This is a genomic window from Hallerella porci, assembly GCF_003148885.1.
Classification (GTDB): Bacteria; Fibrobacterota; Fibrobacteria; order Fibrobacterales; family Fibrobacteraceae; genus Hallerella; species Hallerella porci.
In genome coordinates this window covers 1-57671 of record NZ_QGHD01000013.1, presented here as the reverse complement: position 1 = coordinate 57671, position 57671 = coordinate 1, and the positions used below count along the sequence as shown (strand labels likewise).

At 44.6% G+C, this 57671-nt stretch carries 53 protein-coding genes, 2 tRNA genes and 1 pseudogene (1 of these 56 running past the window's edge); 10 read left to right on the top strand and 46 right to left on the bottom strand.

All coding sequences use genetic code 11. From position 1 onward, the window contains the following. From B0H50_RS13800 to B0H50_RS07615, 6 genes are all read right to left on the bottom strand, one after another. Positions 1-113, bottom strand: the 5' portion of a protein-coding gene (locus tag B0H50_RS13800; protein WP_158275893.1) for a sensor histidine kinase. 1000 nt of this gene lie to the left of the window's left edge; only the first 113 of its 1113 coding nucleotides appear in the window; its start codon is at positions 111-113; its stop codon lies beyond the left edge, outside the window. Positions 114-275: 162 nt separating this feature from the next. Further along, positions 276-470, bottom strand: a complete 195-nt coding sequence (locus tag B0H50_RS07635) for a hypothetical protein (RefSeq protein WP_106198960.1) — start codon at positions 468-470, stop codon at positions 276-278. Then, positions 457-1356: a 4-hydroxybenzoate octaprenyltransferase gene (locus B0H50_RS07630; protein ID WP_269843931.1), complete on the bottom strand. Its 900-nt coding sequence runs from the start codon at positions 1354-1356 to the stop codon at positions 457-459. The genes B0H50_RS07635 and B0H50_RS07630 overlap by 14 nt, the downstream gene beginning before the upstream one ends. 3 nt (positions 1357-1359) lie before the next feature. Then, the gene (locus tag B0H50_RS07625) at positions 1360-1914 is read right to left on the bottom strand and encodes a UbiX family flavin prenyltransferase (RefSeq protein WP_109587506.1); all 555 of its coding nucleotides are present in this window, start codon (positions 1912-1914) and stop codon (positions 1360-1362) included. Continuing rightward, positions 1911-2600 carry a ubiquinone/menaquinone biosynthesis methyltransferase gene (locus tag B0H50_RS07620; RefSeq protein WP_109587505.1) on the bottom strand — a complete coding sequence of 230 codons (690 nt, stop codon included), beginning with the start codon at positions 2598-2600 and terminating at the stop codon, positions 1911-1913. Before B0H50_RS07620 ends, B0H50_RS07625 begins: the two co-directional genes overlap by 4 nt. 40 nt (positions 2601-2640) lie before the next feature. Then, complete coding sequence (locus tag B0H50_RS07615) at positions 2641-5100, bottom strand: CotH kinase family protein (protein ID WP_158275892.1); 2460 nt, start codon at positions 5098-5100, stop codon at positions 2641-2643. A 139-nt stretch (positions 5101-5239) separates the two neighbouring features. Between B0H50_RS07615 and B0H50_RS07610 the strand changes: the two genes are divergently transcribed. Beyond that, a tRNA-Phe gene (locus B0H50_RS07610) sits at positions 5240-5312 on the top strand. A 41-nt stretch (positions 5313-5353) separates the two neighbouring features. Then, a tRNA-Ser gene (locus B0H50_RS07605) sits at positions 5354-5434 on the top strand. A gap of 89 nt (positions 5435-5523) precedes the next feature. Here the strand turns inward: B0H50_RS07605 and B0H50_RS07600 are convergent. Both B0H50_RS07600 and B0H50_RS07595 read right to left on the bottom strand, forming a co-directional pair. After that, positions 5524-5907, bottom strand: coding sequence for a VOC family protein (locus B0H50_RS07600; RefSeq protein ID WP_109587503.1), 384 nt, complete (start codon positions 5905-5907; stop codon positions 5524-5526). 26 nt (positions 5908-5933) lie between these two features. Then, positions 5934-6644, bottom strand: coding sequence for a ComF family protein (locus tag B0H50_RS07595; protein ID WP_106198972.1), 711 nt, complete (start codon positions 6642-6644; stop codon positions 5934-5936). A 245-nt stretch (positions 6645-6889) separates the two neighbouring features. Between B0H50_RS07595 and B0H50_RS13145 the strand changes: the two genes are divergently transcribed. Next, the gene (locus B0H50_RS13145; protein ID WP_146193708.1) at positions 6890-7489 is read left to right on the top strand and encodes a hypothetical protein; all 600 of its coding nucleotides are present in this window, start codon (positions 6890-6892) and stop codon (positions 7487-7489) included. Positions 7490-7566: 77 nt separating this feature from the next. Here B0H50_RS13145 and rodA read toward each other — a convergent pair whose 3' ends face one another. The 26 genes from rodA to folE all read right to left on the bottom strand — a co-directional run bounded on the left by rodA (position 7567) and on the right by folE (position 40983). Next, the gene (rodA, locus tag B0H50_RS07585; protein ID WP_233244621.1) at positions 7567-8805 is read right to left on the bottom strand and encodes a rod shape-determining protein RodA; all 1239 of its coding nucleotides are present in this window, start codon (positions 8803-8805) and stop codon (positions 7567-7569) included. Positions 8806-8834: 29 nt separating this feature from the next. Then, a complete protein-coding gene (gene mrdA / locus B0H50_RS07580) occupies positions 8835-10694 on the bottom strand; it encodes a penicillin-binding protein 2 (RefSeq protein WP_233244618.1) in 1860 nt (619 codons plus the stop codon). Continuing rightward, complete coding sequence (mreD, locus tag B0H50_RS07575) at positions 10687-11178, bottom strand: rod shape-determining protein MreD (RefSeq protein WP_106198953.1); 492 nt, start codon at positions 11176-11178, stop codon at positions 10687-10689. Before mreD ends, mrdA begins: the two co-directional genes overlap by 8 nt. Next, positions 11162-11998: a rod shape-determining protein MreC gene (gene mreC, locus B0H50_RS07570; RefSeq protein WP_106198952.1), complete on the bottom strand. Its 837-nt coding sequence runs from the start codon at positions 11996-11998 to the stop codon at positions 11162-11164. The genes mreD and mreC overlap by 17 nt, the downstream gene beginning before the upstream one ends. A 9-nt stretch (positions 11999-12007) precedes the next feature. Beyond that, the gene (gene mreB / locus B0H50_RS07565) at positions 12008-13030 is read right to left on the bottom strand and encodes a rod shape-determining protein (RefSeq protein WP_106198951.1); all 1023 of its coding nucleotides are present in this window, start codon (positions 13028-13030) and stop codon (positions 12008-12010) included. Between the two features lie 61 nt (positions 13031-13091). Beyond that, a complete protein-coding gene (locus B0H50_RS07560; RefSeq protein WP_106198950.1) occupies positions 13092-13460 on the bottom strand; it encodes a hypothetical protein in 369 nt (122 codons plus the stop codon). 69 nt (positions 13461-13529) lie between these two features. After that, positions 13530-14816: a hypothetical protein gene (locus B0H50_RS07555; RefSeq protein WP_106198970.1), complete on the bottom strand. Its 1287-nt coding sequence runs from the start codon at positions 14814-14816 to the stop codon at positions 13530-13532. A gap of 113 nt (positions 14817-14929) precedes the next feature. After that, the gene (locus B0H50_RS13795) at positions 14930-15877 is read right to left on the bottom strand and encodes an AgmX/PglI C-terminal domain-containing protein (RefSeq protein WP_109587500.1); all 948 of its coding nucleotides are present in this window, start codon (positions 15875-15877) and stop codon (positions 14930-14932) included. A gap of 1 nt (position 15878) precedes the next feature. Beyond that, positions 15879-16373, bottom strand: a complete 495-nt coding sequence (locus B0H50_RS07545; RefSeq protein ID WP_106198948.1) for a biopolymer transporter ExbD — start codon at positions 16371-16373, stop codon at positions 15879-15881. 1 nt (position 16374) lies between these two features. After that, positions 16375-17205 carry an ExbD/TolR family protein gene (locus B0H50_RS07540; RefSeq protein ID WP_233244626.1) on the bottom strand — a complete coding sequence of 277 codons (831 nt, stop codon included), beginning with the start codon at positions 17203-17205 and terminating at the stop codon, positions 16375-16377. Positions 17206-17302: 97 nt separating this feature from the next. Further along, positions 17303-17923, bottom strand: coding sequence for a MotA/TolQ/ExbB proton channel family protein (locus B0H50_RS07535; RefSeq protein ID WP_106198946.1), 621 nt, complete (start codon positions 17921-17923; stop codon positions 17303-17305). Between the two features lie 177 nt (positions 17924-18100). After that, positions 18101-21859 carry a tetratricopeptide repeat protein gene (locus B0H50_RS07530; RefSeq protein WP_106198945.1) on the bottom strand — a complete coding sequence of 1253 codons (3759 nt, stop codon included), beginning with the start codon at positions 21857-21859 and terminating at the stop codon, positions 18101-18103. Between the two features lie 72 nt (positions 21860-21931). Then, positions 21932-24178 carry a tetratricopeptide repeat protein gene (locus tag B0H50_RS07525; RefSeq protein WP_106198944.1) on the bottom strand — a complete coding sequence of 749 codons (2247 nt, stop codon included), beginning with the start codon at positions 24176-24178 and terminating at the stop codon, positions 21932-21934. A gap of 15 nt (positions 24179-24193) precedes the next feature. Next, a complete protein-coding gene (locus B0H50_RS07520; protein ID WP_233244615.1) occupies positions 24194-25675 on the bottom strand; it encodes an OmpA family protein in 1482 nt (493 codons plus the stop codon). Positions 25676-25908: 233 nt separating this feature from the next. Then, on the bottom strand, positions 25909-26118 hold the full coding sequence (locus B0H50_RS07515; protein ID WP_109587508.1) for a hypothetical protein: 210 nt from the start codon (positions 26116-26118) through the stop codon (positions 25909-25911). A gap of 203 nt (positions 26119-26321) precedes the next feature. Further along, complete coding sequence (locus B0H50_RS07510) at positions 26322-27125, bottom strand: 1,4-dihydroxy-6-naphthoate synthase (RefSeq protein ID WP_109587499.1); 804 nt, start codon at positions 27123-27125, stop codon at positions 26322-26324. Then, entirely contained in the window at positions 27125-27799 is a 675-nt protein-coding gene (locus B0H50_RS07505; RefSeq protein WP_106198940.1) for a phosphorylase family protein, read from the bottom strand. Before B0H50_RS07505 ends, B0H50_RS07510 begins: the two co-directional genes overlap by 1 nt. Before the next feature lie 17 nt (positions 27800-27816). Beyond that, the gene (locus tag B0H50_RS07500; RefSeq protein WP_106198939.1) at positions 27817-28773 is read right to left on the bottom strand and encodes a 1-phosphofructokinase family hexose kinase; all 957 of its coding nucleotides are present in this window, start codon (positions 28771-28773) and stop codon (positions 27817-27819) included. Next, positions 28773-30017: a tyrosine--tRNA ligase gene (tyrS, locus tag B0H50_RS07495; RefSeq protein ID WP_233244613.1), complete on the bottom strand. Its 1245-nt coding sequence runs from the start codon at positions 30015-30017 to the stop codon at positions 28773-28775. Before tyrS ends, B0H50_RS07500 begins: the two co-directional genes overlap by 1 nt. A 143-nt stretch (positions 30018-30160) precedes the next feature. Beyond that, complete coding sequence (locus B0H50_RS07490; RefSeq protein ID WP_106198938.1) at positions 30161-30847, bottom strand: methyltransferase domain-containing protein; 687 nt, start codon at positions 30845-30847, stop codon at positions 30161-30163. Then, positions 30837-31469 carry a pimeloyl-ACP methyl esterase BioG family protein gene (locus B0H50_RS07485; RefSeq protein WP_106198937.1) on the bottom strand — a complete coding sequence of 211 codons (633 nt, stop codon included), beginning with the start codon at positions 31467-31469 and terminating at the stop codon, positions 30837-30839. The genes B0H50_RS07490 and B0H50_RS07485 overlap by 11 nt, the downstream gene beginning before the upstream one ends. Then, a complete protein-coding gene (locus B0H50_RS07480) occupies positions 31438-32553 on the bottom strand; it encodes an aminotransferase class I/II-fold pyridoxal phosphate-dependent enzyme (RefSeq protein ID WP_106198936.1) in 1116 nt (371 codons plus the stop codon). The genes B0H50_RS07485 and B0H50_RS07480 overlap by 32 nt, the downstream gene beginning before the upstream one ends. 78 nt (positions 32554-32631) lie before the next feature. Next, positions 32632-34161 (bottom strand): sigma-54 interaction domain-containing protein, encoded by a 1530-nt coding sequence (locus tag B0H50_RS07475; protein ID WP_106198935.1) that lies wholly within the window; start codon positions 34159-34161, stop codon positions 32632-32634. Positions 34162-34179: 18 nt separating this feature from the next. Then, positions 34180-35601 carry a glutamate synthase subunit beta gene (locus B0H50_RS07470; protein ID WP_106198934.1) on the bottom strand — a complete coding sequence of 474 codons (1422 nt, stop codon included), beginning with the start codon at positions 35599-35601 and terminating at the stop codon, positions 34180-34182. A gap of 21 nt (positions 35602-35622) precedes the next feature. Next, positions 35623-40107, bottom strand: a complete 4485-nt coding sequence (gltB, locus tag B0H50_RS07465) for a glutamate synthase large subunit (RefSeq protein WP_109587498.1) — start codon at positions 40105-40107, stop codon at positions 35623-35625. Positions 40108-40413: 306 nt separating this feature from the next. Continuing rightward, complete coding sequence (gene folE / locus B0H50_RS07460; RefSeq protein WP_106198932.1) at positions 40414-40983, bottom strand: GTP cyclohydrolase I FolE; 570 nt, start codon at positions 40981-40983, stop codon at positions 40414-40416. Between the two features lie 210 nt (positions 40984-41193). Between folE and B0H50_RS07455 the strand changes: the two genes are divergently transcribed. Both B0H50_RS07455 and B0H50_RS07450 read left to right on the top strand, forming a co-directional pair. After that, positions 41194-42108, top strand: coding sequence for a hypothetical protein (locus B0H50_RS07455; protein WP_109587497.1), 915 nt, complete (start codon positions 41194-41196; stop codon positions 42106-42108). Positions 42109-42129: 21 nt separating this feature from the next. Continuing rightward, positions 42130-43614 carry an oligosaccharide flippase family protein gene (locus B0H50_RS07450; RefSeq protein WP_109587496.1) on the top strand — a complete coding sequence of 495 codons (1485 nt, stop codon included), beginning with the start codon at positions 42130-42132 and terminating at the stop codon, positions 43612-43614. 41 nt (positions 43615-43655) lie between these two features. Here B0H50_RS07450 and argA read toward each other — a convergent pair whose 3' ends face one another. The 4 genes from argA to B0H50_RS07430 are packed head-to-tail and all read right to left on the bottom strand — an operon-like array spanning position 43656 to position 47457. Further along, complete coding sequence (gene argA / locus B0H50_RS07445) at positions 43656-45008, bottom strand: amino-acid N-acetyltransferase (RefSeq protein ID WP_109587495.1); 1353 nt, start codon at positions 45006-45008, stop codon at positions 43656-43658. An 18-nt stretch (positions 45009-45026) separates the two neighbouring features. Further along, on the bottom strand, positions 45027-46922 hold the full coding sequence (locus B0H50_RS07440; RefSeq protein ID WP_106200036.1) for a heavy metal translocating P-type ATPase: 1896 nt from the start codon (positions 46920-46922) through the stop codon (positions 45027-45029). Positions 46923-46936: 14 nt separating this feature from the next. Beyond that, positions 46937-47140: a heavy-metal-associated domain-containing protein gene (locus B0H50_RS07435; RefSeq protein WP_109587494.1), complete on the bottom strand. Its 204-nt coding sequence runs from the start codon at positions 47138-47140 to the stop codon at positions 46937-46939. A gap of 8 nt (positions 47141-47148) precedes the next feature. After that, positions 47149-47457, bottom strand: a complete 309-nt coding sequence (locus tag B0H50_RS07430) for an ArsR/SmtB family transcription factor (protein ID WP_106200032.1) — start codon at positions 47455-47457, stop codon at positions 47149-47151. Positions 47458-47696: 239 nt separating this feature from the next. Here B0H50_RS07430 and B0H50_RS07425 point away from each other — a divergent pair, with 239 nt between their 5' ends. Together B0H50_RS07425 and B0H50_RS07420 are read left to right on the top strand one after the other, a co-directional pair. Next, positions 47697-49646, top strand: coding sequence for an LTA synthase family protein (locus B0H50_RS07425; protein WP_106200030.1), 1950 nt, complete (start codon positions 47697-47699; stop codon positions 49644-49646). A gap of 77 nt (positions 49647-49723) precedes the next feature. Continuing rightward, a complete protein-coding gene (locus B0H50_RS07420; RefSeq protein ID WP_106200028.1) occupies positions 49724-50074 on the top strand; it encodes a hypothetical protein in 351 nt (116 codons plus the stop codon). A gap of 28 nt (positions 50075-50102) precedes the next feature. On the opposite strand, the gene B0H50_RS07415 is transcribed toward B0H50_RS07420, so the two are convergent. After that, complete coding sequence (locus B0H50_RS07415) at positions 50103-50870, bottom strand: thioredoxin family protein (protein WP_106200026.1); 768 nt, start codon at positions 50868-50870, stop codon at positions 50103-50105. A gap of 125 nt (positions 50871-50995) precedes the next feature. Between B0H50_RS07415 and B0H50_RS13140 the strand changes: the two genes are divergently transcribed. The 3 genes and pseudogenes from B0H50_RS13140 to B0H50_RS13875 all read left to right on the top strand — a co-directional run bounded on the left by B0H50_RS13140 (position 50996) and on the right by B0H50_RS13875 (position 52148). Next, positions 50996-51412, top strand: a complete 417-nt coding sequence (locus B0H50_RS13140; RefSeq protein WP_146193707.1) for a hypothetical protein — start codon at positions 50996-50998, stop codon at positions 51410-51412. A 278-nt stretch (positions 51413-51690) separates the two neighbouring features. Beyond that, positions 51691-51853 (top strand): annotated as a pseudogene (locus B0H50_RS13880) (IS3 family transposase); the annotation flags it as partial. Positions 51854-52037: 184 nt separating this feature from the next. Beyond that, complete coding sequence (locus tag B0H50_RS13875; RefSeq protein ID WP_106200045.1) at positions 52038-52148, top strand: IS3 family transposase; 111 nt, start codon at positions 52038-52040, stop codon at positions 52146-52148. A gap of 96 nt (positions 52149-52244) precedes the next feature. Here B0H50_RS13875 and B0H50_RS07405 read toward each other — a convergent pair whose 3' ends face one another. The 7 genes from B0H50_RS07405 to B0H50_RS07375 all read right to left on the bottom strand — a co-directional run. Beyond that, positions 52245-52844, bottom strand: coding sequence for a DUF1566 domain-containing protein (locus B0H50_RS07405; protein WP_106200023.1), 600 nt, complete (start codon positions 52842-52844; stop codon positions 52245-52247). After that, on the bottom strand, positions 52844-53581 hold the full coding sequence (locus B0H50_RS07400; RefSeq protein WP_109587493.1) for a hypothetical protein: 738 nt from the start codon (positions 53579-53581) through the stop codon (positions 52844-52846). Before B0H50_RS07400 ends, B0H50_RS07405 begins: the two co-directional genes overlap by 1 nt. Positions 53582-53594: 13 nt before the next feature. Beyond that, positions 53595-54314, bottom strand: coding sequence for an SPOR domain-containing protein (locus B0H50_RS07395; protein ID WP_109587492.1), 720 nt, complete (start codon positions 54312-54314; stop codon positions 53595-53597). Between the two features lie 130 nt (positions 54315-54444). Then, entirely contained in the window at positions 54445-54762 is a 318-nt protein-coding gene (locus B0H50_RS07390) for a hypothetical protein (RefSeq protein ID WP_106200019.1), read from the bottom strand. Beyond that, positions 54737-56158, bottom strand: a complete 1422-nt coding sequence (locus B0H50_RS07385; protein WP_109587491.1) for a leucine-rich repeat domain-containing protein — start codon at positions 56156-56158, stop codon at positions 54737-54739. The genes B0H50_RS07390 and B0H50_RS07385 overlap by 26 nt, the downstream gene beginning before the upstream one ends. A 98-nt stretch (positions 56159-56256) precedes the next feature. Further along, positions 56257-56988, bottom strand: a complete 732-nt coding sequence (locus B0H50_RS07380; protein ID WP_106200015.1) for a YczE/YyaS/YitT family protein — start codon at positions 56986-56988, stop codon at positions 56257-56259. Positions 56989-57148: 160 nt separating this feature from the next. Next, positions 57149-57671: transposase (locus B0H50_RS07375; protein ID WP_146193706.1), on the bottom strand; the 523-nt coding region annotated here is incomplete at its 5' end.

Below are 57671 nucleotides of genomic sequence, written 5' to 3'. Positions count from 1 at the left end.
GCCACACAAGAAATTAACGCGATGAAAAATACCAATACAACGCTTGCGCCGACCATTTTCGTCCGCACGCGATAAAGATTTCGTTTTTCTGCATTAAAATTTTTCGACATCATTTTTTGCATTTGGCAATTTTCTTTCGTTTAAAATAATATAAACTTCGGAAAATTTATTACGAACAATTTGAGCGTTTGACGCAACGCACAAGAAATTTAAAAATCAATCTTTTACTTCGCTTTTGAATTTCGCCGTCGCAATTCAAATTTCGGATTCCTAATTTATTTGTTTTTATTTTTCAAATAAAAATGAATTCCGAGCGAAATCGCTAATAACACAATGAATACGGTAAGCGCTCGGTCGCCGGTTTCTTGCGGAATCATTCCGGTTTCGATGCAGATAACATCGATGAGCGAAAGAATCGCAATCCAAATCGCTGTTCTGCGACAAACTTTTATTTTATCATCGTAACGCATTGACATCTCCGCCAAGTAAAATCCACACAACAAGTCCGAGCATCACGAGAACGCTAATGCCGACATTGGCTAAAAAGAAATCTCGATTCATCGTATCCAAATCATCGGATTTGCGAAAGAGATGAATGTAAACAATCGCTGCGGTCATGAGCGCAAAAATACTCCACCACGCCATTCCCATTTGCCAATAAACGCCGAACACAACACACAAAGCGAGCATCGCTAAATGACTGCCGAGCGCAATTTTTAGTGCGCGCTTTCTACCAAATCGTGCGGGCACCGAATGCAAACCCATTTGTCTATCGATTTCTTCATCTTGCGTCGCATAAATAATATCAAAGCCGCCCATCCAAAGCATTAAAATGAACATTAAAAATATCGGGAATGCGGCAAATTCTCCGCGAACTGCAATCCACGCGCCAAGCGGACTCATTCCAATCGCAAATCCCAAATACCAATGGCACAGCCACGAGAATCGTTTCCAATAAGAATAAAAGCAAAGCGCTACGACAACGGGGAGAGAGCACGCGCCAGCGAGCGGATTTAATAGCCACGCAAAAGCGCAGAAAAGAATTGTATTGAAAAGAATAAATGCGCCGACTGTTTTTTTTGAAAGCGCTCCCGTTACCAAATGCCGCTTCGCAGTCCGCGGATTTTTCGCATCGATTTTTGCATCGACTAAACGATTAAAAGACATCGATGTATTGCGAGCCGTCACCATGCAGCCGACGATAAGAAGGACGAGTTTTAAAATTTCTAACGCAGACATGCCGCGAAATCCGTTCGCCGCAACCCACATCGAGCCGAGCGCAAAGGGCATCGCAAAAAGCGAATGACTTAATCGCACAAAATGTCCAAACTCTACAATTTTTGAAATCGCATTCATCGCTTACCTGACTTTTTCCCAATCGGAAACAATTTCATTCGGAAGATGCAACTGCGAAAGAATTTTCGCTACCACCGAATCGACGAGTTCTTCTATCGTCGTCGGCTTTCGATAAAAACTTGGAGAAGCTGCGACAATACTTGCGCCTGCGAGAGAAAGCTTTTCCATATTTTGCAGATGAATTAAATTAAAAGGCATTTCCCGCGGGACAACGACGAGCGGGCGGCGTTCTTTTAAGCAGACATCGGCAGCGCGGACGAGAAGATTGTCCGCAATTCCATTCGCCATTTTCCCGAGAGTTCCCATACTGCAAGGAACGACAGCCATTCCCGAAAAATCCGAGCTTCCGCTTGCACAATCGGCAAAAAGATTGTGCACATCAAGCACGCAATTTGCGCTTTTAAATTTTTCAATTTGCCCTTCAAATTCGGCGACCGATTTTCCCATTTCCGTAAAAATCAAAGAAACTGAATGGCCGAGTCTTTGCAAATGCCAAAGAGTCCGCGCGGCATAAATTGCGCCCGAAGCTCCCGTCACGCCGAGAATAAAACGACTCATGTCGTTTTTCCTTTTTGCAAAAGAACGCGGTAAGCGATTCCAAAAAAGCAAGGCTTTATCGAAATGACGCGGAAGCCTTTTTCCTTCGCCAAATTTGCAAAATCCGAGACCGGCAAAAAGCGTAAAACCGAATTGATTAAATATTCATACGCCGAACGTTTCCCGCTAAAAATCGAACCGAGAAGCGGAATAAAAAGCGGCGCTAAACATTTATAAAAAAAACGATTGAAAAAATTTCGCGGCGAAAAAAAATCAAGAACCATCAAATAGCCGCCTGCAGAAAGAACGCGATGCGATTCTTCTAAACCGCCTGCGGCATTCGGCAAATTGCGCATCCCGAATCCGTTTAAAATCACGTCAAATGAATTTTCGCAAAAAGGCATCTGCATCGCATCGAGTTGCACAGGCTTTGCCGAAGTTTTTTTCCCGCAGGAATGTTCGAGCATTCCAAACGAAAAATCCCCGAGAATGGCGACGGAAGGCTTCCCCACGATGCGTTCAAATTCCACCGCAAAGTCGCCTGTGCCTCCGCACAAATCGAGTAAGCGTTTTCCTGCGCCGCGTTTTTTGAGTTCGCGGCAACAGGCTTTGCGCCATAAAATATCTTGGAAACAACTCAGTGTGTGATTCAAAAAGTCGTAGCTTTTTGAAATTTCATCAAACATTTTGCGCACGGGAGAAAGCATGCGCAAAATTTACTAATTAAACGAATTCAATCGCCCGCAATTATTGGAATGTCGCCACGTATGCGCTGCCTTTTGTCGGCATCACCAAGCGCGGATTTTCGGTAGAACCATCTTCCCAGCTGACGAATTTTCCTGTTCCCGAAGGCACTGCGGTGAGAAGCATCGCATTTCCTTCGAAGAAAATTCCTTCGTAATTTTTGTGCGGAAGCATAAATCCGTCCAAAGTCACATAGCCTTCGCCAAGAGAAGAAATCGAAACCGAGATGTCTCCCGAAAGTCCAAATTCATCGCGCAATTCGCTGCGGAAAACACCATCGCGTTCAAGCGCCCAAGTTTTCATGCACGAACCGCTTACGCTAAATCCGTTGCCGCAAGAATTTCGATAATAGCGGAATTCTTGTTTAAAGAGATCTTGATCGCGCGAAATTTGATCCGCATCCAATGTGCCCGCCATAGTTTCTAATGTATTCGTAATATTTTCGCTGTTTACATTTTCTTGGAGAAGAACAGCGGCGCGGTTGATGAACATCCGACGGAAATCCGGATTCTTAATCAACTTCACATAGAATGTGTGGAAACAATCACCCGAATTATTGCGGTAACATTTTCCGCTCGAATAACCGCCTTGCTTCACCCAATCAAACATATTCGTCGATTGCCAGAATCCATTCACCGACCATTCCCAATCCATACCGTGATCCAAATCGTAAACCATGAATTTCCATTTCGTATAAGGGCTCTTCCAAGCGCGCACATTATTATTGGGCCAGTCGCCGTTATGCATATACATTTCCGCAGCCATGTAAGCCGCAAAATTATCGACATCCATCGCCGCTTTCACCGTTTCATACGCCAGATTATTTTCCCCGCTAAAATCATTATCCGCGACATATTGCAAAAGCACTTGATATTCCAAGTTTCCATTATTCACTTCAATTTTACGGTTAATGTGTTTAACCATCGTCACATCTCCCGCATCGATATCGTAATTCGTTTCCACATAATTTTTATTGTAACGTTCCCGCATATCGTGAATGCCCCAATAGACGCCGTCGTAGAAAACGATGACTTGATGACTGCGTTGATAGTCCACGCCGCTGCCTTCGAGAATTGCGCCGCCCATCGCATCTTCCAAGTAATCGCTCACAAAACGGTTGCCGTTATTGCGCAAATTAAAGCCTTTGAATTTGCTGTTCTTGTCTTTGCGGGTTTCAAACAGCGGATACTTTAACCAGCCCGATTGATATTCTTCGCCGAATTTAATCGCAACCGATTTTTTCTTTTCTAAGCGGCTGTAACCGCCCATCATCGAAATGCCTGCTTCGTATTCCCAATCTTTGCCGGTGCTAGCGCTGCCGTTTGCAAAATATTCGACGTGAATGGGAAATTCCACATCGGCGTATAAGCCCGTATTATTCGGGTCCACGCTTTTCGGAGAACCTCCCGTTGTGCTGCCCGCTTTCGTGTATAGATAATGTTTTTTGAAAAATTGCGAATCAACGCTAATCGAAACCACCGGCATATTGTGAATTTCTTCGCCGATGAAATAAGTATTCGTCGAAATTTTATTCGTAATCATGCCGTCTTTAAATGCAGCGCAACGAACAACTGTCGTTTGGGAAATTTCTTTGGCTTCGGTCATTTCTTCGGTTTCTTCCGTCGGAATTGAACCGTTAAATGTGCAGCGCACCGTCGATCCATCCGTCATTTTCGGAGGCGTAATCGTCACCGGTTCTGCATAAAATCCAGCGCTCTGTTCAAGAGCAGGAATCGCAGTAAAGCCCGAAGAACCTGTGCTATTTGCATTATCCATTTCCGGAGTCGGTACCGCAAAATATTTCCAACCGTCCGCAGTTTTTCCCCAGCTTACACCGCCTTCGAGCAATGGATAAGTCGCCGAGTCCGCGATTTCGCAATTCGGTTGAATCAAATAAACGGAGCCGCCATTGTCTTCGAGTTTCCAATTGGTGTGCAAACGATAATGCATTTCATCCGAATCAATTCCTACAAGAGGAGTCGTGATGTCACGCTTCGAAGCAAAAATAATGCGATAACTTTTGGCAGGAATTGTATCCGAAACGATTACCCATTTCCGCGGACGTTCCGTTTTTTCGACGAGAGAATAACCATCTAACGCTACCGCTTTATCGCTCGAATTATACAATTCAATCCAGCCGGGATCTTTTCCCAAATCGTCTAACCATTTGACATTTCGCGTCATCACTTCGGTAATCGTCACCGCCGAATTTCCCGCCCAAATCGGTTGACACGTCAATTCTTGACTCGAAGAAGAAAATGCCGAACTCGTCATCTCAAAAGGATTAAAAATCGAAGACGAACTCTGTTCCGTCTCCTTTTCCGAAGACGAATAAACGTCCCATCCCGAAGACAGCAACAATTCTTCTTCCGAATTTGCATAATCCAACAAACTTGAGTCATCCGAACATGCCGAAAATAAACTCAAGGACGCCACAAAAATCGCAGGCAAAACAAATTTCATTCTTTCTCCAAATCCAATCACCATCAAACCCTTTACCCAAAATTTACCCAAAAAGAGAACAATTTCAATAAAATTTTGGTTTACACAGAAAAACCCTTGACAAGCTTTTTGTTTTATACTAAATTGGGGTCAGCGAAATGGCTCTGTAGCTCAGTTGGTAGAGCAGAGGACTGAAAATCCTCGTGTCACTGGTTCAATTCCTGTCGGAGCCACTTACAAAAGCCCTGAAACTTCTAGGGCTTTTGTTTTACCCGGAAGAATAGGCTAATTGGTAAGTCAGCGGTCTTGAAAACCGCCGCCGTCAGGCTTGGGGGTTCGAGTCCCTCTTCTTCCGCGAAAGTTCCGTTCTGCGGAACTTTTTTGTTTTAAAGCTTTTTATTTTGAACTTTTCCTCGGCGATGATTTTTCACAAGCGTATTTCTTTTACACCGTAATTTCAATTTGATTTTCTTCAAAAGCGCGGACGCACCTTTCATAATAGCCATCGCCGGTAATACGCGGACCGCTTAAAACTTCGTAGCCGTCGTCTTTCAATTTTTGCGTGAGCGCATCCACTTTGCTTTGACTTCCGACGCTAAACGCTAAATGAATGAAACCGGTGCGATTGATTTGTTTTTCGGCATCGCATAATTCTGGCTTCGTCATAATTTCTAAGCGTGCGCCCGATTCAAAGCGCAAAAAGTAAGAGCGGAAATTTGTTTTCGGATTGTGATAAAGCGCGTTCGCTTTGGCATCAAAATATTTGACGAAAAATTCGCGCGCCTTTTCCAAATCATTCACGTATAAAGCGATGTGTTCTATTTTCATAGAAAAGAAAATACAAATTCAGCGATTTATACATTCCATTCCATCGCATTGTCCGCGGCAAAATCGATTCTTGCCGTCGCACTTTCTTCGCGAAGCAATGTGCAAACTTTTGCAGCTCCGCCCATTTTCCTTTTTTCAAACGCATACAAGCAAGCGGTCGTCGTAGCGCCCGTGGTGAAAACATCATCGACGATAACCGGCACATGATATTCTGGCCATGTAAAATTCTTTTTCCATTCAAAGGCTCCGGCGACATTGCTCGCTCGCCCTTCCCGCGAAAGCTGCGTCTGCGAAATGCGGAAAGTTTTGCGTTTTAATGCATTCGCCACGACCCCGCCCGAGCACCGCGCAATCGTCTGCGCCAATTTTTCGGCCTGATTATATCCGCGTTCCCGCATGCGCGCCGAATGTAAAGGCACCGGAACAAAAGCGAGTTTCCGTCCCCATTCGCGCAAAACTTCGGAAGATTCCTCTTCTTGTAACGCAATTTTCACCAAATACGAAGCGAGTCCCGGCATGCTGCCATATTTGAGTCCGTGCACAAGCGATTTCGTGAGCGGCGTCATCGCATACAAGCAAAGCACATCCGGATTCGGTCGCCGCGGCGACTTCGCAAGCCGCTTCAATTCCCGCTTACAATTTGGGCAAAGCCAAGGATCGAGAGGCAAATCGCTCCGCTGACAACCCAAGCATTCGCCGCCAAATAAAAATTTCGAAACGCCATTCCAAAGTTTCATTTTTTCTCCGATGATTTTTAAGCAAAACCATTTCTGCTTAAAATTTTTCAAAATGCCTCCTTTATCTATAGACGCTTGAAACGGGAAAAATTTTCCAAAAGTAAAGAAGATTTTACGAAAAAGCGAAAAAAGTGGAAAGAAAGATCTTAGAACTTAGATTTTAGAGCTTAGAATTTCTAAGATCAAAGTTCTCAGTTCTAAGTTCTCAACCCCCTGCGGGAAATTTGTTCGCTGAATTTCTGGAGATGACATTTCCCAGGGGAAATATGTTCACCGGATTTTTGGAAATAACATTTCCCAGGGGAAATATGTTCACCGGATTTTTGGAAATAACATTTCCCAGGGGAAATTTGTTCACCGGATTTTTGGAAATAACATTTCCCAGGGGAAATTTGTCCGCTGAATTTCTGGAGATGACACTTCCCGGGGGAAATGTGTCCGCTGAATTTCTGGAGATGACACTTCCCGGGGGAAATATGTTCACCGGATTTTTGGAAATAACATTTCCCGGGGGAAATGTGTCCGCTGAATTTCTGGAAATGAAATTTCCCGGAGGAAATATGTCCGCCGAATTTCTGGAGATGACATTTCCCAGGGGAAATTTGTCCGCTGAATTTCTGGAGATGACATTTCCCAGGGGAAATGTGTCCGCTGAATTTCTGGAAATGACACTTCCCGGGGGGAATTTGTTCGCCGGATTTTTGGAAATGACATTTCCCAGGGGAAATTTGTTCACCGAATTTCTGGAGATGAGATTTCCTAGGGGAAATTTGTTCACCGGATTTCTGGAAATGACATTTCCCGGGGGAAATTTGTTCACCGGATTTCTGGAGATGAGTTCCTAGCTTCTAGATTTGCCTAAAAATTTTCAAACGGGCAAATTTTGCAACGCTCGCCTTGTAGATAATTCCTAATTCCTCATTTAATTGTAGTTGCTTTCCAACTGACTGCCTTGATATCGCATATTCACTAGCAGCCCGACGAGCATCATACAGGTGAGCATAAACGATCCGCCGTAAGAGAGGAAGGGTAACGGAAGCCCTGTCACCGGCATAAGTCCAAGCGTCATCGAAATATTCACCGTAATATGGAAGAAGAAAATCGTACACGCACCCGAAACGATATGATTCACAAACGGATCGAGATGCAATCGGCAAATAGACATCGCTCGCCATAAGAAGGCGAAATACAAGATCAAAATTCCCACGCAACCGACGAAGCCAAATTGCTCCCCGAGAACGCTGAAAATAAAGTCCGTATGTTCTTCGGGCAAGAATGCGAGATTTGTCTGAGAACCTTCTCCAAAGCCTTTTCCAAAAAGTCCGCCGCTTCCGATTGCGACTTCGGATTGAATCACTTGATAGCCCGCGCCTCGCGGATCGCGCATCGGATCGACGAAAGTCATCACGCGGTCACGTTGATGCGGCTCCAAAGAATTCCACGCCATCGTACTCGCGTAACCGCAGACAATATTCAAAGTCAAAATGAAAATCACAAATTTCTTCGGCATCTTGCGGAAGAGTAAAACCAAGAAAACAACGCAGAGCAAAACTCCCCAAAGCACTTGCGAATATGGAATATGCGGATACGAAAGAATAATGGATGCGCCCGGACTTAAAAGCAGGCACAAATCCAAAACCGTTAATCCCGCCCAATAAAATCCCACAATCGTCACCGCGGTAAACACAAGCGCCGTACTCAAATCCGGTTGCTTTAAAACGAGCGCAAAGGGAACGATAAAAATCACAGCAGGCATTACAAAAGTCTTCGGTTGTAAAAGATTCACCCGATGAGTCGAAAGCCACTTGGACATTGCGATTAAAAAACTGATTTTCGCAAATTCCGAAGGCTGAATTTTAATAAATCCAAAATCGATCCAACGTCCCGCTCCCTTTGCCGCATCCCCGCCGCCGAGGGCAACAAACGCAAGCGCCGCAATCGTTAAAAAATAAAGCGGAAACGCAAGCCGCTGCCAATAATCAATGCGGACAACCGCAAACAAAGTCGCTAACGCACATCCGCCAAAGAAATAAATAATCTGACGAAACCACCGCGACGTATGCCAAATCGGTTCAGAATTTACCGTCGCCGAATAAACGAGAGAAATCCCAATGCAAGTGAGCACGAAAACGAGGACCAAAAACAGCCAATCGATTTTCATTTTGCTATTTAGAAAACGTCCGGAGCCTCTCATTTTTTTACCTCCGTCGAATCTTTCTTGTGCATTTTTTCAAAGTATGCTTCCATCACACGGCGACATACCGGAGCCGATTTCGAGCCTCCGCCGCCTTGCGCTTCTTGAATCACCGCAACCGCAATTTCCGGATTTTCTAACGGAGCAACTGCGACAAACCATGCATGTGTTTTTTCGCCTTTTTTCCATTCGCCCGAGCCCGATTTTCCGCCGACGCGAATGCCCGGAATCGCAGCCCGTTTTCCTGTTCCACCCGGGTGATTGACCACCGAATCCATTCCCGCTAAAAGGGCGCGATGAGTGGATTCGCTCATATTGCCTTCAAAAATTTTCTCTGGAATATAACGTCCGACTAAATTGCCGTTGACATCGCGGAGCTCTTTCATCAAATGCGGACGATAAACGCCTTTCCCTGTCGCAATCGAGCCTGCGAGAACCGCTTCTTGAAGCGGCGTCACTAGCTGTCCTTGCCCAATCGCTAAATTCAAAATCAAACCGCGCGCCCAACGCCAACCGCTCCGCTTATTGCGTTCATTAAACGAAATCGAATCGGGGAGCCATCCTTGCTTTTCTCCGGGAATATCAATTCCGAGTTTATGCCCGAGCCCAAAACGGTAACCGAATTCATTGATGCGTTCCATTCCAAGCATTAAGCCCAACTGATAAAAATAAACATCGCACGAAAGCCGTAAAGCATTCACCAAATTCAAATTGCCGTGAGTGCCCCAGCATTTTTGATAGCGCGCTCCGAATGTGTAACCGCCCGTACACGGTTTCTGCATATAAGTCGTTCCCGTGACCAAACGATTTTCAAGCCCCGCTCCCGATGTCACCAATTTAAAAACCGATGCCGGCGGATAAACTCCCGCGACAGCGCGGTTCATCAACGGACGCGTTGAATCGAGCGCAACTTTTGCCCAGCCTTTATTGCGTTCGCGGCGTTTAAGCGAAAAAATATTCGGGTCAAGTCTTGGCGACGAAACCATCGCGAGAATTTCTCCATTCCGCGGATCGATTGCAACGACAGCCCCGCGCACCGAATCGGGGAGCGCTTCTTCGGCGACTTTTTGAATATCCAAATCAATCGTCGTAATCATCCCGTAGCCCGGAACCGATGGCACATTTTGCATGCCTTCGATATTGCGAACTTGACGTCCGTAGGCATCGACTTCCACATATTTGACGCCGTCTTCGCCGCGGAATTCGCCGTCGTATTGTTTTTCTAATCCTTTCTGCCCAACGCGATCGCCCGAAGAATATCCCGCATATTCGGGAAGGAGTAATTGTTCGTCCGAAATTTCTCCCGTATAACCGAGCAAATGCGCCGCCAATGTTCCATAAGGATACGACCGCCTCGATTCGACGACTGTCGTCACCCCCGGAAATTCTCCCGAGCGTTCCTGCATAATCGAAACTTGTTCTTCCGAAGCGTCTTCCAAAATGCGAAGAGTTCCGTGCGACTTCCAACCGCTCCGCTGAAACATCGTATCGACGACTGCCGAATCAAAAAGCGCTTCGCCTTGCGAATCTTTCACATGAATGAGTTTCTTAAAAAGCGCTTCTTTTTTCTCCGCTTTCATTTTGCGAATTTCGCCCGGCAAGATGACGATTTGATAAGACGGACGATTTCCCACAAGAAGAGTTCCGTTGCGATCGTAAATGAGTCCGCGTTCTGCCGTAAGCACGATGCGGCGCAAACGGTTTTCGTCAGCGCTTTGAATATTCGCTTCGTATTGCACCGATTGCAAATAAAATAATCGAATAGAAAGACATAAAAATACGCCCGCCACAAGCAACATAAAAGCAAGCGATTTTATATTGCGATTGGGCAATTCAGTCAAAGTCTTCTTAGACATTGCGATGCGTCACGCGGTCAAAACGATTTAACAGCAAAAAGCAAATCACGCCAAAGAGCAGCGTATAAAAACATTCGGGCAAAGTATGTCCTAAAAATAGCGGAAGCACTTTTTCCCGTTCCACGCCGATAGCGATGTAATAAATCAAATCATTCAGCATAAAGGCAAGCCCGAGTAAGGTTACCTTCGTCGCTAAATTGAGCCGCAAAAATTTTTCTTCCAACTGTCCCACGCCAAATCCGACGCAAGTAAACGCTAATGTCTGCGCGCCAAGCCAATCGACCGTTGCAAAAATATCTTCCGAAAATCCCGCAAAAAATCCCCAAAGCATTCCCGAAACGGGTCCGTGCGAAAGTGCCATCACCACGATGAAAATCAAAACGAAATCCGGCTCTTGCCCATAAATGCCAATCCACGACGCAAGCGTCGTCTGCAAAACAATTGCGATGACAAAGAACAAAAGATGTTTAATGAACTTCAGCATTCTTCAACATCTCCTGCACAATCCAATCGGGGCGTTTTTGCATAATGAAAACTTCTTCGAGTCGAGTGAATTTTTGGAAGGGAGCCACTTCGATATTCGTCACCACATCCAAATCGCCCTTTTCAAGCGAACGCACAATGCCCACGCCAATTCCCTTCGGATAAATGCCGCCTAAGCCCGAAGTCACCAAAGTATCGCCTTCGCGCACGCCGGTATAAGAAGGCACAAACGCTTGCAAAGTATTTGCCGACCCTCCGTTCAAAAAGCCGACGACGCGAGTCCGCTGCACCAAAATGGAAACGTGTAAAGAAGGATCCGGTAAAAGTTGCACCTTCGAATGACTCCGCGAAACCGCCGAAATGCGCCCGACAAGTCCCTGCGTTGTAAACACAGGCAAATCCACTTCGATGCCGTGATCCGTTCCGCGGTTCACCACGAAAGTCGTTAAAAATCTCCCCGGATTTTGTCCGATGACGCGGGCAGTGACAATCGGATATTCCCAAACATTGTCAAAATGAACCAGTTCCCGCAAACGGTTTGCTTCTTCCAAACCTTCCCGCAAATTATCGCGTTCTAATTTAAGCCGCGCATTTTCTCGCTTTAAACTATCGTTTTCGTATGTAACAGAATGAATTCGGTTAACCGAAGAGACGACTAGCTGTGCTGGATAATAAATCGACGAAAGAGCACCGGCGATTAAGGTTTCTTTTCCGTCTTTTTCCAAATGGCGAATGCTAATGCCCACCAAAAGCAAAATCAAGAAAAGAACCAGCCCGTGCCCTTTGCAGAGAATGCTACCCAAAAAGCGGAGAAGCTGCATGGATTACAATTACACCATCGAAGAAATCAAAACCGGACGATACTTGTCCAAATCTTCGAGAATGCGCGCAGCGCCCTTGCACACACAAAGCAGCGGGGCATCGATAACATTCACCGAAAGACCGGTTTCCTTGCGAATACGAGCGTCTAAACCGCGCAATTTTGAGCCACCGCCCGACATAATAATGCCACGGTCCAAAATATCTGCCAAAAGTTCCGGAGGCGTTAATGCAAGCGCTTGCTTCACCGCATCGACAATTGCCGTAACCGGTTCATTCAACGCTTCCCGAATTTCTTGACTCGTAATCGTCATCGTCCGCGGAAGGCCTGCCATCACATCGCCGCCTTTCACGTCCATCGTCAATTCTTCTTCGAGCGGGAACGCCGAACCGATTTGCCACTTAATTTGTTCTGCAGTGCTTTCGCCGACGACCAAGTTGTAAGTCTTCCGCAGATAGTTCACAATCGCTTCGTCCATTTCATCACCGCCGACGCGAACCGACGCATTGCAAACAATTCCGTTCAAAGCAATCACTGCGATATCCGACGTACCACCGCCAATATCGACAATCATATTGCCCGCAGGACCTTCAACAGGGATTCCCATGCCGATAGCAGCCGCCATCGGTTCGTGCACCAAATGCACTTCTTTTGCGCCCGCCATCCGAGCCGCATCGGTCACCGCGCGCTTTTCCACTTCGGTAATGCCCGAAGGAACACCGATAACTACACGCGGTTTCACTAAGAACAGCGGATACTTCTGCACCCGCTTAATGAATGTCGAAAGGAGAATTTCCACCAACTGGAAATCTGCAATCACGCCGTCTTTCATCGGGCGAATTGCGACGTTTGCTCCCGGAGTACGACCGAGCATTTTTTTCGCTTCGCTACCGATAGCGGTAACACGGTCATTTTTACGATCCATAGCGACAACTGTCGGCTCATTGATGACAATACCTTGTCCTGCTACATGAACCAAGGTATTCGCTGTGCCAAGATCAACACCTATATCACAAGAAAATAGTCCGAACAAAGTAAAATTCCTTCTAAAAATTTTTTGCAGAAAAATATAGAATAAAAGCGAAATTTATAATTCACTTTTCATCGTTATCCGTTCCAAAATGCCATTCTTTCAAATAGCGATCCCATTGCAGATAATGATTGTCATAACGATACTTTCTCTCCTCGTACATTTTAATGTCGCGGTAGATGAAAAAATCCACTTTGGCGTAAGCCGAATACATTTTGGAATGCGCATCGTCAAAGAATCGCAAATCGCGAATCTTATAATACGGAGAATCCAACAACGCGCTTTTATCGTGGCTCGCTTTTAAAGTTTGCGCCACCATAAATTTCAAATCATCTTGCAAATACGCAGACAATTTTTCTTCGATATTTTCCGGCGGTTCCGCGCAGCCCAAAAGAATGAGAAAAGCAAATGAAAGAAATAAAATTTTTCGCATAATTCAAAAATACAAAAAATCGCCAAGCCTACGCATGACGATTTTCTGCAAACTCAAAGAGTGAAAAAATTAGAAGGAATATGTCGCGTCAATTCTCGAGAACCAGCGACCTTCTCCTTGGAACGGATTGCGGAACAAAAGATCTTCGGCAATCGTCACATCGATTTTCAATTTTTCTTCGATGTTAATGCCAAAGCCCCAGCCGACATGGTCATCAATTTTACCATTGCCCACCGGATTTGTCGAGAAGAATGTTCCATCGTCCGAGCAGATTCCCGATTTGCCCGCATTGCTTTCATTCTTATCGCATTCCGTGTAAAGTACAGCCTTTTGACCTCCGACACGGATGACAAACCAATCAAACCAAATGTTCCGTTCAATACCGAAGCTTACGACACCGCCGATATCTTTGCGAGTATCCCAATCGCCCGCTTCATCTTGCGCATCATAAGTCGCTTCGCCGGTCTTATAATCAAAAACCCAATCGCGAGCTTTCTTCTTATTCCAAACGAAGTCACCGCCGAGCCAGAAAAATCCGCGGTCAAGGCTAATGTTTACGCCCAAGCCGACTTGAGCATGCGTATCCTTCATCCCAGGAGCCTTGATAAAATGCGCTTTCATCGCGGGGACCAATTCGCCATCGAGAGCGTCTAACGCAAAGAATGCGCGCGAACTCACCAAGTACGAGAAATCGCCGTCGTCAAAGAAATTCTTATGCTCTGGACCATATTGCACACGAGCAAGACCGCCCGAAAGTTCAAAGTCAATCGTATTCGTCAACTGGAAATTGACACCAGCGTCCGCGCGAATGACCGAAGCATAAGCATTCTCATCTACTTGATAAACGCCGCTTTCCGTTTCATCGCCGCCGTCTTGATGCGCAATGTAAACATGCAAGCCCATCGCATTGCCGTTCGAAAGAGTTCCGCCGAGGAAGCCGTCAAAGTTCGTCACCGTCCGCGGGACAGAATGCTTTTGACCCTTTTCATCGATGTAATAATCCGGAAGGAATTGGAAAAGTTCAGCGTCTTCGCGTCCAAAAAGGCCGCCGATGGAAATCCGCGGATCGGGAGATTCTTCGCTTCCCAAACTGATAGAGAAAATGCCTCCAAATGTCGGATGCTGCGGGTCTTTGTTTGTTCCCCGTTCTACATCTTCTTGATACGGGCCAAAGCCACCGATCAAATAATTCGGATACAAATTGATGTTCGCCGGATTGTCAAAGATACTGACATCATCCATGATATACGTCGTGTTCTTGCCCATGGATTCAATACGAGCGAAGGTTGCAAAAGCCGAACCAACACCGAAGATTCCCACAGTCAAACCGAGCGCAGCAGCTGTTTTCAATTTCATCGTCATCTCCTATTTTCCCTTAAAACTAATTTGTATTTATAGAATTCGCAAGAAAAAATAACAAAAAAGGCCAGAAACCGAAGTTTCTAGCCTTTTTTCACAGTCGAATCAAATTATTCGGAGAATGTGAACGGAATCGTCACCGTTGTATTTCCCGATTTGACCTTGCTGAAGGTCCAGCGCTTTACCGTGTTCTTCACTGCATTATCGAATTCACCGAAGCCGGTTGTCGAAGATGCGATGGAGATGCTGATAATATCGCCACCTGGAGCAATCGTGAAGCGGAGAGTCACCTTTCCAGCAAAACCCGGTTGCTTCTTCAGGAACTTGTTATAGATGTGACGAAGACCCGGAGTACGCTGACGAACAACTTTCATGATGTCCGCAGCCGAACGAGAACCGCCACCTGCACCCATGTCAATGTCACGGGCAGACGGAGTCTTAATCGTTCCACGAGCCTTGGTAGCAATGCCACCGCCGCCACCGCCGAGAAGTCCGCCGAGGCCGTCACCGATACCACCGGAACCACCTTCTGCGTAACCTTCGTTGAAGCCGCCATCAGCCTTGCCGCGACGTCCACCGAGAACGGTTTTTCCCGTTGTCTGAAGACCTGCGACATCCTTCAGCACCTTATTGATGTCTTTGGAGAACTTTTGGTCCTTCATCAAATCATAAGCTGCATAGTTAGACTTCGTCGTCTGAGCGGTGAGAAGCTTCAAAACGCCACGGGTCTGAGGAGCATTCGGCTGACCCTTTCCGCGCGGTTTTCCGCCACCACCAGCCTTCTTACGAGGCTTCTTCGGTTCTTCTTTCTTCTTTTCTTCCTTCTTCTCTTCCTTCTTGTCTTCGATCTTCATGGTCGTCGTCAATTCTTCGGTTCCAGTTTCTTCGAAGATGACGTCGTCCACGACAGCTTCATACATAGAAGCCCAGAGAGAGAACGAGATAGCGACGATGATGGAAATGACAGCAACACCCGCAAAGCGTTTGTCGGATTCCGGCATCAAGGAAGCTACGAAAGGATCCACTGCCTTCTTCTGTTTTACAGTCTTTTCTGCCATATTATTCCTCCCCGCCGTTCTTCATCATCACTGCGAAGGAGATGTTTGTGTAGCCCGAGAAGCCGCACGTTGCCATCACCTTGTACATGACGTCGTAAGGGATATTCTTGTCGATCTGGATAATGATGTTACCCGCTTCATCAGCCGGAAGCCCAGCTCTCAAAGCGTGATCACGTTCCGTTGCACGACGTTCCTTAAGCACCGAGTCCACTTTGGCAATCAAGAGGTCTTCTTGAGCCATCACGTCCGGCGTCGGGATGATCTTTTGATTATCGACCACCACATAACCTGCGTCAACCACCACAGACAGCGAAACTTCTTTCGGCTGCACTTTCGAAGTGGAAATCGGCAAGATCAAGTTTTCGGCCTGGGTAATCAACTGACCTTCTGCGTCCATGTTCTTGATAAGGAACACCAGAATGATGGTCATCATGTCCATCATCGAGGTCAGGGAGAACGGGACGTCTTCGCTATATTTGCGCATTTTACGTGCCATATCAGCCTCCCAGTTTAGCAAGGTTAACCTTGACAAATCCGGCGGATTTCGCACGGTCCATCAAAGCAATGATCTTATCGAATTGAACATCATCGTTTGCCACGATAATGATGTTGTCCACATCTTCCAAGTCGATAAAGGCGGTATGAATCGCAATCAACTGCTTCGCGATTTCATCATACGCAGAAAGCGGATGAACAATCAACTTTGCAGCATCTTCAGGTTTGAGCTTACGAGCCGAGTTCTGCGCGAGAGTTGCAACGCCAACACCTGCACCCGGTTTCTTGAGGGCTGCCGGAGCGGAAACGCCACCGTCACCTTCACCCACGAGAGCAAGGAAGTTGTTATTGCCATCCACGAGAACGCTATCCGGCTGAGCTTCTTCCTGGGAAGTATAGACGCCCCAAATTAAGCGGCCAGCGTCTTCTTCCGAAGTCTTTTCAAGCATCGCCAATTCGATTTTTTCAATCAAATAGGTGTACTTTTCTTTGTCCATTTCTGTTCCGTCTTTGCATTTCGGAGCAGAACCTGACTTAATCAAAGACTTGACATCGTCAGCAGCATACGAAATGAGCTGCGCATCGGATTTGCAACGGAATACCCAAAATTCCTTGAAGTAAACGTTGGGTTGGAAACCGCCGCGAGCACCGATAACGAGATACTCATCAGTAATGGCCAAGGACAGATTCAATGCTTGCTCATCCGGAGGTGGAGGCGTTTGGTCATCCATCTGCATCATACTGCGTTCAGGCAGATTGACTTCGACGACAGCCAACTTCTGGAATGACGTCATGGAGAGCAGCATCGGAATCAGAATTGTAAACAAGCCCATCGCCGGGAGCAAATCCGGTTCTTCAGGCTTTGCAGGTTTCTTGATTTCTTTTGCCATTTTAACTCCTATCTAAATAATTGTTCTCAGTTAGCAACAATTACGACAGGGCGTTGATGATCTTGAGACCTTTTTCTTCCATTTCCTGAATCAAACGTTCGCTGTTCATGTTCAGGATACCGACGATAACGAGCAGAGGAACTGCGCAGATAAGGCCGAGGAGGGTAGTACCCATAGCGATAGCAATACCATCAGCAAGAGCCTTCGGACGTTCTGCAGCCGGTTTGTTAGCCACAGCATCGAATGTGAAGATCAGACCATAAATCGTACCCATCAGTCCGAGAAGGGTGGAGATAGAAGCCATCACGGAAATGATCGAAACGTAACGAGTAAGACGCGGAGCTTCGGTAAGGAAGACTGCATCCGAAGCGTTCTGCATTGCTTCACGACCAGCGTCATGGTTGCTCACGATTGCAGCAACAACGCGTGCGATCGGGAGTTTGGACTTTTGAGCCAAGCTCAAAGCCTGATCATACTGCTTAGCGCTGATGAGCTGGCCAAATTGATTCAAGAATTTAGCACGGCCTTTTGCGCTCTTCACGATGATGTAGAGGATACGTTCAACCGAGAAGCCGAGACCAATCAGACCGACCACGAGAATGATCCACATGAACTGCCAACCATCAGAGGACGGGTTGAAAGATTGAAGCATTTTAGACATTAGAATACTCCTTGTATATGAGTGAGTTGTGTTTTGTTTCCTGTAATCGCATATTTATTTTTTTTTTTGCGTTTTGGGATACTTTTATGCTGTAAATTTTAAATTACTACCATTTTTTTACGAAAAAAACCAAAAAATCCCGCTTTTGGCGGGATTTTTTAGTCTCAAAAGTGACTTTTATTGAGCTGCACCTGCTGCCGGAGCAGTCGGAGCGGCTGACGGAGGCGGCGCTAAACGAGCTTGGAGTTCTTTGAGTTCTGCACGGAGCTTTTCATTTTCAGCTTCTGCATCCTTCAAAATTTCCTGATAAGTCGCCAACTGTTCTTCCTTCGTCATCACATTGGAAGCCTTCACCTGATCCAAACGAGCCTTCGTCTTGAAGTAAGTCGGGTCTTGGAAGAGCTTAGAAGCGTCGAACTTGGTAATCTTAATCTGGAGAGCTTCGTTTTGGTCGTCCAATTCGCGGAGAAGTTCATAGAGCTTCTGCGTCCATTGGTTATCGATACCGTAGTGTTCCGAAGCACGGATACCAGTTGCGCAACGCGGCACAGCAGCTTCACGAGCAGCGGTTGAACGGCTTTCCAATTCTTCGCGGTATGCCTGCAAATCTTCACCTGCAGCCACTTCTGCGTCTTCCTTGGTCATGCCTTCGTATTCCACATACTGCGTTACAATTTCAACGCTATCCGGCAGCGGAGACTTTGCAAATGCATCACCGACTTCGACGAATACGGCGCAGCCTTGGTAGTACATTTCAATGTAGCCTTCTTCTGCAGCAATCACATCCGCATTGTAGAAGCCCTGATCGCGAGCCAAGTCGATATTCTTCTGGAAGATCGGCTGAGCCTGATCGTAATAGCCCGGGAGCTGTTGCACAATACCGATACGTTCTGCGAACTTTTCTTCATCGGTCTTGCCGTTCAGTTCCTGTTCACGAATCTTAGCAGCCATCGTGACGAAGAGGAAGCCAATCTTGTTCGTTGCACGGAAGGTCCATTGTTCCGAAGCGTAGGTTGCCGACTTCGAGTAGTGACCCACAGCGCTCTTCAAAATTTCGGTCAACTGCTTGACTGCAGCGTCTTTCTGCTTTTGCTTACCCGCAACTTGGACATCTGCCATCTTTGCAAATTCCATTTCGCCGAGGTAGAACGCAGCTTCTGCTGGGACGCCCGGATCCGCATTCTTGATTTGCAGACCGTACTTGTCATAAGCGTCAATTGTCTTCTTGTAGTAAACCGCAGCGTTCTTATCATCCTTAAGTTCGCGATAAGCGCGAGCTGTTCCGATATAAGCAGCAATCAACTTTTCTTTGTCTGTCGTATAAGTCTTCGTGAAGAAGATGTAAGCGTCCACCGCTTCGTTCCAACGCTTGGCGTTCTGGTAAGCGATAGGAATGCTAAAGGCAGCATCAAGAGCGTAAGAGCTCTTCGGATAATCGCGAACGAGATCCTTCGAGCAGCGAATTGCTTCTTCCGGAAGTTTTGCTTCATCGTAAGTCAAGCAAGCGCTATAAAGCATGCCCGGAGTCTTTTCGTGATCATGATACTTCTTGTAGGCAATTTCGTAAGTCTGAGCAGCCATCTTCTTGTTCGGAATCGAGTCATAAGTTGCCGCAGCAAAGCCGATTGCAGCAAACGCCATCGAGTCCTTTTCGAAGTTGTTCGTAATGAAGAGGAAGGTCTGAGCCGCTTGTTCAGGCTTGCCTGCTTTCTTGTAATCCATTGCAGCACGGAGAATACCCTTGATGGTAAGCGGCGAAGTGCCGTAGTTCATCGGGAGCATCATAAAGGTCTGCGCCGCCAATTCAAACTTGTTTGCTTTTTCGTAAGCAGTACCTGCTTCGAACACAGCCTTATCCGCAAAAGCTTCTTTCGGATAATGCTTGACAAGATCCAAGTAAGCGAGAGCACCTTGTTCAAATTGACCATTTTTCACAGCGCGATCTGCTTTTTGGAAGAGCACAGCAGCAATCGAAGTGCGAATAATCTTCGCCATCGAATCGTTGCGAGTTTCCTTCACTTCGGTATATTGCTTGAGCAACCATTCAAATTCTTTCTGCGATTCATCCAACTGATCGGATTCAAGAAGAGATTGAGCAAGCATACGGCTGATGAGAAGAATGTATTGATTCTTCGGATAATTCTGCTTCAAGTTGCGGAAGTCGGTCACAGCGAGCTTGTATTGTTTTGCTTGATAGCGAACAATAGCTGCGTTATAAGCCAATTCCACGGCTTCGTTCTGTTTCGAGAACTTGGACATATACTTGTCCACTTGAGCAAAGTAAGCCTTCGTTTCGGGGAGATTGTAAGCCTTGACCGGATCGTCTTCTGCCTTGTTCTTTTGGGCATCTGCACGAGCCTTGTCCATCATAATCACAGCGTTATAGCCAGCGTCTTCCTTCTTGTAAGGAGCAGCCGAGCCAAGCGGACGACGACCATAACGGTTCGTGTCAGCATCTACGATTTTGTTGAACATATCAGCAGACTTAGCATACTGATTCATTTCTTGATAGACGAGAGCCAAGTTTGCATAAACCTTGTATTCGTCCCAAGTCGGTTCATTCTTATATTGATTCAAGAAGTCGTTGTAACCCTTAATCGCAACAGCATAACGCTTCTTTGCAGCTTCGGTATCGCCTTCTTTCATCAACTTAGCGGCTTGAGCATGATCGTACTGCGGAATATCAAGCATCGCAGCGCGAATTGCACGTTCTGCATTTTCAACCGACTTCGGATACTGCTTATTCTTCTTATACCAAGAAGAATTCTTGCTGTAACGCTTCACGACCAACTTACGTTGTTCTTGAGCTTCATCAAACTTTTGCTGAATGATGAGAATTTCAACCATTGCCACATCAGCAAGAGGAGCATCCACATAATCCGGGTTGATATCGAGCAAATAACGGAAGGACTGCACCGCTTCTTCGTTACGGTCGTGATCCTTATTCTTCATACCGATACGGTAATAAAGAGAATCTTTGAACTTAACATCCTTGTCTTTGAGGAACTTTGCTGCAACGCGAACACCGTCATCGATATCCGAGAACGATGCTGCCATAAAGTCCATAGCTTCCAAACGAAGGTCGCTCGGATACTTACCAGCGTCAGAACCGACGATGTAAACGAAATAAGTCTTAGCTGCGATTTCGTATTCAGCAATGTTGTAATACGATTCTGCCAAGTGATACATCGCAAGAGCTGCTTCCTTACCGGTAAGGTTTTCAAAGCCAGTCACGCGTTTGTATGCATCAATAGCATCGCGGAATTTGCGGTTCATGAAGTGATATTCCGCAATACGGAGCCAAGTCTTCGGAACAAGACCGTTATCCGGGAATTCCTTGACAAGACGCATACGGAGCTTGTAAGCCTTATCATCTTCACCGCTTGCTTCGAGAACGAACGAAGCCTGATACATCACGTTCGGCGTTCTAGTCTCTTTCGGATACTTATCAATGTATTCGAGGAAGTATGCAAGAGACTTCGAGTGGTCAACCTTCGGACCCGAGCCTAAGTTTTTGCACTTTGCCGGTTCGTTATCGCGGTCTTCGCACCAAGCCACATCTTCTTCGTACTGAGCGATTTTATCGACTTGATACTTTTCTTCCAAACGATATTGGTAGTTACCAAGCTGCTGAAGAGCACTTGCGCAACGAGAACTCTGCTGACCTTTGCAACGGTCCACCTGAGTACGCCACTGCTTAATTGCAGCCTGCATTTCGTTTTCATCCATACCGCCCGAGCGGCAGGCTTGCTGAGCTTGAGTTTTCAGCAAATTGTAAGAGCTTGCGCACTGTTTATATTCGTGCGAGCCTTTCTTCATCGACTTGCACTTGGCAAGCATACTTTTCGCTTCGTTCGTTTTGTCTTTGCAGGGATCCGCATAGGAAACGCCGGCAAATGTGCATAGAGCTAAAGCGACGAGAAACAGTTTTTTCATTGACTTTCCACCTATCGGCTTTTAAAAAACAAGGACAGACCCAGCTAGACTAGGTCTATCCTTGAGGTTAATTTATTCCAAATCTTCCAAATCTTCCAACTGCTGGAGTTCTTGAGCGTTAGCACCGCCAGCTCCGCCACCGCTTTCAGCCTTCTTGGTCTTCACAGTAGCCAAGGTGAAGCCTGCGTCTTCGAGAACACGCTTGCGGTTCGATTCAAAACGGTCGCTCTGTTGAGAACGCTGCATGAACTTTGCATAATCGTCAATCGCTTCGTTCGCCTTGTCGAAGTCCGGACGGAGCTGATCACGCTTCATCTGAACACGCGGAGTCGGGAGCTGACGAGAAAGGTCAAGAGCCTTATCCTGAACGCTGTCGAAGTGAGCTTCGTTGTCTTCGTAAGCCTTGCGAGCGCTGTCGCGAGCTGCCATCGAAACAACCGGCTGTTCTGTGAGCTTTTCAGCATTGCTCAAAGACTTTTCAGCATTGTCAAAGTCCTTCTTCATGTAGTAGCAGTAACCTTCAACGAGGTATGCTTCCGAGAGCAAGAAGGAATCCGGCATATTCTTGATAATCCATTGTGCATACTTGATGGCTTCATCCGGTTTGTTCACCTTGAGGAAGGACCAACCAAGAGCGAGCATCGCTTCGTCATAGACCGGAGAACCCGGCTTCACTTGACCATAGAGAGCTGCAGCTTCTGCAATGTTCGGATTTTCACCCGAGAAGTAAATGTGGCCGAGTTTCACCTTTGCAGCGTCTTGCAAATCCATTTCGGATTGGTTTGATGCCGGCTGATCGATGATGTCACGGAAGCAGTTTTCCGCTTCGTCCCATTTGCCCATACGGCTATTTGCAATACCCATGGTGAAGCGAGCGTAGAAGTAGTTCGCATTACCCGGAAGAATTGCCGAGAGAAGGTCGATGGATTCTTGATAAAGACCTTGTTCAAACTTAATCTGACCAGCGATATAGTCGGCGTCAGCCTTCACATCGCTTTCACTGTAATGTTGAACAATGTATTGATACTTCACCATTGCATCGTTGTACTTGCCTTCCTTATAGTCGATGTTCATCAACTGGAAGTGGTACTTTGCGCGTTGGTCACTCTGCGGATAACGCTTGATAGCGTCTTCATACACAGCCTTTGCAGCCTTGTGCATGCGCATATTTTCAAAAGACTTGCCTTTGTAGAATGCTGCCTGGTCCACCAAGTGGAATGCCGGATACTTTGTTTGAACCTTACCGAAAGCATAAGCTGCTTCCAAGAATTGACGGTTCAAATAAAGACGCATTGCTGCACGATAATCGTTTTCCGGTTCGATTTTCAAACGACGATAACGATCTTCGCCGATGTTTTCTTCACGAGTATTGCCGAAACGAGAAGTGAGTTTCACAGCCCAAATAAAGCCGCGGTTCTTCTTTTCGACGATGTCATCGTGAGACATTTCAAGATCCAAAGCCAAGTAACGGAAGATGGTGACATCTTTCACGTTCACAGTAGCACCGAGCACCGGGTAACCTTCCTTCGTGAAGCGAAGGCGAACGCCCAAGTGAGAGCTCAAGTAGTAAGTCACCGTGAAGCTAGTTTCGACATTTGCGCCGTCGCCACCTTCATCGCTTTCATGGAGAACGTCAATGACCGAGATTTCGGCCTTCGCTTCTAACATACGGTTGAAGCCGCGATAGAAGAACGAGAAGTTCAAGTTGCTCGGAACCTTATAAGATTCGTCAGCACCCATGAATACAAAGTGATAAGATGAGTTGTCTTCTTCCGTGCTAATTGCCGGAGCAATCGCATTCTGGAAAGCAACGCCGATTGTCAAACTACCGAAACGAGAGTTCGAAATCGGGTTCCAGCTAATGCCCACATCAGCACCGAGAGTCAGCTGCTTATTTGCATCAAACTGGTTGATTTGGAGAATCGAGAGATCGACGCCCAAAGCCAAGCAGTGCATAATGCGGTAAGCATAACCGATCATGTAGGCGTTTTCCACATAGGAAGAACCGCCATCCACATCAGCACCGTTTTCGAAGAAAGAGACGCCTAACGTGTGATCGTAACCAAACGGAATCGTTACAGAGCCGTATTCTTGGGAAGCTTCACCACTGATGGTGCTGAAGTAGCCAATAGAAAGTTCGATCTGATCCGTTTCTGCAATTCCAGCTGGGTTCACGTACATCGACGTGTTGTTGCTGCCAAATTCGCCGAACCAGTCATTTTGCTGGTACTTGTGCGGGGAGTACGAGGGAGAAGCAAATGCTGCACTCGTGCAGATAAGCCCGACGGCTGTTGTTTTGATGAAGCTAAAGCGTGTCATCGTTTACCCTTCTCCTTACTTGATATCCGTACGAGTAAATTCAATACGACGGTTCTGTGCACGACCTTCCGGAGTCTTGTTCGAAGCCTTCGGCTTGGTGTCACCAGCACCGCTTGTCACCATACGATTTTCTGCAATTCCGTTTTCGACCAAGAATGCCTTCACCGCTTCAGCGCGTTCTGCAGAAAGCTTCTTGTTCTTGGCAGGATTACCAACGTTATCGGTATGGCCGACAATTTCAAATGTGATTTCCGGGAATGCTTCCATGATGTCTACAACCTTGCGGAGAGAAACATCGGAATCCTTCGTGATAGTAGCCTTACCGGATTCAAAGTTCACACCTTCCAAGATGAAGACTTTCTTCGGCGGAACCGGGACTTCGTCCGGGCAGCCATCGTCATCTTTGTAACCATTCAAGGATTCTGGATTATCCGGGCAAGCATCTGCACCCTTACAGGTGTGGGCATACTTGTCGAGAAGACCGCTAGCTTCGACCCACGGATCGCAGATACCATCGCGATCGTTATCCGGATCAGGGCAGCCATCATCGTCTTGGAAGCCATCCACATCTTCGGCGTCTTCCGGGCACTGGTCAATGCCAGAGCAAACAGCAGAATACTTTTCAGAAACGCCTTCTTCGGAAACCCACGGATCGCAAAGGCCATCGCCATCGGTATCCGGATTACGAGTTTCGTTCACTTCTTCTTCCTTTTCGGGAGCGACGTCGTGAGCGAGAAGACCGATATCCAATTTGCCCTTACCGCGTTTGAGCATTGGAGACTTGGAGTTGCAGTAGAAGTTCGGCTTGCTGAGCGACGGATTGATGAACTTCGGATCCAACGAAACGTTGGTGCGGTTCACCTTAATGAAGCGGTTGAACGGATAGTAGTTCTTGTAAATATTGTTGTATTCAATCTTCGTCTGACCGGCTGCGGGGTCTGCATAAACACCGTAGTAGTGGTTTTCCATGAAGATGTTATTGCGTGCGACGAGGTTCGTCGGACCCTTCAAAGCAAGTCCCGAATAACCGTTGCGGAGGACGACATTCTGTTCGACATATGCGTCGAGAGACTTAGCGCCCCAAGCGAGAATGCCGGACCAGCGGTTGCCGTACACGACGTTATTGCGAAGATTGGGAAGCGAAATGAATGCGGCAATACCGGTAGCCTTGTTATCCATCACATAGCAGTGGTGAATGTACGGGGCTGCGTTTTCGCAAAGAATGCCTTCGATACCATTGCGGATGGTAAAGTGGGACATTTCTGCTCCGGAAGTACCCATCACGGTAGGTCCGCGGCGACCGCCATCAATGATCGTTGTTAAAGGGTCTTCGCCCTTGAGAACAACACCCATGATGAGGGTAATGTTTTCGTTGTAAGTTCCGCGCTTGACGAAAATGGTATCGCCTGCGTCTGCATTGCCGAGAGCGTCAGCGATCTTATCGTAATCGCCCGGCACATTGATAGCTTTTGCCGAAGCGTATCCCGAAAAGAGCATAGCTCCTGCAAGAACTACGAATACTTTCTTTAGGGTCATACTGCTAGATTTCTCCAATCATGAAACATAAATTCTACACATCCATTGGACCGGAAAACAGGGGAACCACTCCCTGAATACCAAACCACAACGTGGAATATACCTTCAAAAATGGGTTTAGTCAAACACTTTTAACGATAAATGTTTGAAAAAGCGTCATTTAGGCGATTTTTTCCGCGTTTGTTTCCAAAATTTTAAGATACATCTCCTTCTTCTTCCGGTTTACCACCCTCGGATTCTTTCTTCACGCCTTGAATTGAGACGCGGAGATCCTGACAGGTACGCTTGATGTCTTGGAGCACCTTGCGAGCCCGCGTACCCGCGGATTTATTGCCTTTTTTGAACTTATCATACTCGTGCTTTAACGCCTCGAGATCTTGTTCTAATTGCTGAACCAAGTCCATACAACACTCCATTTTATAGAATTATAAAGGAAAATAAATAAACTTTTGAAGGAAATTTCGGCAATTCGTAAAATTATTTTTTACAATTCAAAATTTTTCCGCTGCCGAGACTTTTGTATCTCTTTTTTTACAAAAAATCAGCAATTTGTCGTAGAAATAGGATCAAAAATCAGAAATTCGGTAAAGCATTTGTGCGAAGTGCTCTAATTTCCAATTGAGCATTCCATTGTGAATCGAATTGCTTTTTTCCCTTCTTCGCCGATGTTGCACGTGAATTCGGTGACGAACATCCGAATGTGCTGTTCGATGACGGAATCATCGGGAATTTGCGCTTTTTTGCGGATAAAGTCCGAGACGAGTTGCGGGCGCGCCCACGCCAAATCAAGACTACGACGAATTTCTTCTTCGACGCTTTGAATGGTCGATTTTCCCAAAGAATGCTTCGCCACGGTGCAGCCGAGCGGAATGGGCGAATGGGTTTCGTTTTCCCAAAATTCGCCTAAATCGGTTAACAGCCCGAGATGATCGCGCTTCCAGGTAAAACGTTTTTCGTGGATGACGACACCTTGTTTCTGCTTTTTTGTGCAGAGCGCATCGTAAACTTCGTTGAAAAATGCATACGAAATGCGCGGCGTTTTTTGCGGCTGCGTTTTTTGAAACCAAAAGCGAAAGAGAAGAGCGGCGGTTGTATTTTTCCCCGGGAGAAGCGTTTCTTGGGAAGCGTCAAATGTCGCGCTTTCTTCGGACGAAAAAAGAAGAGGTCCGCAACCATATCCCATGGCGCCGCCACACGAAAGCAACTGATAATTTTCTTGAATAAACGGTAAAACGCCGCAGCTCACTTTGGCGACATCTAATTCTCCGCGAAGCACTTTTTCGTTGAGAGTTTGCACATCGGCGAAAGTAACTTCCCATTCGAATTGCGACGGAAAAAGCCCGCAAACGAGCGCTTCGTAGATGAAAGTATCATTCGGGCAAGTGGAAATTCCCAAGCGAAGTTTTTGCATTATTTGCCTTCGAGAATCGGATTTAAAATTTGTTGCTGGAGAGTTTTGAGCGATTGCTTCAAATTCCATTTGGATTCATCTAAATCGCCGGTAAAATTGCTAATCGTGCGGACTTCGAAAATTTGAATGCCGAAAGCGTTTGCGATGACAAATGCGGTGGCGCCTTCCATCGCTTCGACTTTTGCTTTGAAAAAGCGAGCGCGAAATTCTAAGGCTTGCTTGCTCGCGGTCATCGTATTCACCGAAATGCCGCGGACTCCCGGAAGTTTTGCAATTGATTCGGGCGCAAGTTTTGACGGCGTCGCTTTATCGATATGCGGGCGCTTAAAATACGGGCGAAATGCATCTTCATTCCAATAGCCGATATCGCCTGCACATTCTTCGTCTACGCGGACAATATCGCCAGAAGAAAGACCGCTTTCGGGAAGAGCGCCGGCGACACCGGCGAGAATAATGCGGTTATATTTTTGCGTATAAATTAACCTGGAAAGCCCCGAAGCAAAATCGACAAGTCCGATGCCGACACAAGAAGCGTCTGCGTTTGCAGAAAGCGGGTGCGGGTTTTGAACGGTCGCTTTATACGGAATGTGCGGAAAGAGAACTTTCCATTCCATCCACGAAGGAATCGCGATTAACGTTTTCTTTGATTTCTTCGCTTGCTTTGCGCACGCCATAAACCCTCCACGAAATTTTAATCGGTCATTTTTTTGATGAGCGGAAGCAATTCCGATTCGAGAGCCGAAACGCGTCCAATGTCTAAGCTCCACGGGCGATCTACTTCGCAACGTGCCGAGGCGACTGCAGTCGCTTTTGCCAAGCAATCGTTAATCGGAAGGCCGAGGGAATCCGCGGCGAGCCAACCGGCTAAGAATGCATCGCCAGCGCCGATATCGTTTACGACTTTGACTTGAGGCGGCTGCAATTCAATGCCCATTACTTTACCTTCTAAACGGTAAAATGCATGAATTGGCAATTCTTCGTCGGTGACGACTAAATTGTGAATCGGCAAGCGATCGAGAAGAGTCGAAGCGGTCATTTTCCAGAATTGCGGGCTAGACGTAATCTGCGGAATACCGAATCGCTGTAAGAGTTTACAATACTCGTCTAAATTGATTTTGAGAAGTTCTACGCCGCTTTCGAGCCAAGCGTCAATGCCGTTCACCGCATCGATAAACAAGCGTTTTCCTTGCAAATTTAATGCGGTTAAAGTTTCGGTTTTAAAACCGTTCGGAAAAGAGCCGCAGACGATGACATTTAAAACATCGTCCCAAACTTCGCCGATAGTTTGCAAGAAATCATTATTTTCGGCTTCGGAAATTTGAGGCGACGGTTCAATGAGTTCCGTCGTATCGCCTTTTGAAACAATCGTCGTGCACACACGCGTTGCCGCGGCAATCCAAATCGGCAGTTGACGAATCCCTGCTGCTGCCACTTCATCGCACATTGAACCGCTGCGTTCTCCGCCGAGGAAATGCGCTAATGTAAATTCCCCGCCCAACATTTTTAAAATGCGAGCGCAGTTGATTCCCTTGCCCGAAGTAAATTCTTCGACTCGAGCAATGCGATTCACTTCTCCGGGCTTAAATTCGTCCACGAAGAAAAGGCGTTGCCACGTCGGGTTGAGCCCGAGAATCAGGGATTCGCTCATTAGAAATTCACCTTGAAGAAATTGCGCTTACCAACTTGAATCAAGAGAGAATCCGAGCCGGAAATTTGAATTTCGGTCATCGGGTCGGAAAGTTTTTCGCCTGCGATTTTTACGCCGCCATTTTGCACCATGCGACGCGCTTCGCCTTTGGATGCAAATGCTTTAATTGCGACCAAAAGGTCGAGGGCTTTGTAAGCGCCTGCTTCAACTTTGCATTCTTTCGCATCGGACGGAATTGCATTTCCGCTGTGAATTTCTTTTTCTTTGGCTGCAGCTGCATCGGCAGCTTCTTTGCCGTAATACTGCGAAACAATTTCTTTGGCGAGGCGATCTTTCGCTGCGTTCGGGCTAAGAGAACCGGCTGCGATATCGGCCATCATCTTTTTGATTTCGTCGATGGAAACGTCCGTCAACAATTCAAACCAGTTTTCGACAATGGAATCGGCGAGGTTATAAATTTTGTGATACATAACATCGGCGGGTTCATTTACGCCCACGTAATTGCCGAGGCTCTTGCTCATTTTGGATTTGCCGTCGGTGCCGAGAAGAATCGGCATAAACATTCCGATTTGAAGCGGCATGTTTTCGTACATTTGCAAATCACGTCCGCGGCAAACATTGAACTTTTGATCGGTGCCGCCGAGTTCAACATCGCTCCGAATGGCGACAGAATCGTAACCCTGCATCATCGGATACATAAATTCGTGAAGGCTAATCGGACTGTTCGACGCATAACGATTGTGGAAATCTTCGCGTTCAAGCATTTGCGCTACGGTAAACTGCCCCATGAGTTCTGTGACTTTGGAGAAAGGCAATTTGCTAAACCATTCGCCGTTGTAATGAATTTCGACGCGGTCTTCGCGGACGACGCGGAAAAATTGCTGCTGATATTCCTTTGCGTTTTCGAGAACTTGTTCGTGAGAAAGACGCGGACGCGCTTTGTTACGACCCGAAGGGTCGCCGATTTGCGCCGTGTAATCGCCGACGATGAGAACCACCGTATGACCGAGATCTTGGAATTGGCGAAGTTTGCGCATGACCACCGTATGACCGAGATGCACATCGGGAGCGGTCGGATCTACGCCGAGTTTTACGCGGAGAGGAATCCCCGTATCATAAGACTTTTGGAGCTTTTGTTCGAGTTCATCCGCCGGAATAATTTCGGCTACACCGCGAAGCAGAATGTCCAATTGTTCTTTGACAGGGAGGAATTGCATAAAAAGTCCTTTTGATAATTTTTGCATCAATATAAAAAAAATTCACACCGCAGCATGAATTTTTCACTTGAGCAAACACTCCTTGTGCTCTTAAGATAGATGTTTTGGGTGAATGCGAAAAGGGATTTGCGAATAATGTGTTGTCTTGGGACAACTGCACCGAATTTTCGTCAGTTGAATTTTTTACAAACGACGACTAAATATCGATAGGTTAAATTAAATTTTCCATCAAAAGATTTTTCGAGTTCTTTGAAATTGCTTTTCGTGAGGTGAAAATTTCCATCTAAATTATTCACGCCGGTTTGTTTTAAACTGTCGAGAAGCGCAAATAAATTTTCGAATTGCAGCGTGCAAAAATTTTCTTTGGAATCTAAAATTTCAAAATGATTTTTTAAAAGCGAACAAATTTCGTCGGGAGTTTTATAAGCGAGTCCTTGATGCGTAAAACGTTCCAATTCAAAGAGCGTTCCGTTTGTAAACATCGCAAATGCAAACATTCCTTTCTCAAAAAGCGAATCATCAATTTTTTGAAAAAGCGAATTTAAATCATCAATCCATTGAAGCACCGAACTAGAAACGATGAGATTTAAATTTTTCGGAATTTCTAAAGTGCAAATGTCTCCGATTTGCGATGGATATTTTTCCATCGGCAGACTTTTATACAAATCGTTTAAGGTGAGTTCTTTGAACGAAATTTCTTTTAAAATATGCTGCGTGAAAATTCCTGAACCGCAACCGATTTCGTAAATTTTATCGGCGGCGTGAATTTGCTTCGTGAGCAATTCCGATAAATCGGCAGCGGCTTTCTTTTGCGCTGTCGCAAATTCATCGTAATTTTTTGCACGCTCAAATCGCAAGAATTTCCTCCAGAGATTTCAATTTGAAAAACGGAAAGTGTGGCGCTAAAATCGTTTGCACAGGACACGCAAAACACGCGGAAGCTTTCGGCGGAAACACGACATCTTTTTTCGAAACAATCGCTTTATCCCAAGCGATTTTATTTTCGACATTTTCTAAAATGTGGTCGTAAAAATTTTGAAGTTCTGCTTTAGGATTTTCTGAAAATTTAAAATTCGCTTTGGCGGCATCGCCTAAGAAGCACCACTTTTTAAACATTTCAAAATCGAAATTGTCGATGGAATTTTTGAAAGTTTCTTTGGAAATTCCAAAGGAATCGTGAATGCCAAAAGGCGTTCCGTTGATGGCGACGGCTTTTTGAAATTTAATTTCCGAAGCGAATTGATTCGCAACCCACACGCCCATCGACCAAGCGATTAAAATTTTTTCGCGATTTGAATTTTTGATTTCTTCGAAAAGTTCTGGATTTTCAAATTCAAAATTTTGATAATCGTAAACGACTGCGACATCGCAATTTTGAAAGTCAAAATTTTTCAAGCAATCCGGCGTAAACGCGTAGCCCAAAAACACGAGGACGAGCGGAGCGTTTTCATGATTGCAAATGAGCTTTTGAATACGCATCTAAAATTTCCTTAAGCGGTTTGAGTTCTTCGGCGGTAATGTCGCCGCGTAAACTAATGCGAAGGCGCGATGTGTGAACAGGAACCGTTGGCGGTCTAATGGCGGGCACAAAAAATCCGGCGTCGGTTAAATCTTTTGCAAGTGCCAAAGTGTCTTCGTTTTCGCCCACGATAAACGGACAAATTTGCGTTTTGCTAAGTCCTAAAAAGTCAACGCATTCTTGCAAATTTTTTCTGCGGTCGCTAAAATCTTTGGATAAAATAAAACTTGTCCACGCCACATCAACGCTTGGAATTGCGGTGGAAAAAATCAAACTGCGCGCAGAGTTAATTAAAATTTCTCGCATTTCTTGATTGCACAAAAAGACTGCGCCCGAGCCGCCCAACGCTTTGGAAAGTGTGATTAAAATAAAATCGATTTCGTTATCGAGATTTTGAGAATGCACAATTCCAAGTTCGTTTAATGCAAAAAATGAATGCGCTTCATCGACGTAAAGTTTGACGTTTTCGTATTGCTTTTTGAGCGAAACCATCGTCTTTAAATCGGCGATGTCACCGTCCATACTAAAGACGGATTCGGTTAAAACGATGATCGTTTCGTAAGCGCTATGTTCTTTTTCTAAAATGCGAGAAAGCGCTTCCATATCGTTATGCGCGAAGCGTTTGAAATTTGCTTTGGAAAGTTGGAGCGCATCGATCATGCTTGCGTGAATCAATTTGTCTGCGACAAAAAGAGTTTTCGGATCTGCCATTGCAGAAATCACGCCCAAGTTTGCGCTGTAGCCCGAATTGAAAATAAGCGCTTTTTTGTTTAAGCGTTTTTCGAACCAATTTTCGAGTTCGTAAAAAGCATCCGATGAATTATAAACTAAACGGCTTGCGCCCGAGCCAAAAAAGACATCTTTGATTTTTATGGTTTCTAAAAATTCATCGCGTAACGTGCGACTTGTTGCGATTCCTAAGTAATCGTTACTCGCTAAATTCAAAAGATTTTTTGAACCAAAGCGAATACTTTTTTCAAAAGACGCGGTGTCTTTAAATTCGCGGTAAGTGCCTTGCGCTTTTGCTTTTTCTAAATCGAGCATGATAAACCTTCTGTACTAAATATAGAAAAAGCGGCTGAGCCGCTTTTCCTTTTGCATTTTGAATTTTTCAAGACGCTGTTAGGCGAAACGCTTCGGATTGATGCCGAGCATTTTGATTTTATAACCCAAAATGCGCTGCGTTGTGGCGAGGGCACGTGCTGCGGGCGCAACTTTTCCTTTGGCGCTTTTGAGAGCGTCGCAGATAATGTCGCGTTCGTAAGTATCGACCATACTTTTCAAATCACCGCGGACCGGCGCGCCTGTCGATTCTGCAGTTTGCAAAGTCGGCGGCAAATGGTGAGGATATATCACGTTTCCTTCGGCGACAAGAACCGCGCGCTCGATGCAGTTTTCAAGTTCGCGGACGTTTCCTGCCCAATGATAACTCATGAGCATATCAATCGTCCCCGTCGAAAGCCGACGAATATCTTTTCCCAAAAGTTTGTTGTAACGTTCGAGGAAATGATCAGCGAGAAGTACGATGTCGCTTTTGCGTTTGCGCAGAGGCGGTACATAAATCGGGAAAATATGTAAGCGGTAATAGAGATCTTCGCGGAATTTTCCGTCGCGCACCATTTGCAGCAAATCTTTATTTGTCGCAGCGATGACGCGGATATTCACATGAATCGTCTTGTTTCCGCCGACGCGTTCAAATTCGTGTTCTTGCAAAACGCGGAGCAATTTTACTTGAAGAGTCGCCGAGATTTCGCCGATTTCATCGAGGAAAATCGTTCCGCCGTCAGCCATTTCAAAGCGGCCTTTGTGTTCAGAAATTGCCCCGGTGAATGCGCCCTTTTCGTGTCCGAAAAGTTCACTTTCGATAATGTTTTCGGGGAGAGCCGCGCAATGTACGCGAACAAACGGACCATTGGCGCGATCCGAATTGTAATGAATCGCTTGGGCGACGAGCTCTTTACCAGTTCCCGTTTCTCCGAGGATGAGAACCGTAGAAGGGCTACGAGCAACGCGAGCGATTTGATCGTAAACCACTTGCATTTCGCGGGAATTGCCCACGATATTGGAAGGACGAAAACGATCTTTCAATTCCGAACGCAGCCGTTCATTTTCCGCTTGAAGAATTTCGGTTTCTTCTTCAGCTTGGCGACGAAGTTTTACCGCAGACGCAACCATCATGGCGATGATTTCGAGAAGCCGTAAATCGTCGTCTAATTGATCTGCCGAAGAATTGAATTCGTCCACGCTTAATGCGCCGACGACTTCTTTTTCAATCGAAATCGGAACGCAGATGAACGACTTTCCCGAGACTTTTCCGCGGCCGGTGCGGTCGAGAAAGTTCGGGTCTTTCGTTACGTCGGGGACAACTATCGGCTTGCCGGTTTCCACGACTTTTCCCGTAATGCCTTCGCCCACTTTGTAGCGACCTTTCTTCGTTTGAAGCGGAGAAAGTCCGGTGGCAAGTTCAATGGAAATTTCACCTGTTTGACGGTTGTAAAGAGTCACCGTCGCATGTTTAAATCCCATATACTCGCCGAGCGTATTCATCACCGGGCGCAGGACATTTCGCATGTCCATGTTTTCGTCAAGGATCTGGCCTACTCGATAAAGTAATTCCAGTTCCTTTATCTTTTGATCGTCTTTAGTTGCCATGTATCCTCCGCAGATAATTTAGAGAAGCGATTTCACAATTCCAGAAGCGACGCGTTTACCATCGGTAATCGCACGCACAACCAGAGATTGTCCTGTTGCACAGTCACCGGCAATGTACACGCCCTTTGCCGAAGTCATACCGTCTGCATCGCGGAAAATACGACCGCGTTCATCGCATCTCAAGTTGAATGCTTTGACGATATCCGGAATTGCGTGACCGACAAATCCCATTGCCAAAAGCACGAGATCTGCTGGGAGCACAAATGCGCCATCGGGTTTCGGAACATTGAACATACGACCGTCTTCGCCGCGTTTCCATTCGATTTCGGTGCAACGGAGCGCTTTGACTTTTCCATTTTCGCCAATCGCTTCCAATGTGTTGATGTTCCATTGCCGTTTGCAGCCTTCTTGATGAGCCGGCGTTTCTTTGAAGATGCGCGGCCATTCGGGCCAAGGATTATTCGGAGCGCGTTTGATCGGAGCGTTCGGCATAATTTCGATTTGTGTCACATCGAGTGCACCTTGACGAATCGCTGTACCAATGCAGTTTGCACCGGTATCACCACCACCGACAACGACGACATGTTTGCCTTTTGCACTTTTCGTTTCATCGAAATCAAAGACTTCCCCGCCATTGATGCGGTTTTGCTGAGTCAAATAATCGACGGCGAAATGAATGCCCGAAAATTCGCGTCCCGGGACTTTCAAATCACGCGGAGCACGAGAGCCGCAGCAGAGAACGATTGCATCATGATTGCGCAGTAAATATTCCGGAGAAATATCTTTGCCGATGCACACATTCGTTTCGAAGCGGATGCCTTCTTGCTGCATCAAAGAAACGCGACGTTCGATAACCGATTTTGGAAGACGGAAGTCGGGGATGCCGTAGCGCATAAAGCCGCCGACGTGTTCTGCACTTTCGTAAACGGTGACGTTAATGCCTGCGCGATTCAAATATTCGGCGCAAGAAAGACCCGAAGGACCCGAACCGATGACTGCGACATGTTTATCGGTGCGCACGAGCGGCAAGTTCGCATGCACCCAACCGTTTTCGTAACCGGTTTCGATGACACGATGTTCAATTTCGCGAATAGCAACTGCATCGCCATCTTGGCCGTTGACGCAAGAACCTTCGCAAAGAGCCGGGCAAACAATTCCCGTAAATTCGGGGAACGGACTTGTGTCCAAGAGAAGATCCAACGCTTTGCGCCATTCGCCGCGACTTGCTGCATTATTGATTTCGGGAACGACATTCAAAAGCGGACAACCGAAAGCGTGGCAGAACGGAACGCCGCAATTCATGCAACGCGTTGCCTGTTCGGTAATCTGCTCTTTCGTCATTTCCTTCGCAGTTTTTTTGTAATCGTGGATACGTTCCTGAACGGGGCGTTCTTCCGCGTCACGACGAGGAATCGTGAGAAAAGGTTTGTTCGAAATCATCTTTTGTCTCCTTTTTTCCGCTTATCCGCGATTCTGATTGTTCATATTTTCCAAGGCGCGACGATATTCCATCGGGAACACCTTCACGAAAAGTTCACGATCGCGGTCCCAGTTTTCGAGGATTCTCTTCCCCTTCGGGCTGCCCGTATATTTCACGTGATTTTCGATGAGCTGTTTCAATTCTTTTTCGTCGGCTTCGTTCAGCGGATCCAAGTCAATCATATCCGTGTTGCAAAGACTGTCGAATTGACCGCCTTCGTCAAAGACATAAGCGATACCGCCGCTCATCCCTGCGCCGAAGTTGATGCCTGTCGATCCGAGAACGACGACGCGTCCACCGGTCATGTATTCGCAAGCGTGGTCGCCGACACCTTCGACAACGGCGAGAGCGCCACTGTTACGAATGCCGAAGCGTTCACCTGCGCGACCGTTCAAATAGACTTCGCCCGAAGTGGCACCGTAGAGAATGACGTTGCCCGCGATGACGTTATCTTCGGGAGCGAACGCAGAACCTGTTGCCGGACGCACGATAATTTTTGCGCCCGAAAGTCCCTTGCCTACGTAGTCATTTGCTTCGCCTTCGAGTTCCAAAGTCAAGCCGTGAGCGCCGAATGCCCCGAAGCTCTGACCCGCAGAACCTTGCAAGCGGATGGTGATTGTATCGTCCGGAAGTCCTGCGTAACCATACTTTTTCGCGATGCGGCTCGAAATAATCGTGCCAAATGTGCGGTTCGTATTGCGAATCGGAAGATTCAACGAAACCGGTTTCTTCGTTTCGATGTTCTCTTCGACTTTCTTCAGAATTTCGTAGTCCACCGCAGTATCCAAGCCTGTTTCCTGCTTCATAGTGCAGCGAACTTCTTCGGGCTTTGTCGATGCGCGATAGAGAATTCCCGAGTAATCGAGACCCTTTGCCTTCCAGAAATCAATCGCCTGATTCATTTCCAAGAGATCGCTACGTCCGACCATTTCGTCGAATGTGCGGAAGCCGAACTGCGCCATATAATGACGGACTTCTTCTGCGACAAAAGTCAAGTACTGAATGATATGTTCCGGCGCACCCTTGAAACGTTTGCGGAGTTCTGGATCTTGAGTAGCAACGCCGACTGGGCAAGTGTTCGAATGGCAATGACGCATCATCACGCAACCGAGAACGACGAGAATCGTCGTTGCAAAGCCAAATTCTTCGGCGCCGAGAAGCGCACCGATGACCACATCGCGGCCAGTCTTCATCTGACCATCTACCTGAAGACGCACACGGCTACGGAGCTTATTCAAAACGAGAGTCGTCTGCGTTTCGGAAAGTCCGAGTTCCCACGGAGCGCCGACATGCTTCACCGAAGAAAGCGGAGACGCACCGGTACCGCCATCGTAGCCCGAGATGAGAATCATATCGGCACGCGCTTTGGCAACGCCAGCCGCAACAGTTCCCACACCGACTTCCGAGACAAGCTTCACCGAGATACGCGCTTTATCGTTTGCATTTCTCAAGTCAAAGATCAACTGCGCAATATCTTCAATAGAATAAATATCGTGATGCGGCGGCGGGCTGATGAGAGTAACGCCCGGAGTTGAATGACGCACCTTTGCAATTTGCACACTCACCTTGTGACCCGGCAACTGACCGCCTTCACCCGGTTTTGCGCCTTGTGCAATTTTAATCTGCAATTCTTTTGCGTTCACCAAATATTCGTCGGTAACGCCAAAGCGTCCGCTCGCCACTTGCTTCGTCGCACTCGAAAGAGAATCGCCGTTCGGCAGCGGAATATAACGTTCCGGATCTTCACCGCCTTCGCCGCTGTTGCTCTTAGCACCGATGCGGTTCATCGCGATTGCAATTGCTTCGTGCGCTTCATTCGAAATAGCACCGTAGCTCATTGCGCCCGTCACAAAGCGCTTCATAATTTCTGTCGCCGGTTCTACTTCGTCGAGAGGAACTGCAACCGTTTTCTTGAACGAGAAAAGTCCGCGGAGAGTGCTCTGATGCACCGTCTGATCGTTGATGAGTTCTGCATACTTGTCATAGCGCGCCTGATTTCCAGTGCGCACAGCAATCTGCAAATTCGAAATGGCTTCTGGCGTCCACAAGTGACGTTCGCCATCTTTGCGCAAACGATATTCACCGCCCGAAGGAAGAAGCGGACTCTTGCTTTCGATCGCCGAACGCCAACGCATCAACGCTTCTTTTGCAATTTCTTCGAGGCCGATACCGCCGATGCGACTTGCCGAACCCTTGAAATATTTGTCGACGACATCTTTTGCGAGGCCGACGATTTCAAAGACTTGAGCGTTACGGTAACTGCGCAGAGTCGAAATACCCATACGGCTCATTACCTTTTTCAAGCCCTTGTTCATCGCATCGATGTAATGTTCAATCGCTTCGGTAACGCCGACTTGTTTATCCAACTGATGCGTCTTGCTGAGTTCTGCAATAGATTCAAATGCCAAATACGGATTGATCGCAGTTGCACCGAAACCGAGAAGGCTTGCGATATGCATCACTTCACGCGCTTCACCCGTTTCGAGAATGAGACCGCAACTTGTGCGAATGCCGATTTTCGACAGATACTGGTTCACGGCAGAGACCGCGAGAATTGCCGGAATCGGAGCGATTTCATCGGGCAAATCCTTATCGCTCAAGATGATAATATTATGGCCATCGCGGACTTCTTTCTCTACCTTTTCGCAGAGTTCGGTCAACGCCATTTCCAAAAGCTTGCCCGCAGAAAGTGTATCCGAAAGGACGGGGAATCCCATCTGAACCGTTGCGCACTTGTAATCTTCTTGGCTCAAAGTACGAAGGCGACCCAAATCTTCATTCGAAAGCACCGGATAACGGAACTTCACCAAGCGAGCTTGCGCCGGTTCTTCAGCGAGGAAGTTATCGTGAATGCCAAGGTAAGTCATCAAACTCATCACGAGTTCTTCGCGAATCGGATCGATAGGCGGATTCGTCACCTGCGCAAAGAGCTGCTTAAAGTACCAATAAAGAAGCTGCGGCTTTTCCGAGAGAACAGCGAGCGGCTGATCCGAGCCCATCGAACCAATCGGTTCAACGCCATTCGAAGCCATCGCATTCAAAATGATTTCCAAATCTTCGCGGGTATAACCGAAAAGTTTTTGACGCTTGAGAAGAGTTTCTTCATCGACCGCAACTTCGCCGACTGCGTTAAAGAAGCCGTGAATGTCGATGTGATTTTCTTTGACCCAACGACGATACGGTTCTTTGCGGGCAAAGCGAGTCTTCACTTCGTGATCTTTGTAGAAACGACCTGTCTTCAAATTCACGAGAAGCATTTGACCCGGACGGAGAGAACCCTTTTCCGAAACTTCTTCAGCCGGAATATCGAGGACGCCAGCTTCCGAAGCAAAAACCATAAATCCGTTTTTCGTAATCGTGTAACGCGCCGGACGCAAACCGTTTCTATCGAGAGTTGCACCGACCCATTCGCCATCGGTAAACGCCACCGCAGCAGGACCATCCCACGGTTCCATAATGCCAGCGTGGAATTCAAAGAATCCGCGGACATCCGGACCCATTGCATGTTTTTTGCCCCAAGCTTGCGGCATTAACATCATCATCGAATGACCCACTTCGCGGCCACCCAAAGTCAAAAGTTCAAGCACATTGTCTAAGTTGCCCGAGTCGCTCGAATTCTTTTCGAGAATCGGAGTCAACTTCTTAATGTTTTCGCCAAAAAGCGGAGACGCAATATTCTTTTCGCGAGCATTCATCCAGTTGCGGTTTCCGCGGATGGTATTGATTTCGCCATTATGCGCCATAAAGCGGAACGGTTGCGCGAGAGGCCAACTTGGGAAAGTATTTGTCGAATAACGTTGGTGCACAACGGCCACAGCGCTTTCCATATTCTTATCATTCAAATCCGGATAGAAAACCGGAACCTGCGGCGCAGTCATCATGCCTTTATAAATCAAAGTGCGCGCAGACAAGCTCACCACATAAAATCCGTCAGCGCCTTCTGCAGAAAGTCCCGATTCGTGTTCAGCACGTTTCCGCACGACGAGAAGAGCGCGTTCCAAATCTTCGCCCGTTAAATCTTCGTTCGACTGAAGAAACACCTGAGCGATAAACGGCATCACAGCGCGAGCAGAATCGCCCACCGCCGAAGGCTCAACCGGAACATCGCGGCTAGCGAGAATTTTGAAATTTTCTTCCTTCGCAATTTTTTCGATGAGAGCCATCACGCTTTCGCGTTTCGATTTATCTTGCGGCAAAAAGAGCATGCCGACTGCATAATGGCCAAGTTCCGGAAGCTTCATTTTCAGAGACTTTTTGAAGAAGTTATCCGGAGTTTGAATCAAAAGACCTGCGCCGTCGCCTGTGTTGACATCTGCGCCAGTTGCACCGCGGTGAAGAAGATTGCAAAGAACTTTAACGCCCTTTTTCACAATTCCGTGTTCACGGTTTCCATTCATATTGAGAACGAAGCCAACGCCGCACGCATCGTGTTCGTTCTGCGGGTTGTATAAGCCTTGAGCCTTCATATGTCTCCTATCGTCAGCGCAAAGGATCCATCTCCTTTGCGATCGTCTAGTAGAAAATTACTAGTTCAAGCGAATTGAGTAAAGGGGTTTTGAAATTTTCAAACGACAAAAATGTAGCGCTTTAACAATAATGTTACAAAAATGTCTTCTCGTTTTCGTCAATTTTCGGAGCTTTTTCGTCCCCATTTTTGGCGATTTTCGTCCATTTTAGGGAATTTTCATGCAGATTTGTCAGTTTCGCCGTAAAATTTGTCGCCTTTTCGGGAATCAAAAAAAATTTTTTTATCCTCCGAAAAAAGTCAGCATTTAGCCTTCGCGATGAATATAAGTCATAAATTCAGCGCGCGTTTTTTCGTCGGTTTTAAAGCGCCCGAGAAGTTGCGTCGTCACCATCGTAGCGCCCGGCTTCTTGACTCCGCGCATCGTCATGCACATGTGCGAAGCTTCCAAAAGAACTGCCACTCCCCGCGGATTGAGTTCGTTCTGAATGAGTTCCGCAATTTGCCGCGTCATGCGTTCTTGAATCTGCGGCATCCGCGCAAAGTATTCGACGACACGAGGAATTTTCGAAAGTCCGACAACGCAGTCGCCCGGAATATAAGCGACAAAAGCGCGCCCGGTAAACGGCAAAAAATGATGTTCGCACATACTCGCAAATTCGATATTCGGCACGACGATCATTTCGTCATACTTTTCGTGGAATCGCGTTTTGAGAATATCGGCAGGATTTTTGTCCGCATTCAAACTGGTCATCAGTTCTGCGTACATTTTTGAGACGCGCTTCGGCGTATCCAAAAGGCCTTCGCGATGGATGTCTTCGCCCATGCCTTCGAGAATCATGCGGAAGCCATCTTCCATTTTTTTCAAATCCATCATTTTCACCTAATCTAAAAACAGCACAAAATGAAGCCGCTTTGATTTGCAAATTTAGAAAAATTAAAAAGCCGATGATTTGCATTTGTCACATTTCTATTTCCAATCCTAGTTTTCTTCAAAAGAAATTCTCCGATTTTTCGCATTTTTATTGCATTTATTATTTAAATTTTTTTTGCAAGCAATGAGAATAAGTTTATATATTTGAAGATAATGAATAAATTAACCATTATTTACAATCCCAAATTTAAAGCAGCAAATTATGTTGTGAATGGACTTCATTTGTCCAATGCAAACAAATTAGAACTCGCAATTACCCAAAACAAAATTCGAATTCTTTTTTACGGTATCTTTTTAAAATTACACTTGTATTTTTTTGCATTTCTTTTCCGCTACAAAAAGCAAACTCGAAAAGCATTACAAAAAATTGATTGCAATATTTTATTTTGGGACAGTTGTTATTTTGCTGAATACAAAATGTTAAATGCAATTCTAAAAAAATCTATTTTGAAAAATGTCTTTTTTTGGAATCCGCTTACGCGTTGGAGCAATCAACCCAAACAAATTCAAAAAGCGCTATCTCAATTAAAGAAAAATCATTTTCATTTTTTCACTTTTGACTTTCATGACAGTGAATTTTATCAAATTCAATTAGTCAAAAATGTAAATCGAAAACCTGAAATAAAAAAATTTTCAATCAAACAAGATTTTTACTTTGTCGGGAAAAATAAAGGGCGAAAAGACTTACTTCAATCCATTCAAGCAAAACTTTCTGCGATGAATTTTTCAACAAAATTTTTCATTATCGAAAATAAAGAATCTCAAATTTCACCTTACGACAACATTTTATATTCCGCCGAATCCAAATGCATTTTAGATTTAGTAAGTGAAAATCAAACCGGGCTTTCTCTGCGTCCTTTCGATGCTTTATTTTTGAAGAAAAAACTGGTTACCAACAACGAATACATCAAGCATTTTGATTTTTACAATCCCGCAAATATTTATATCATTCACGATAATAAATTAGACCATTTAAAAGATTTTATGCAAGTGCCTTATCAAGAAATTCCTGAAAATATTGTAAATCAATACGAAATAAATCAATGGATAGAAAATTATTTTCTTTAACTCTTAAAAAATTAAATCATCATGAATTCTATTCATTCGGACCAAAAGTTTTTAATGAGGAGTACACTGTTTACCTTTTTAGGGACAGCGCTCAAAGTTATCGCTCCCGTTTTAACGATTGTCATCGCACGCACTTTCGGAAAAGAAATTTTTGGCGTTTACGTTTCGACGCAGCTTTTGATTTTAACGCTTTGCCGCGTTTCGATTCTTGGACTCGACAAGGGCTTGCATCGCTATTTGCCGCAAAACATCGTTTGCCACCGAACGCCGCACGAAGGGATTCTTTCGTCTTTACGATTAACCCTCTTATTCGCATTGATTATCTCTGTTGTCATTTGGGTCGGTTCCTTTTTCGGACTGCAAAGCGTTTCAAAAGGACTTGCGATGCTTTCTTCGACCGAAATTTCCATTTACGCGCTTTCGATTATCCCTTATGCGGCTCTCTTGCTTTTTGCAGGCGCTTCCGAAGGAAATCGTCATCCACAGTATAAAATTTTCATTAACGATTTTGCGGTCACAACGCTTGCTCCGCTCATCGCTCTTTTGCTTTATTTTATTGGGTTTACGCAAAAGCTCGCCTTACCGACTGGGCTATTTGCGGCCAACGTTTTAGGCGTTTTCGTTTACGTGTTCTTAATGAACAGGCAATTTCCACAACTGCGCTGGTTTGCCAAAGAAAAAATGCCCAAGGAACTTTTGGACTTTTCGTTGCCGCTCGGATTTTCGGAAATCGTATCGGCGTTTTTAACGCGCGTTGACTTGTGGATGGTCCTTGCGTTAATCGGCTCCGAAGCCGCAGGAATTTATGCGGTGATGATCACGATTTCTAACGGTCTAAAAACAATTCGGCAAAGCTACAACCCGATTTTACAGCCCGTTGTCGCAGGCATGTCTAAGGAACGCTTAACAACCGATTTAAAGCCCGTATTTTCTTACTGCGTATCGATGGTAACCTTGATTCAATTAACGATTGGATTTTTCATCGTCCTGTTTCCGGAGCAGACCATGATGATTGCAGGGAAATCGTTTATTACCAAGGAGAATCCTGTTGCGGTCCTTGGAATTTTGATGATTGGAAATTTAATCAACGGAATGTTCGGGCTTTCAGGCTCAGTCATTAACGGACTCGGAAAGAGTAAATTCATGTTTATGATGAATGTATTTTCCCTTGTTTTCGCCCTTGTGCTAAACAAGCTCTTGATTCCTTTATTCGGAATTGCCGGAGCCGCGATTTCATCGATGTCCTACCAAATCATGCAATGCATTTGGATGAACTTGTACCTTTATAAAATGGGTTACTGGCCGTATAAATTCAATTTGACGATCCAGGGATTTTGGATTATATCGTTAACAGTTCTATACGCACTTTTAAACTACAGCTTGGATCTGTCGCTTGGCATCAAAGCAGCAATTTATGGAATTGTCCTATTGCTAATTGCAAGCACTTTTGTGATCCAGGGGCTTGCAGGCGAAAAGGCAAAAAGAATTTTTAAAATGAAAATTTAACTGCAAAGCGATGCAAAATTATCAATCATTGCACGACGACATTACAAATTCATCACCAAAATACGCGAATTTCTTTTGTGATTATAATGATCGCGTTTTGTTTTTGGCAATTCTTCCAATGTGCCGTCTTTAAATCCGAGTTGATAAAACCAATCGAGGGCTTGTGTCGTGAGAAGGAAAACCATCCGATAACCGCGCATTTTTGCCGTAGCAACCAAGTGCCGTACAATCGCTGCGCCCACTCCTGATTTGCGATAGTTTGCTGCGACAGCAATGGCAGCGACTTCTGCGGTGTTATCTTCGAAGGCGTGCAATGCACCGCAACCGTGAATCACATTATCAATTGCATAAACGACATAGTCCGGCAATTTTTCGGAAATCGATTCTTGCGTTCGCGGAATCAAGAAGCCCTTCGCAATATAATCTTGCATAATCCGCAAAATATCGGGAATGTCGTCTGTCGTCGCAGGGCGAATACTCGAATATTGGTTTGCGTAAACCATCGTTCCATCACCGCGGCTCGAGAAGACTTCTTGCAGAACACTTCCCTGCGTTTCACCGCTGATTAAATGCACACGTTTTGCGCCCGCTTTGCAAGCGCTAATCGCATTTTTCAAATAATCAATTTGCGCAAAATTTAATTTGTCCGGATTCAAATCCAAAATTTCTTGCGCTTGTTCAATATCTAACGCCGAGATGACTCCGTTATCGGTCACATCCAAATATTTCGTTTGTGCGCCCGTATGCAAACCTTCGGCGCGGATGCCGTTTTCGCTGCCGATGAAGAATAGTTTTCCCACCGTCAAATATTTGCACAATTCCATGGCGAGTTCTGTACTCGAAATATTATACGCATGACCGATTTTATTCCAACCGATCGGCGGAATAATGGGAATGTAATCTTCGGAAAGCAAATGTTCGAGAATATTTTTTTCAATGCGTTCAATGCGACCGGTCCGCATATAATCCACGCCATCGATAATTCCCATGCTGCGCGCCGCAACCCAGTTTCCTTGCATGCCGTGGCAACCGCCCGCTGTCAAATGACTCATGATGCGCTGCGCTGCGCCGAGAGAAGCTTGTTCAATTAAAGGCAACGCTTCTTCTGTCGTCAAGCGAACTCCGCTTTCAAAATCCGAATCGATTTCCCACGCTTTCAGCTGGCGATCGATGCTATTGCGAGTTCCCGGAACGATTAAAATTTTGACACCGATTTTATGCAAAAGCGTAATGTCGCGAATCAAAACAGGAAACAGCGGATGATCCATCAAGCAGTCTTCAATTTTCAGAATAAACAGTTGCCCTTTGAATCGGGTAATGTAACCGAAAACTTCGCGGATAAATCCAGCGACTTCAATATTTTGCACATTCAAGTGATCAAAACCGTTGTTCATAGCCCCAATTATAACAATTCAACAAGAAGAATGCAAAGTGAATTTCTTTTCTTGCCGAAGCATTCTCATCGAATTGAAAATGGCGAGCACCGTTACACCGACATCGCCAAAAACCGCGAGCCACATATTTGCAAAACCGCATGCGCCGAGAAGAAGAATAATTCCTTTTACCGAAAGCGCAAAGACGACATTTTCGGTAACAATTTTTTGTGTCCGCTTTGCAATGGAAATCGTCTGCGGAATTTTTCGCACATCGTCATCCATGAGAACAATATCTGCCGCTTCCATCGCAGCATCACTTCCGAAAGCCCCCATCGCAAATCCGACATCGGCCCGCATTAAAACCGGCGCATCGTTAATGCCATCGCCCACAAATCCAATGCGATTTTTTGCCGTTGAATTTTGCAATAAATTTTCCATTTTCGAAACTTTATCAGCAGGCAAAAGTTCTGCAAAATACGAATTGATTTTTAATGTTTGCGCTACATTTTCTGCCACCGAAAGCGAATCGCCCGTGAGCATCACCGTATTTTCTACGCCGACATTTTTCAAATTTTGCATCGCCGAAATTGCGCCCTCTTTAAGCGAATCCGAGATGACTAAACTCCCGACAAATTTTCCGTCAAACGCAACGTAAACAATCGTTCCAACGCTTTTTATTTTTTGCACTTCGATTTGATTTTTTTGCAAAAGCAAAGCACTTCCGAGAAGCAATTCTTTGTTATCGACGATTGCACGAATTCCTTCGCCCGCAATTTCTGCCGTCTTTTGGACGCGAAGCGCCGCGGGCTTTTTCCCGTATGCTTTGAGAATTGACTTCGCAATCGGATGCGTTGAAAATGATTCGCCGAGTGCAGCAAGTTCTAATAAATTTTCCGCTGAAAAATTTTTCGCCGGATGCATTTCATTCACCCGAAATTCGCCTTTGGTTAACGTTCCCGTTTTATCGAAAACGAGAGTTTTCAACTGCGCAGCCATTTCCAAACTATTCGCACCTTTTACCAAAACGCCGATTCGCGACGCCGCACCGATGCCTCCAAAAAATCCGAGCGGAACAGAAATTACAAGAGCGCACGGACACGAAACGATTAAGAATGTACAAGCCCGCAAAATCCAATCATAAAATACTTCGCGCGAAGCGCCTAAAAAAATCGGCGGAATCACGGCTAACAAAACAGCGGCAACGGTAACAATCGGCGTATAATAACGAGCAAATCGCGTGATGAATTTTTCCATCTTCGCTTTTTTCTCGCTCGCATTTTCAACGAGTTCCAAAATTTTTGCAACCGTTGAATCATCGTAAACTTTCGTCGTCCGCACTCGCAAAATTCCTTCGCCGTTAATGCAGCCGCTCACCACAAAATTTCCTGCCACAATTTTTCGCGGAACCGATTCTCCCGTTAATGCAGCAGTATCTACAAAAGATTCTCCACTCAGCACTTCTCCATCGAGAGGAATTTTTTCGCCCGCACGAATCACAATCGTGCTCCCAATTTCAACTTCTTCGGGATCGACCGTTTTTATTTCGCCGTTAATTTCCACATTAGCAAAGTCCGGCGCAATCGACATCAGTTGCGCAATAGAAGCCCGCGATTTTCCCACCGCAACGCTTTGAAAAAGTTCCCCGACTTGATAAAAAATCATCACCGCAGCGCCTTCGGGATATTCCCCGACAAAGAACGCTGCAAGAGTTGCAATCGCCATCAAAAAATTTTCATCAAAAACATTTCCGTTGCGAATATTTTTTAACGCAATCCAAAGAATATCATAGCCCGCAACGCCGTAAGGAATTGCAAAAAGAATTGCCAAAATCCATTGTGGAATTTCAAGACATCGAGAAAGAATCATCAGCGATACTAAGAAAATTAAACTGATAAAAATCCGCATTCGCATTTTCTTTTGCTTCGCCGACATCATCGTCTCCGTTTCTACGCAAAAATTTGACAATCCGGTTCCACTTTTTTGCAAGTCGCAATCGCTTTTTGCAAAATTTCATCGAAACATTTTTCGTCTGCTTCAATTGTGATTTTTTGCAAAAGGAAATTGACGGATGCATTCAAAACGCCTGGAATTTTTTGAATTTCCGCTTCCATTTTTGCAGCGCAATTTTGCGCAATCAATTTCTTTTTCATTGTAACCTCTACTTTTCTTCGATGTGTTCTGTTCCCACGCTGATAATCGTGCGCACATGTTCATCGGCTAAATAGTAAACCATCATTTTCCCAACGCGATGACTGTTGACGAGTTTCGCCGTCTTTAAAATTTTTAATTGATGCGAAACCGCTGATTGCGTCATCGTTAACGATTTCGCTAAATCGCCGACGCAAAGTTCCGATTCCGAAAGCGCATACAAAATGCGAATCCGCGTAGAATCGCCAAAAACTTTAAACAGCTCTGCTAAATCGCAAAGTTCAACTTCGTCGGGAATCTGCGTTTTCTTTTTCGCCATCGTTTCTCCATTTCAAAATTGTTCAAATTTTCATTTGAACAATCATTCATACGAAAAAACTATAAAAACTTTTTCTTTTCGTCAAGGAGTATGATTTCTTTTTTCGAATAATTTGCGCCGTCGCTGAAAAATAATCAAATTCCAAAGATTCTAATTCTACGCGAGAAAAGCGCATTGAACTTCAAATTTTCCATTTTTCTTTGCAAATTCTCCACCTAATAATTGCTATTTTAAAAAAAATGAAAAAATTTCTTTCTTCTAAATTGATTTTTGTTGCACTCGCGTTTTGGGTTTCGCATATTTTCTTGCGGGTGCTTCTTCTCTTCCGCAGCAATCCTTACGGCTTCCCGTTTGTGAGCAAACCGGACTGGTACATTTTTCACGCAGTCTGTTTAGACTTTCTCTGGATTTTTAATTCGTTAGTAATTTTCACCATCGGCGCAGGCGTTTTTCAAATTCTCCGCAAAAAATTTTTCCCGAATTTCAATCTGAAATTTTCTCTTTCGACAATTCTCTTTACCCTTTTTCATTCCATCATTTTACTCGTCACCCTTCTCGACCACGAAGTGCAACGATTCCTCGGCAGCCATCTTTCTTTCGGACTCGTCGATACTTACAAAGATACTTCGTCCGTGGTGATGTTTTGGGATTATGTGGCGAATGATTTCTCGGTTCCGTTTTTGCAATTCTTTGTGCTTGCGCTTATTCTCCCGATGACCTTTGGAATTTATCGGCTTATTAAAAAATTTCTCGCCCCGCGTTCATTAAATGTTCCCGTCATCGCGATGCTCATTTTTTACATCGCTTCGTATCTTTTCGTCTATTTTATTTGGACGGGAAACGCCCGCATGACAAAGCTTCGCCCTGTCGTTTCTTTGATTTACAACGATTTAACAAATACGCAAGCCGCTTCGCATTTATCCGAAAGCGAACTTGAAAATCTCGGCGCAACTTATCAAAATTTATGGGCAAAAGTCGAAGGCGATTCTCTTTGGAATTTTCCGAAAACAGAACTCGGGAAAAAACTTCCGCTTTACCGCATTCCGAGCGAAGCCTTAACGCAGAGCGAATCGCTTTTGCAAAAGCGCGCACAAAAACCGAATTTCATTTTATTCTTCCTCGAATCGCATCGCGGGCTCAATGTGGGCTATTTAAATCCTGGAAAGCCTTCGCCTACGCCATTCCTCGATTCGATGGCAGCAAATTCTCACGCTTGGTTCCGTATGCACACAAGTGGGCTCCCGACAACGGGCGGCGTTCTCACAACTCATCTCGGGCTTCCGCATCATTCAAAACTCGCCGAAGCAACGGATCTTGCGCACGTAACGCTTCCGAGTTTCGCTTCGGTTCTCACCGATTCCGGTTACACAACGCATTATTTTTCTGCAGCCGATCCCGCGTGGGATAATCTCGGCGTATGGATGGCAAAATGGTACACCGCAGAACATTACGACCGCAATTTAGAAGATGATTCCACTTTCTTTGATCACACGGTTTCAGTTATCTTAGACAGTCTTTCCAAACAAGAAAAACCTTTCCTCGCAACAGTCATGAGCCGCTCCAATCATTATCCGTTTAATTTTGCAGCGGGCATGTCCGAAGAAGATAAACAAAAGCCTCTCACCGAACGCATTCAAGTGACGATGAATTTTACCGATAGACAACTCGCCCGCTTTATTCGGAAAATTCAAAACGAAAGTTGGTACGAAAACACATACGTCATCATCATGGCAGATCACGGATTTCCTCTCGGCGAAAACGATGTTTCGACGATGAACGGCAGCGCATTTTCCAATGCAACTTGGATTCCGTTTATCATTCACGGCAAAGGAATTGAGCCCGCACAAGACACAATTACCGCCGCCCAAATTGACATTGCACCGACAATTCTTGAGCTCGCAGGAATCGCTGTTCCAAATATTTTTATGGGCCACAATTTGCTTCGCGGTTACGGTGCAGGACTTTCTCTCGGCGCTTATTCAAAAGTCGCGGATCTCGGATTCGACGGTTATCGCATCATCGATCGATATCCATTAAATTCTGGAGAAGTCGATGGACTTTTCGCCGAAAATGATTTGCATCAAACTCAGAATCTCGCAAACGAAAAAGCAGAAACCGTCAAGCATTTAGAAGCTCTCTTAGACACTCTTATTCGCCTTTCGGATTATACTTTGGAAACCGGATTTTAAAAACCGATGCACGAAATTTTTCCATTTCTTCAAAAATTTTCCTTGACAAATTTTGCCAAATTTACTATCTTTGTGCTATGATGAAAATTCATAACAATAAATTTTTAGGGAGAAAAGCGATTCTCATTTCGCTCGGAATTCTCTCTGCTTTTACATTCAACGCATGCGATGCCGTAAGCGAAGAAACGAAAAATCAAGCGGAAATCGCCGTCGGAAAAGTCGCCGACGAAATTTCCAACGCAGTCAGCGAAGAATCTAAACACGACGTCGAAGTGGCTGCGGGCAAAGTCGCCGATGAACTTTTAACCGCAGCCAAAACGAAAACTGGCGAAGTCATCGAATCAACGGCAAGTGCATTAAAAGAAAAAGCTGCAGAATTCAAATCAACGGCTGATGCACCGACTTTAAATTCTGCAGACCAAAATTAAATTTCAAATTTTTCCAAACAAGAAAAATTTATTTACAACTGAAGCCTTGCAATTCAAGGCCAGCTTTCATTTCTCCATAAGTGGAAGTACGTTTCATATCCATCGCTTTGATAAATGGGCTATCATTTGCAGTGTGCAATCTAAAGCCCGTCATCGTTTCCGTGACTTCGCTTTTACCGCTTTCAATAAATCTTTGCTTAATGGCTTCGCGATGTTCTTCTAAAGCAGGCGGGATAATCACATCTGTCACCAAATCAACATTTTTAATTTCGCCATTTTTAAATTCAAACGAAATCGTAACATGATTTTTAAGGCCATTAAATTGTCCATCTATTGAGCACACCAAATTAGATTTTTGATTTTTTGATTTCTTAGGCTTTTTTTGCGCCTTAGTTACTTTTGGAGAGTAACCTAAAGCAGCCAACATTTCATTTTCTTTTATTGCTCCAATTTTTCTTCCAATTATTTTGCCGTCTTTAATGAAAAAAAATGTGGGGAATGCTGTAATATTAAAAGTATTTTTTACCTTTTCAATTCCCGGATCATCAATTCCAACAGACGCCACTTTAATATCTTCATAATTTTTTGCAATGCTGATTAAAGTGGGAATCATAATCAAACAAGGCGGGCAACTTGTCGAAGAAAATTCCAAAATAATCGGTTGCTTTGAATTCATAATTTCTGCTTCAAAATTAGAATCGTTGATTTTTACAATTCGAATTTCCTCTTCCGCAAAAGCGCTTGTAAAAGCACAAAATAAAATTGCGTAAAATGCAACGAAAAATTTTAACTTCATTTTTCACCTCAATTTTTTTGCAAATATACAAAAAGCACAAATCAAAGTCGCGTGCAAAATTTTAGATTATAGATGAAACTCGTTGAGAAAATATTTTCTATTTTAATTCTTTGAGCGGAGGTTTTATGAAAACGAATTATAAATTAAAAATTTTAGATAGTTTTGTTTTTTGTCTTTTGACAGTTTTATTTTACGGAGCGTTGCTTGTCCCGTTGTTTACGACTGATTGCGTTGTATTATTTTTCCTTTTACTTCCATTTTATTCAGTTAGCGTTTTATTGTCAATACTTTGCATTTCAAAAGCAACTATTTATGGTTTCCAAGTATTGGTGCTGATTTCATCTATTATTTTAGCGGTAATACCTACTTTTTTAGGAATTTGTGATATTGATTATTTTTATATTATTAGAAATATAGGTGTAATAAATATAGTTCCATCTTTTATATCTAGCCTTGCGCTGGCTCCTTATGATGTAATTTCTTCTGGGGAATTTGCTCCGAATGGAGCTGATTGTTCAAATGATTCAAGCGATGATTCATAAAATTTTCTGTGACAAAATTTGAGAATTTCATAAAACATACTCTATATTTTGAATCACTAGCGTCCCATTAAAATCATTCTAAAATCGTTTGAGCCCTTATGTCTTTGCACAGTTGGTTCAACATTTAATTTCGGCGGATTGTTGCGCTGGAAGCTCACAGTTAAAACTTTATCAGAAAAAAATCGAAAAGTTGTTTGCTGCGCTGAAGCTCAACTGACGCCCAAATTTCATTAAATTGCTCTTACTAAAGTTTTAGTGAACATAGTGATATGAAAACGATTACGCCGGCCGTTAAAAATCTCGTAAACTGCAATTTCCACGCGCCCCAAACCGAACATAATTTGGCTTGCGGACATTACGAAATTTCAAATCGGCGCAGGGAAGGTTTATTTGTCCATCATCATCAATTGTTTTAACAGCATATTCGTTGCGTGGAATCTTGAAATGCGCGGATCAAGTCTACAACCCACACGGTGAACACTCATACACACAGGGGCGCATTTCTTATGAAGCTAGTAGGACAGACAAGGTCAAAGCTTCGGGCAGTAATCCAATTGATTACGACAATCGATATAAGTATTTTTTTGAAATCGTCAAGATTTAAAATTATCAGTAGCCTGAACGGATTCAAATCGCTGACCATTATCTAAATTGGTATCGAAACGACCGATGCAAATTCCCCCTCAACGGACTCAGTCCAATCGAATACAGAAAAAACTTGAACCTTGCAGTTTAAAAAATGTCCGCACTCCCACTCATTTGATTTGATCCCTCGTTTCTTGCGGTCGCGAGCCTGCAAGCCCGCGACAAATAAATCGAATGCGCTACGCTTTTATTCTAAGACGGGGCGAACAGATAGCCCGTTGTAGCGGCGGCGGCTCACGTGCTGGCCATCCGAACCGAAGTCCAAGTCGTAAGCGCCGTCGCTGAAGTTCTCGTACGGAGTAGAACTCCAGTAGAAGCCGAAACTCCCTGCGCCCCACAAATCAGAATCGTCACGGTCCCCCGCCGCTGGGAGGAAAATTGAATTTTCATTCGGCCCAGTTACCTTAACAAGCACTCCCTTGCTATTTTTTAGCTTTATCAACACCCATGTGCATTTATCTTTCAATTCCCTCATTTGAGCTATCGTCGGCATTTTCCACTTGCCGCCCCAGTTGGCAGTTGCAGCATCGTATTTTGCATTACCTGCAATATCGTCAAGCTCACGACCACAAGTCTGGCAGTTGTCTTCTGTGTATGTCTTTTTTGGCTTTACCTCGCCCCACGCAAAGTAATCGCCATAATCTGCAGGCTTTTTCGCGCCCACATTCATGTTCGCCCACTTGGTGCCGCTGGGTAGCCCCAAGTCAACCGCTTGTATATTTGAAGGTGGTGCTGCAAAACTTACTGCACTCAAAATTAGCGCAAATAAAATGATCAGTTTTTTCATCAGTTTCCCTCATTTTTTTCCGGATTCTTTTTAATTTTTTTTGCGTAACCACCGCGATTTAACAGTTGCAATTTTTCAGCCCGCGTAATTAAATTTCTTTCCGAAAATCTTCCTGAAATCGGGTTTAATGCAACCACAAAACGGCCAATTCCCAAATTGATTTCGCTCAACCCCCAAAGAGAATAAACAGCGCGGCCTTTAACGCCATAAATTACACGAGCATTTTCTTTTTCTTTATACGCACCATATAAATTTCCATAGATATTTTTCATATTGCGATTAGTGAGCAAATCAAAAAGTCCATAGCCCCATGCTCCGTAAGAATTGCTGTAAAAATAAAGGTTCGCATTCCAATAGCCGACCATTTTCCTTGCCCAAAGTTGATTCCCTTTGCTTTCGGCATAACGCCAGTCAAGTTTTTCACAAGTAAAGCCTAAAAATAAATCTTCGGAATCATCCGCAATGGTGTAAAATGAATTGTAAAATTCATCATATTCTACAAGACCAGCATCTTTTCCTATTTCCGATAAAAATTCAAACATTTCCGCATCACTTTTTTGCGTGCTTTGTGCAATGTAAATGTATTCGTGCCCTTCATCGGTCAAAAGATAATAAGAGCGTTCTTTTACTTTTTTCACAGGGCCGATGGTAACTTTTAATCCATTCAATTTTGTATAAGCTTTTACAGAAACCGGTTCTTTCTTTTCAATTTTATAATTACCCGTTTTTAAAATCATATCAGCAAGTTTTTCAATAGTCGTATCCGTTTTCCGTTTTTGAAATCGGAACGATGCTCGCTTCTACAATATGCGGGCGAGAATCATTTCTCTTTAATGCTTGAAGGGTTACATTATCCCCGAAAATATTATCGCGGAAAATAACTGAATAAAATGAAGTTCCATATTTGCTCAAAGTGTAAAGCGAAATACCCCGAGGCAAATCAAAAACATCTTTTTTTACTTCTTTGATGGCACGATTATTAAGCATCACAATTCCCGTACGTTTAGAATCAAACATATCGCTCGTCGGGAATTTTTGAATACCATCATAAACTTCTTCGGGAACAGCAGGCTTATTTGCTGCAATACGATGTCCTTGCTTGATAGAATCCGGACGTTCTATAGGCACGCGCGTTGCGCTATCCAATTTTGAATAGTCTACGACTTTCATTTTGGGAAAATGATAAACACTATCTAATTTTGACTTGTACTCATTTAATGCCGATGAATCCTTCAACGCGCCCGAAAGAACGCTATACCACTCCCCATTTTTTTCATGACGATTGATAATAAATGCTTCTGCACCCATTTTACGAATACGCCGCACAATTTTTGCCGCTTGATAATAAGAGCGCGTCCGTGTAATTTCTAATGAATACGGCTTACTTTCACTAAATGGATTATAAGAGCCCTCGTGATCCGAACAAGCAAAAAAGAAAAATGCAAGAAAAAAACATAAAACGTTTTTCATACGGAAAATCTCTTTATACTACATTTTTTCATATCAAAGAAAATAAGAAAAAAAACGCTTCGTCAACTGTTTTTGTCTCAAATTCTGAATTTTTAAAATTCAGAACAGATTAAAAAAATCCTCTCCGCCATCACAATTTATATTCTTGATTTTCGGCGTGCGAATTTTCGTATTCCATGACGATGGCGCGGATTTCAAGATTTTGCGATTGAAGAGATTCGCGGAGCAATTTCTGTTTCACATTTTTGGTGATGGAAATTCCGCTGTTTAAAAATGCGGAAAGTAATTTTGCGTTTTCTTGTTGAATTAAAAGTTTGAAAACCAAAGAAAGATTTGAAAGAATATAATCTTTGGCGTTTTCATCTTGACTTTGCACAAAATACGAAACGAGTAGCGGATATTTTTGTTCTACACGAATTCGTTTAGAAAAATCCTTTGTGAAAAACATTTTCCAAATAAGAGTAAATTCTTTGGGATTTGAAAAAAACATGATAATGATAATTTTTAATCGTGGCAAAAAATTCCGATAAGCGACGACAACCGCAAAACATTTCAGTGGAGAAAAATTCTAATGCATTCGGAATTTTAATTTGTCGTAAATTCGGGCAGCTCATAAAAGCGCTATCGTCCATCCATTTTACCGAATCCGATAAATTGACCACTTCCATTTCTTTGCAATTTAAAAACGCTTTGGTTCCGATCATTTTTACGGAATCGGGAATGTTAACGATTTTATCATGCCCTTGATATTTCACCAAAAATCCGTTATCGGTTCTCACAAAATCATCGGGAAAAGAATTTAACCATTTTGTATTTTTAAATGCGTTGAGCTCAATATTTTGAAGTTCTTTCGGGAATTGAATTTCCGATAAATTTTTGCAATCTTCAAAAGTACTGCATTCAATTATCTTTAAGGATTCCGAGAGTTTTGCCGATTTTAAATGCTTGCATTTTTTAAAAGCTTCGTCTCCCAATTTTTCCAAAGAATCGGGCAAAGTCAAATGCTCAATTCCGCATTCCAAAAAAGCATCATCATCAATTGATTGAATCGAATTGGAAAATTCAATTTCAGAAAGTTTTCCGCAAAATGCAAAAGTATAAACTTGAATTTCTTTTAACGATTCGGGAAATTGAACTTTTTGCAAATTTTCGCAATGCATAAATCCCATAAAGCCGATGGATTCTAAATTTTTAGGAAAACAAATTTCTTTCAAATTTTTGCATGATGCAAACGCAGAATTTTTAATGCAATGAATACTTTCGGGAAGCGAAATCGCGGTTAATTTTTCGCAGCCGTCAAATACACCATCTTGAATCTGCGAAAGATTTTTTGGCAAAGTAACTTGCGTTAAATTTTTACAATTTTTAAAAGCGTGCGAATCAATTTCGCTGACAGAATCGGGAATGACGACAGAAGTGATTTTTTCATTTGCTTGAAATGCTTCGCTTGCCACAGTGTTCACCGTGCTAGGAATCACCACTTCCGTTTCTTTTCCTTGATACAAAAATAAAATGCCATCGCCGACAATAACAAAATCTTCCTGTAAATTTTTTATCCAAGCGGTTCCTTGAAACGCGCCTTCTTCAATTTTTGTCACCGTTTTCGGAATATGAATTTCGCGTAATTTTTCGCAATTTTTAAAAGCATACGCTGCAATTTCTCGCACCGAATCCGGCAAGAAAACACTTTCTAAATTTTTGCAATTTTCAAATGCAAATGCTCGAATAATTTCCACCATATCACGAATTTTAATTTTTTTAAAATCCTTTCCGCAATACCTATCGCTCGGCACCGAAAACATAAGCTTTTCCGGAATTATTTGAAAATCATCGAATTGAGTCATAGCAAAAAAATTGAAGTTGAATTGATTTTAAAATAGATAAATTTTTGACAAAGAAATTTATCTATTCAATCTTCTAATTATTAAAAAATGATTCGCCATTATTTCTTGCGATAAATTAACTTCGCAAGGCCAAAAATATAACGCCGAAATCCTGGGCGGTAAGCAAGTACGCAGTCAAACCAACGCAAATGTTTACTCACAAATTTGACGACGATTCCGACATAGAACATTGCAAACAAAGTGCCGATGCCAACGATGTGCCATTGCCAAGCGTGAAAGAAAATGAAACTTGCGATAACGCTTAAAACGACAAGAGTTGTATCAACGCAAATTTTAATTTTCGGAAATTCTTTTTTGAGAACGCGACTTAATGCAACGGGCAAACCTTCGCCAGGCATCGTCACACTTCCGCAGCGCACTTCGAGCGCAATACCAGTTCCTAAAATGGTGCAACCTAAAATTTGCGCAATGACTTTTTGCCAAATTGCAGTCGGTAAAATCCAAGATGTAATCGCCATATTAACATCGAGCAAATAGCCGAATAAAAATCCGATCACGAGTTGAAAAAGTTGCACCCAATCAAATTGTTTTCGAAGAATTAAAAATTGGAGTAAAACAAAAATGCCGTTCATTGCGTACGTATATTGCCCAATCGTAAAAGCGGGCACAAGTCCTTTAACTCCAGCATTTTCAAACACATACGGAAGAACGCTAATCGTGCTACATCCAAGCATCGAACGCACGCATACGGCAACGCCAAAAGTCATTATCCATAACGAAATAATGAGCAACAAATGTTGCCAACAAAACCCAATAATTTTTTGTTTCATTTGCTGCGCAACTTAGAAATTTTCGCAACAATTGAACAGAGCCAAATTTTATGTTAAAAAAGTTATTATTGCTGTCCGGTAAAAGTTCCAACATAAGCACAATATGCTGAATACGCGCCGATTTCGACAGAAAGCGGTGCCTTTGCGTTTTGCGGGTCCCCTAGACAAGATTTAGCTGGAGCTGGCCGGGTGGTGAACGGCCCCCGACAAAAGAGCTTGCAGCAACCCGTTCTGGATTTTCGAGGAACGGAACAAGGTCGTAGTAGTATCCAAGCGCGTGACGGAGTAGCGAGACTAGATTCGAAAAGCTCCACATGCGATTCACTTGCGCCTTGACCAGTTTTACCAACAAGTTCGCAATCATCACGACCCAGATTTGCGTCTCGATCGCGTTGGCGCTTTCGCCGTAAAAGAAGTGCAGGGGGAAATTCTGCTTCAGCTGCTTGTAGAGCGACTCGATCTGCCATCTGCGCCTGTAAATCTCGACGACTTCGGAGTCTTTCAGTTCCATGTTGTTCGTAAGCAGCTGCCAGCGCTTGCGGGTATGCGGATCCACGTACTCGACCAGCCTCGACTTGTGAACTAGTACCTTCCCGTTCTTCAGCCGTTTCCTGAACTCGATGATGTCGTCTCGACGGACCCTGGCATCGGACGCACCCTTCTCGTAACATTTTTCGAGGACT

What these genes read in the sequence shown, in the direction of transcription:
- B0H50_RS07635 (WP_106198960.1), bottom strand. Translation starts at nt 470, where the DNA reads ATGCGTTACGATGATAAAATAAAAGTTTGTCGCAGAACAGCGATTTGG.
- B0H50_RS07630 (WP_269843931.1), bottom strand. Translation starts at nt 1,356, where the DNA reads ATGAATGCGATTTCAAAAATTGTAGAGTTTGGACATTTTGTGCGATTA.
- B0H50_RS07625 (WP_109587506.1), bottom strand. Translation starts at nt 1,914, where the DNA reads ATGAGTCGTTTTATTCTCGGCGTGACGGGAGCTTCGGGCGCAATTTAT.
- B0H50_RS07620 (WP_109587505.1), bottom strand. Translation starts at nt 2,600, where the DNA reads ATGCTTTCTCCCGTGCGCAAAATGTTTGATGAAATTTCAAAAAGCTAC.
- B0H50_RS07615 (WP_158275892.1), bottom strand. Translation starts at nt 5,100, where the DNA reads ATGAAATTTGTTTTGCCTGCGATTTTTGTGGCGTCCTTGAGTTTATTT.
- B0H50_RS07600 (WP_109587503.1), bottom strand. Translation starts at nt 5,907, where the DNA reads ATGAAAATAGAACACATCGCTTTATACGTGAATGATTTGGAAAAGGCG.
- B0H50_RS07595 (WP_106198972.1), bottom strand. Translation starts at nt 6,644, where the DNA reads ATGAAACTTTGGAATGGCGTTTCGAAATTTTTATTTGGCGGCGAATGC.
- B0H50_RS13145 (WP_146193708.1), top strand. Translation starts at nt 6,890, where the DNA reads ATGACATTTCCCAGGGGAAATATGTTCACCGGATTTTTGGAAATAACA.
- rodA (WP_233244621.1), bottom strand. Translation starts at nt 8,805, where the DNA reads ATGAAAATCGATTGGCTGTTTTTGGTCCTCGTTTTCGTGCTCACTTGC.
- mrdA (WP_233244618.1), bottom strand. Translation starts at nt 10,694, where the DNA reads ATGTCTAAGAAGACTTTGACTGAATTGCCCAATCGCAATATAAAATCG.
- mreD (WP_106198953.1), bottom strand. Translation starts at nt 11,178, where the DNA reads ATGCTGAAGTTCATTAAACATCTTTTGTTCTTTGTCATCGCAATTGTT.
- mreC (WP_106198952.1), bottom strand. Translation starts at nt 11,998, where the DNA reads ATGCAGCTTCTCCGCTTTTTGGGTAGCATTCTCTGCAAAGGGCACGGG.
- B0H50_RS07560 (WP_106198950.1), bottom strand. Translation starts at nt 13,460, where the DNA reads ATGCGAAAAATTTTATTTCTTTCATTTGCTTTTCTCATTCTTTTGGGC.
- B0H50_RS07555 (WP_106198970.1), bottom strand. Translation starts at nt 14,816, where the DNA reads ATGAAATTGAAAACAGCTGCTGCGCTCGGTTTGACTGTGGGAATCTTC.
- B0H50_RS13795 (WP_109587500.1), bottom strand. Translation starts at nt 15,877, where the DNA reads ATGGCAGAAAAGACTGTAAAACAGAAGAAGGCAGTGGATCCTTTCGTA.
- B0H50_RS07545 (WP_106198948.1), bottom strand. Translation starts at nt 16,373, where the DNA reads ATGGCACGTAAAATGCGCAAATATAGCGAAGACGTCCCGTTCTCCCTG.
- B0H50_RS07540 (WP_233244626.1), bottom strand. Translation starts at nt 17,205, where the DNA reads ATGGGCTTGTTTACAATTCTGATTCCGATGCTGCTCTCCATGACGTCA.
- B0H50_RS07535 (WP_106198946.1), bottom strand. Translation starts at nt 17,923, where the DNA reads ATGTCTAAAATGCTTCAATCTTTCAACCCGTCCTCTGATGGTTGGCAG.
- B0H50_RS07530 (WP_106198945.1), bottom strand. Translation starts at nt 21,859, where the DNA reads ATGAAAAAACTGTTTCTCGTCGCTTTAGCTCTATGCACATTTGCCGGC.
- B0H50_RS07525 (WP_106198944.1), bottom strand. Translation starts at nt 24,178, where the DNA reads ATGACACGCTTTAGCTTCATCAAAACAACAGCCGTCGGGCTTATCTGC.
- B0H50_RS07520 (WP_233244615.1), bottom strand. Translation starts at nt 25,675, where the DNA reads ATGCTCTTTTCGGGATACGCTTCGGCAAAAGCTATCAATGTGCCGGGC.
- B0H50_RS07515 (WP_109587508.1), bottom strand. Translation starts at nt 26,118, where the DNA reads ATGGACTTGGTTCAGCAATTAGAACAAGATCTCGAGGCGTTAAAGCAC.
- B0H50_RS07510 (WP_109587499.1), bottom strand. Translation starts at nt 27,125, where the DNA reads ATGCAAAAACTTCGCTTGGGAATTTCCACTTGCCCGAATGATACTTTC.
- B0H50_RS07505 (WP_106198940.1), bottom strand. Translation starts at nt 27,799, where the DNA reads ATGGCGTGCGCAAAGCAAGCGAAGAAATCAAAGAAAACGTTAATCGCG.
- B0H50_RS07500 (WP_106198939.1), bottom strand. Translation starts at nt 28,773, where the DNA reads ATGAGCGAATCCCTGATTCTCGGGCTCAACCCGACGTGGCAACGCCTT.
- tyrS (WP_233244613.1), bottom strand. Translation starts at nt 30,017, where the DNA reads ATGCAAAAATTATCAAAAGGACTTTTTATGCAATTCCTCCCTGTCAAA.
- B0H50_RS07485 (WP_106198937.1), bottom strand. Translation starts at nt 31,469, where the DNA reads ATGCGTATTCAAAAGCTCATTTGCAATCATGAAAACGCTCCGCTCGTC.
- B0H50_RS07480 (WP_106198936.1), bottom strand. Translation starts at nt 32,553, where the DNA reads ATGCTCGATTTAGAAAAAGCAAAAGCGCAAGGCACTTACCGCGAATTT.
- B0H50_RS07475 (WP_106198935.1), bottom strand. Translation starts at nt 34,161, where the DNA reads ATGGCAACTAAAGACGATCAAAAGATAAAGGAACTGGAATTACTTTAT.
- B0H50_RS07470 (WP_106198934.1), bottom strand. Translation starts at nt 35,601, where the DNA reads ATGATTTCGAACAAACCTTTTCTCACGATTCCTCGTCGTGACGCGGAA.
- gltB (WP_109587498.1), bottom strand. Translation starts at nt 40,107, where the DNA reads ATGAAGGCTCAAGGCTTATACAACCCGCAGAACGAACACGATGCGTGC.
- folE (WP_106198932.1), bottom strand. Translation starts at nt 40,983, where the DNA reads ATGATGGATTTGAAAAAAATGGAAGATGGCTTCCGCATGATTCTCGAA.
- B0H50_RS07455 (WP_109587497.1), top strand. Translation starts at nt 41,194, where the DNA reads ATGAATAAATTAACCATTATTTACAATCCCAAATTTAAAGCAGCAAAT.
- B0H50_RS07450 (WP_109587496.1), top strand. Translation starts at nt 42,130, where the DNA reads ATGAATTCTATTCATTCGGACCAAAAGTTTTTAATGAGGAGTACACTG.
- argA (WP_109587495.1), bottom strand. Translation starts at nt 45,008, where the DNA reads ATGAACAACGGTTTTGATCACTTGAATGTGCAAAATATTGAAGTCGCT.
- B0H50_RS07440 (WP_106200036.1), bottom strand. Translation starts at nt 46,922, where the DNA reads ATGTCGGCGAAGCAAAAGAAAATGCGAATGCGGATTTTTATCAGTTTA.
- B0H50_RS07435 (WP_109587494.1), bottom strand. Translation starts at nt 47,140, where the DNA reads ATGAAAAAGAAATTGATTGCGCAAAATTGCGCTGCAAAAATGGAAGCG.
- B0H50_RS07430 (WP_106200032.1), bottom strand. Translation starts at nt 47,457, where the DNA reads ATGGCGAAAAAGAAAACGCAGATTCCCGACGAAGTTGAACTTTGCGAT.
- B0H50_RS07425 (WP_106200030.1), top strand. Translation starts at nt 47,697, where the DNA reads ATGAAAAAATTTCTTTCTTCTAAATTGATTTTTGTTGCACTCGCGTTT.
- B0H50_RS07420 (WP_106200028.1), top strand. Translation starts at nt 49,724, where the DNA reads ATGATGAAAATTCATAACAATAAATTTTTAGGGAGAAAAGCGATTCTC.
- B0H50_RS07415 (WP_106200026.1), bottom strand. Translation starts at nt 50,870, where the DNA reads ATGAAGTTAAAATTTTTCGTTGCATTTTACGCAATTTTATTTTGTGCT.
- B0H50_RS13140 (WP_146193707.1), top strand. Translation starts at nt 50,996, where the DNA reads ATGAAAACGAATTATAAATTAAAAATTTTAGATAGTTTTGTTTTTTGT.
- B0H50_RS07405 (WP_106200023.1), bottom strand. Translation starts at nt 52,844, where the DNA reads ATGAAAAAACTGATCATTTTATTTGCGCTAATTTTGAGTGCAGTAAGT.
- B0H50_RS07400 (WP_109587493.1), bottom strand. Translation starts at nt 53,581, where the DNA reads ATGATTTTAAAAACGGGTAATTATAAAATTGAAAAGAAAGAACCGGTT.
- B0H50_RS07395 (WP_109587492.1), bottom strand. Translation starts at nt 54,314, where the DNA reads ATGAAAAACGTTTTATGTTTTTTTCTTGCATTTTTCTTTTTTGCTTGT.
- B0H50_RS07390 (WP_106200019.1), bottom strand. Translation starts at nt 54,762, where the DNA reads ATGTTTTTCACAAAGGATTTTTCTAAACGAATTCGTGTAGAACAAAAA.
- B0H50_RS07385 (WP_109587491.1), bottom strand. Translation starts at nt 56,158, where the DNA reads ATGACTCAATTCGATGATTTTCAAATAATTCCGGAAAAGCTTATGTTT.
- B0H50_RS07380 (WP_106200015.1), bottom strand. Translation starts at nt 56,988, where the DNA reads ATGAAACAAAAAATTATTGGGTTTTGTTGGCAACATTTGTTGCTCATT.